Source organism: Acinetobacter sp. CIP 101966 (assembly GCF_000369725.1).
GTDB lineage: Bacteria > Pseudomonadota > Gammaproteobacteria > Pseudomonadales > Moraxellaceae > Acinetobacter > Acinetobacter lwoffii_Q.
On record NZ_KB850160.1, the window covers coordinates 1,629,239 to 1,686,909 of the forward strand.

The following is a 57,671-nucleotide window of genomic DNA, read 5'->3' on the forward strand; positions in this document are numbered from 1 at the left end:
ATCCGTCCGCCGGGGCATGTTCCGAATTATTTCATTTATATGTGGCGCAGACCGAATTGCCTGAACAGGGCGGTATTTTTGGCATGCCGGATGAAGGTGAAAATATCCAGCTGCATATTCTGGATTATGCTGATATTCCGTCCTTGCTCACGAATGGTCGCTTAAGAAATGCACCTGTCATTATGGCCTTGCAATGGTTGCAACAACATATTCATACTGCAGGAATATGTCTAAGGGGAAAGACATGAGTTTTCAGCAGTCAAGCATAAACACACAGCCAGATTGGACCATTATCCAGATTTCTGATACCCATTTGATGGATCGGGAAGAGCTGGAATTTGCCCGGATGAATCCCGAGCAGAGTTTTCACGAGGTGATGCAGCAGATCCAACAGCGCTTTCCCCAAATGGATGCACTGATTCATACCGGTGATCTGGCACAGGTGCCGGTCGAGCAGACTTATCAACGCTATTTAGCATTTGTCCAGTCTTTAAACGTGCCGTATTATCAGATTCCAGGTAACCATGACGATTCTCGGGTGTTCCCTTTTCACCAGCATGCGAATCAGGTACATGCCATTCATTTTGGCACCTGGACCATGATCCTGTTAAATAGTGCCGTTCAAGGCAAGATCGATGGCTGGGTGGAACAAGCTCAACTCGATCAATTGGACCAATTATTGCTTGAATTTAAGCATCAGCATGTCATTGTCGCTTGCCATCATCATCCTTTTGCGATGAAATCGTACTGGATTGATCAGCACCGGCTGAAAAATGCTGAAGATTTAAAAGATGTACTGGCTCGGCATCATAATATCAAGCTGGTTCTGTTTGGTCATGTGCATCAGGATTCCTGCAACGAATGGCATGGCATCTACTTTTTATCCACGCCATCGACCAGTGTGCAGTTTAAACCTAAAAGTGAACATTTCGCGCTAGATCAGGCGGCACCAGGTTATCGTGTATTACATTTGCAACAAAATGGTGAGTTTGATACCTATATTGAACGGGTGGCATTGAGCCAGCAAAATATTAATACCGAAATTTCAGGTTATTAACTTTTCAATTTGTTTTTTTTGCATTACTTTATTGCAACCAAAGGAAATGTGATATGCATAGTCCAGACATCAAAGACTATCAATAAGCATAAAAAGTCTATATGATGACGGCCCCCATAGGAGGATAATCTTTCTACAGGGTGGATAAAAAACTGCATATCACCATATTTTTTGCGTAGCAATCATACGCATAGATGAGGAATGCCCTAAATGGCGAATGACAACCAAAATCAAGTCTTAGACAATCAAACTGATGTTGTAGAAGAGAAAGCTGCAAAGCGCGTACGCAAATCTAAGCCTAAAACGACTGACGGTGGTTCTACTGCTAGCTTATTTGGTATTGAACCTTATCAACCTAAAAAAAATGAAGAATACATGTCTGAAGGTCAGCTTCAGCATTTCCGCCAAATCTTGCTGGCTTGGAAAGCTGAGTTGATGTCAGAAGTGGATCGTACCCTCAATACGATGCAAGACGAAAATACTGCTCTTCCAGATGTGAATGACCGTGCGACTCAGGAAGAAGAGTTTGCGATTGAGTTACGTACCCGTGACCGTGAACGTAAACTGATTCGTAAAATCGAACAGTCGATCGAAGCAATCCAGAATGATGACTATGGTTTCTGTGAAACTTGTGGTATCGAGATTGGCTTGCGTCGTTTAGAAGCACGTCCAACGGCTACTTTATGTATTGACTGCAAAACCCTTGCAGAGATCAAAGAGAAGCAAAATAACGGTTAAGTATGTCTGTAAATAATCCTCCCCTAACCCCTCCTTTAAAAAAGGAGGGGGACAACAGGATGGCTTATGTGGGCCGGTTCGCGCCATCGCCAACCGGCCCTTTGCATTTTGGCTCCCTCATTACCGCAGTTGCCAGTTACTGCGATGCCAAAGCCAATCAAGGCACATGGCTGGTCCGGATTGAAGACACCGATATTCCCCGCATTTATCCCGGCAGCGAAGAGCATATCCTGCGTGCCATGGATGCCTTTCAGCTTGAACCTGATGCCGAAATCATTTTCCAGAAAGACCGTTTAGATATTTACGAAGACGTCATCCAGCAATTACGTCAGCAAGACCTAGTCTATGCCTGTCAATGTACCCGTAAAATGCTCGGTTCCAACCATATCTATCAGGATACCTGCCGCAACTTGGGTCTGGCTTTTGAGCATCAGGCCATCCGTTTAAAAGTTGAAGATGTTGAAATCTGTTTTGAAGACCGGCTGCAAGGTCAGCACTGTTCAGAACTGAAAAAAGATCTGGGCGATTTTGTCTTAAAACGTCGTGACGGCATTATGAATTACCAGCTGGCTGTAGTAGTCGATGACTATCTGCAAGGTATGACTCATGCGGTACGTGGAGCTGATCTTTTAGATAATACCGAACGGCAAATCTATCTGGGACAGTTACTCGGTTATCCGCGTCTGAGCTATATGCATCTACCGCTGGCAATGAATGATCAGGGGCAAAAACTGTCAAAACAGAATCTGGCCCAAGCACTGGATTTAACTCAGGCACCGCAATTATTAAAACAGGCACTTCAGGCTTTGCATCAGGCTGAAGTTGATTTGGACACTCCCGATCGGATGCTGCAACAGGCGGTAGTACAATGGGACATTGAGCGGATTCCACATACAACTGAGCTACAAGGTCACTATTTATAAAAACAGCTTTTCACTTAAGCTAGACTTCTAGAATGAAAAATTGATAGGAAGAAGAGTATGTTTTTTATTTTTGGCGTCGGCCCTAAAACCAAAACCATTGAGAAAAGCCAGTTTCTGTGTCCGGTCTGCCGTACTCGTTCGGGCTATGAGCTAAAACAGCAGCGTAATTATTTTTCTTTATTTTTTATACCCTTGATTCCACTTTCCAAGCCTAAATCTGCTTTTGTGACCTGTTCCAATTGTGGAACCGCAATGCCGAGCACGGTACTGGACCATGCTCAGCCAGAGCCAGGACGAAACTCCAATCTAGAAGCTTGATTCTTCGCGGCTTGGATTGACCTGACGCGTGGTCGAATCAATTTTCAGAATCAGACTGATCATGACCGCACAGATAATCAGGGATGAACCGCCATAACTAATAAATGGCAAGGTCAAACCCTTGGTCGGCAACATGCCCATATTCATACCGGCATTCACCAGAATCTGTAACAGGAAAATGATACTGATGCCATAAGCCAGATAGCCGGCACGCAAATATTGATGCTGCAAGGCGCGGTGTCCAATGCGGATACAGCAAACCAGCATGGTGAAGGACAAGATCAGGATGGTTGAAATGCCTAAAAAGCCAAATTCTTCACCCAAAATTGCCAGCATGAAATCGGTATGCGCCTCAGGCAAATAAGACATTTTCTGGATACTATGCCCCAAGCCTACCCCTGCCCACTCCCCACGGCCAAAGGCCATAAGGGCATTAGAGAGCTGATAACCGGTGCCTAAGGGATCTTCCCAAGGATTCGAAAAAGACAGCAGACGTTGCAGACGATACGGTTCCAACAGAATCGCGGCAGCAAATGCGCCGACCAAGGTCATAAAAGCCACACCGAACTGAATCCACGGCGCACCCGCCAGAAAGAACACGCCAAGCATGGTTAAGGTAATTACCACGGTTGCACCCAAGTCAGGCTCGAGAATAATCAAACCGACGGTAGCACCCATGATGGCACTTAAACGGACCAGACCCTTGATATTATTCCGTACTTCTTCCGCACGGCGCACCACGTAGTCTGCAGTAAAAATTGCCATCATCACTTTGGCGACTTCCGAAGCCTGTAAGGTAAAGCCTGCGATCCGAATCCAGCGTTTGGAACCATTGACTTCCGTCCCGACAAATAGCACGGCCACCAAAAGTACGATGGTAATAATCCACAAAAAGAAAGTGTTATTAAACCAGACTTTTAAGGGGATTTTATAAGCCAGAAAAGCTGCTACGGCAGCGACAAAAATCGAAATCCCATGTCGGCTAATATAGTGAAACGGATTTTCATGCATACGTTCTGCATAGGGCATCGAGGCCGATGCCACCATGATCGAACCAATGCAGAGCAAAGCCAACACACAGAAAATCAATACATTCCGTGGATTCACTTCAGCAGGTATTCTAGGTATCCACTGCGTATAAAATTGATTTAATTTATTGATCGTAGTCTGAGCAAACCCAGCCATATCACGAATCCTTGTTATTCTTAATTGAGTTCATTCACATACGCAACAAACTTGCGACCACGCTCAGGATAACCCGAGAACATATCAAAACTTGCGCATGCAGGAGACAATAGCACGACATCATGTGCCTGAGTGTGCTTTTGGCAGATTTCTACTGCCTGCTGCAAGCTGTCCGCATGAATCAGTTCAATCGTACCCGCAATCGCTGCTTCAATGACGGGACGATCTTCACCGATTAATACCGCTACTTTGGCATATTTGCTTAATGATTCACGCAAGGCTTTAAAGTCCTGCCCTTTGCCCTGACCACCGAGAATAATCGCGACTTTACCGCCTTGGGCTTCAATGGCCATGCCGAGACCGTCCAGTGCTGCCAAGGTTGCGCCGATATTGGTACCTTTGGAGTCATTATAATAACGTACGCCTTGCACTTCTTTAACGAATTCACAGCGATGTTCCAGACCTTTAAAGGTCTTTAAGGTATTCAACATGCTTTCCAGTGGCAGGCCAATCGCTTCACCCAGCGCCAGACAGGCCAAGGCATTGGCAACATTATGCGTGCCCTGCATATACATCTCGGTACTTTTCAGCAGACGCTCACGACCACGCGCCAGCCAGATGCTGCCATCCGTATCCTTGAGAATACCGTACTGGTTCATATCCGGTGCATTTAGACCAAAGCTTTGTATCGGTGTTACGTCTGGCACCAGAGGACGGGTCAAAGAGTCATCACGGTTATAGACGACTTTTTTTACACCCTGGAAAATCCGGTGTTTCGCCGTGTGATAACCCATCATATCGCCATGACGATCCAGATGATCTTCACTCATGTTCAACACCACCGCGACTTCAGCCGCCAGATTTGAGGTGGTTTCCAGCTGAAAACTGGACAGCTCGAGTATATACAGCTCAGGATCGTCTTTAGTCAGGTCTAGCGCAGGACGACCTAAGTTACCACCGATAGCGACTTTTTTACCAGCATCCGCTGCCATCAAGCCAATCAAGGTCGTCACGGTACTTTTGGCATTAGAACCGGTAATTGCTACGATTGGCTTGTCTGTAGCACGGCGTAAAATCTGGATTTCACTGACTACTGGAATGCCCTTGTTGATGGCTGCCTGAATTTCAGGAAGTTTAGGATCAAGTCCTGGGCTGATCACGATTTCTTCCGCAGACAACAACAGCTCGGCATCAAACTGACCGAAACTGGTCTGAACTTCAGCGGGTATCTGGTCATGCCCTGGCGGGTTAGCTCTTGAATCTGTTACTGCAACGCGGTAGCCCTGACTATGCAAGAAATTGACTGCTGCAACACCTGATATTCCGAGTCCTGCAACGACTTTTAACCCACCACGTTGTATTAACATTTTCGCCCCATATTTTGGTCTATTTTGAAACTGACGAAATGGTAGCACTTTGCTGTTTTGAATGCCTTTTCTGATTGGCTTTTCTGCACATTTTTTTGTGTCCATGCGTAAAAAAACCGTCATGATCATGACGGTTTTTGAAATTTAGCCAGAAAAGGAAATTATTTCCATTTTACTGCTTGTTGAGCCGGCTTTACGTCTGAACCTTTTTCTGAAACCGGACAGGCACAGTTGCCACCGCAGCCTGCCGCCACACCCGGTTGCAGCCATTTGGCCAGACGCTGCCAACCCTTGGCTGCACAGGCATCAGACAGCTTCTGAAAGACTGAATTAGAGGTGTTGGGAAACACCTTTTTGAATACGACCAGCATGCTCCAAAGCACCAGCGCTGTCACAATTAGAATTTCAATCATCTCAATCTCCCATACCTATACAATGCAGCAAATTCAATTGGCCAAGGCCAAGCTGAGATTTAGCCCAAATAATATGAAGCAATTTGATAAGTCAGGAATGACATGAAATATGCCAGACCAAACAGGTAAACAGTCATGATACTGACAGTTTTCCAGGAACCGGTTTCACGTTTAACTGTTGCCAGAGTCGCCAGACAATGTGGTGCATAAATAAACCACACCAGCAAAGACAAACCTGTCGCCACTGACCAGCCCAGATCACCTCCACCACTGATCAGCGCAGCCAGACCTTCAGACATCGCATCTTCATCAACTGCCGACATCGCATAGACTGTACCCAGTGCTGCAACGACCACTTCACGCGCTGCCATCGCCGGAATCAGGGCAATACAGATCTGCCAGTTAAAACCAAGCGGTGCAAAGATCGGCTGCATCAGATGACCGAGCATCCCTGCCAATGAATAATCAATCGCCGGCAAGGTTGCCCCTTCTGGTGGCTGTGGGAAAGTACACAAGAACCACAGTACAATCGATAAGGCGAAGATGATGCCACCGACACGTTTCAAGAAGATTTTGCCGCGATCCAATAACCCGATCCAAACGTTCTTCAAGTCCGGAAAACGGTAGCTTGGCAGTTCCATCAGCAGCATGTGCTGTGATTTATCTTTGTGGAAGAATTTCAACACAAAAGACACCAGCAAAGCACTTACGATACCCGCCATATACAGACCGAAGAGCACCAGACCTTGCAGATTCAGGAAGCCCCAGACAGTTTGTGCCGGTATAAATGCCGCAATCAGCAAGGCATAAACCGGCAAACGCGCCGAACAGGTCATTAAAGGTGCAACAAAAATCGTGGTTAAACGATCTCGTGGATCACTAATGGTCCGCGATGCCATAATCCCCGGAATGGCACAGGCAAAGCTGGACAATAACGGAATAAAGGCACGTCCTGACAAACCGGCTTTAAACATCAGTTTATCGAGCAAGAATGCTGCACGCGGTAAATAACCCGATTCTTCTAGTACTAAAATAAAGAAGAACAGAATCAGAATCTGTGGCAGGAACACCACCACGCCACCGGCACCGGCAATAATCCCGTCCACCACCAGGCTATTCAGTAATGGGTGCGAAATATATTCGCCGAGGAACTCACCCAACCAGCCGAAGAAGGATTCAATCCCATCCATAAACGGCGCAGCCCAGGCAAATACCGCCTGGAAAATCACGAACATCATCACGGCCAGACTAATTAAGCCCAGTACCGGATGCAGAAAAATCTTGTCGAGGAAATCGGTACGTTTATCTTCCTGATCGACGAAATTGACCACGTCATTCAGAATGTTTTCCACGCGCTGGTGACTGTCACCTTTCAAGCCGCTGAGCTCAGTCTGTGGTACAGAATACTTGCCTTGATCCAACGCATTTTTCAGGTTTTCAATCCCTGAATTGCGCACAGCCACCGTTTCTACCACAGGTACGCCCAGTCGCTCAGACAGCTTCTGGGTATTGATCTGCATGCCACGACGGCGTGCTTCATCCATCATGTTCAGCACAACCAGCACCGGACGACCCAGTGCAATCATTTCCAGCACCAGACCCAGATGCAGTTTCAGATTGGTGGCATCTACCACACATAAAAATGCATCCTGCTCCTGCTCTTCCGCAATTTTACCCTGTACGACGTTGCGGGTGATTTCTTCATCCGGACTGGTTGCATCCAGACTATAGGTTCCCGGCAAATCCAGTACCCGTACCGCTTTGCCTGAGGCAAGCTGAAACGTACCGACTTTACGTTCAACCGTCACACCCGCATAGTTACCGACTTTTTGGCGCGTTCCGGTTAAATGGTTGAATAATGAAGTTTTACCGCAGTTAGGGTTACCGACAAGGGCAATACGTAATGTATCACTCATGCCGACACCGCCTGTTCGATTTCAATTTTGGCTGCTTCTGATTTACGCAAAGCAAAACGTGTGAATCCAACTTGAATCAAAATGGGATCTCCACCAAAAATACCTTTAGTAATGACTTGTACCTTTGTACCTGGTACAAAGCCTAAAGTTTCCAAACGACTCGCAACGACATCGTGTAGAGCACTTTCACCATCAGCTGTTCGACTCACTTTTCGAATGATGGCAATTTGTTTTGCTTTTAAATCAGACAAACGCACCGTGAAATTCCTAAACTATTTTGTACAGTATACAAACAAATGAGAATAATTAACAAATAAGATTAATTACATTTCGATTTAGCCTTATACCACATCGACACTGTCATAAAATTAAACTACAGTGGAGAATACCAATCCCGATTATCGCTTTTTCAGATCAGATCCTTTCACCCTATGCTGAATAAAAAACCCCGTATTCCTGCCCCTGTCCAAATTCCTGATGCGTTCAGTTATTTGCAGGGTTTTCGTGATTATCTGATTGCACAAACGGTCAGCCCGCATACTCGAAATGCCTATTTGTCCGATCTGGTGCAATGTGCAGAATGCCTGAGCAAGCCTCTGCCGGAATGGAGTCATGATGATATTTCTGATGTACTGATTGCGCTGACCAAACAGCAAAAAAGTCCACGTTCGATTGCCCGCTGCCTATCTGCCTTGCGCTCATTTTATAAATTTCTGCGTGAGCAGAAACTTCGTAGTGACAATCCGGTGGCTGCACATAAAACCCCGAAACTGGGCCGGGCCTTACCCAAAGATCTCTCCGAAGCTGATGTCGAAGCCTTAATTCATGCCCCTAATATCAACACGGCATTAGGACTGCGTGATCGAGCCATGTTCGAAGTGCTGTATGCCTGCGGACTCCGGGTGACCGAACTGATTAACTTACGTCTGGAACTGATCAACTTAAAACAGGGGTATTTACGTATCGTCGGTAAGGGCAATAAAGAACGCTTGGTTCCGATGGGACAAATGGCTTGTGAATGGGTAGAAAAATATCTGAACGAAGCCCGTCCGCAACTGTATAAGACTTCGACCGATTATCTGTTTCTGACCCAGCATGGCGGCATCATGAGCCGACAGAATTTCTGGTATGCGATTAAGCGTTATGCGCTGCAGGCCGGCATTCAGTCCGAACTGTCACCGCATACCTTACGTCATGCCTTTGCGACACATTTACTCAATCATGGCGCAGACTTACGCGTAGTGCAGATGTTGCTCGGGCATAGTGATCTGTCTACCACCCAGATTTATACCCATGTGGCACAGGTACGGATGCAACAGCTGCATGCCACCCATCATCCACGTGCTTAAAACATATCCGGATGGAATAAACTGAGAAGTTTGACGTGTGGGTATTTTTTTTTGTTATGCTAATACTCTGTTTTTAATCCAAGAAGAAAAGGGTTTTTTATGACATTTGCCCGCTCAAAAATTTTTATGGCTTGCACACTTGCTGCTGGTTTGGGCCTGACTGCATGTTCCAATTCCACTAACAACGATAAAAAGCAAGAGTTGACTGCGAGCGCACCGGCGACGGGCGAAGCCTCTACCCTAACCGAACGTAATGCAGAACAGCGTCTGGCGTCTACGTTGGAAAAGCATTTCAAAACTGCTGGCATCAGTGCCAAAATTACCGACATTAAAGCCACTGAAGTTCCAAACCTGTACTGGGTGAGTCTGGAAGGCATGTCTGCGGTCTATGTCACCAGTGACGGTAAATATCTGATTCAGGGCGATGTGATCCGTCTCGGTGACAAACAGCTGCACAATGTCAGCGAGAACCTGCAAGCAGGCATCAACAATAAACTCTTTGCTGAACTCAAGCCAGCCGACTTACTGGTCTATCCAGCTAAAGGCAAAGCCAAGCATGTGGTTTATGTGTTTACCGATGTCAGCTGTCCGTATTGCCATAAATTCCATGAGCAAATGGATGAGATGAATGCCAAAGGCATTGAAGTGCGTTATATCGCCTGGCCGCGTGGTGAACAGCATATGCCGGCCATGGAAGCAATCTGGTGCAGTGCCGACCGTCGCAGTGCCTTTGACCAAGCGATTGCGGGTGCACAGATTAGTGCAGAGAAGTGTGAAAATCCTGTTCAAGATCAATATCAAATGGGTCTGAATATGGGCGTGAATGGTACCCCTGCCATTTATAATTCAGCAGGTACTTATCTAGGTGGTTACCTGTCTACATCGGAATTATTGAATCGGCTTAAATAACTCATTTTAATACGTTATTTAACTTTATTTTATAGATAAAGATATTCTGAAATGACCCTAGAGTCAGGCGGGTTTTTTAGCTATGATCTAGGCTCTTGTAAAAAACTGTTTATATTTGGAGTGTGACGTGAAACCAGTTCGTCTGGCAATCCTCGGTCTTGGTACTGTAGGTGGTGGTGCCTTGAAACTATTAAAAGAAAATGCTGCTGAGATCAAACGTCGCACCGGTCGTGAAATTGAAATTACCCATGTAGGCACCCGTCGTCCACGTCCTGATCTGGATCTGCCAGAATCGGTCAAACAAAGTGCTGATTTGATGGACATCGTGCGTCAACCTGATGTAGACGTGGTGGTTGAAGTCATGGGCGGAATTCATCCTGCCTATGAAGTCATCATGGAAGCCATGAAACATGGCAAACATATTGTAACCGCCAACAAAGCACTCTTGGCTGAACACGGTAATGAACTGTTTAAAGCGGCTGAAGACAATGCCGTGCAAATTGCCTATGAAGCCGCAGTGGCTGGTGGCATTCCAATTATTAAAGTGATCCGTGAAGGTTTGGCAGCCAACAAGATTGAATGGCTGGCCGGTATTATTAACGGCACAGGTAACTTCATTCTTAGTGAAATGCGTGAAAAAGGCCGCGCTTTTGAAGATGTGCTGAAAGAAGCGCAAGAACTGGGTTATGCCGAAGCCGATCCGACCTTTGACGTGGAAGGCATTGACGCAGCACACAAGCTGACGATTCTGGCCTCATGTGCCTTTGGTATTCCACTTCAGTTTGACAAAGTCTTTACTGAAGGCATTGGCAAAGTCACGGCACAAGATGTGAAATATGCCGAAGACCTCGGTTTCCGGATTAAACATCTGGGCATTGCACGCCGTACTGATGCCGGGATTGAACTCCGTGTACACCCGACCCTGATTCCAGATGACCAGCTAATTGCCAATGTCAATGGTGTGAAAAATGCGGTTCTGGTACAAGCCAATGCGGTTGGCCCAACACTGTACTATGGTGCTGGCGCGGGTGCTGGACCAACAGCTTCTGCGGTGGTTGCCGATGTCGTCGATATTGTCCGCGACATCATTTACACAGAAGACGGTGCAGGCACCATTCCACAACTGGCTTTCGAAGCGCTCAGTGATTTACCGATCTTGAGTCGTGAACAAATGACTACCGGCTATTACATCCGTATTAATGCCGAAGATCAGATGGGCGTGCTTGCCGATGTCACCACGATTTTAAGCCGTGCCGGCATTAGTATTGATGCGATCATGCAGCAACCGCGTTTATCCAAAGACCTTATTCCTATCGTGATTCTGACTGATCCAGTCAAGGAATCAAAAATGGATGCAGCGCTTTCACAAATTCAAGCATTACCCGTCATTCATGGCGAAATTGTACGAATTCGTTTAGAATCGCTTGATAATTAATCGGGTTGAGGGGAGGATTCCCCTTGCCAAGCTCTACACACAATTGGAACATCATCATGTCGAATGCCAATCGTTATACTGGTTTAGTTGACCGCTATCGCGACCGTTTACCAGTGTCTGCAACTACTCGTGCGATCTCTTTGGGTGAAGGTAATACTCCACTGATCAAGCTTGAGAATATTCCACGCATTATTGGTAAAGATGTTGAAATTTATGTGAAGTACGAGGGCTTAAACCCGACTGGTTCATTTAAAGACCGCGGTATGACTATGGCGGTGACGAAAGCCGTTGAAGAAGGCTCTAAAGCCATCATCTGCGCATCTACTGGTAACACCTCTGCGGCTGCGGCTGCATATGCTGCGCGTGCTGGCATCAAAGCATTCGTGCTCATCCCTGAAGGCAAAATTGCCATGGGTAAAATGGCTCAAGCGATGATGTATGGTGCGATCACCATGCAAATTCGCGGTAACTTTGATGACGGTATGCGTCTGGTTAAAGAAGTTGCCGATCAGGCACCGGTAACGATTGTAAACTCAATCAACCCGTACCGTCTGCAAGGTCAAAAAACCATTGCTTATGAAATCGTTGAAGCTTTAGGTCGTGCACCGGATTATCACTGCCTGCCAGTCGGTAACGCGGGTAACATCACTGCGCACTGGATGGGTTATACCGAAGCGGTTGCCAACCAGTCGAAAGAAGAATTTGAGCAAGTCGTTTACGATGCTGAAACTGATGCTTTCACTGGTCCTAAACCGGCAGGCTTGCCAATCATGGCAGGTTATCAAGCCTCTGGTGCTGCACCGTTCCTTCGTGGCGGTCCAGTAGAAAACCCGGAAACTGTTGCAACTGCGATTCGTATCGGCAATCCGCAAAGCTTCAATCATGCTAAAGCGGTTGTTCGTGATTCAAACGGCTGGTTTGATGAACTGACTGATGCGGAAATTCTTGAAGCTCAACGTCTGCTTTCTATGTATGAAGGTGTATTCGTAGAGCCTGCGTCTGCTGCGTCTGTCGGCGGTGCGATCCGTGACATTAAAGCGGGTAAAATTGCTGAAGGTTCAGTGATCGTATGTACCGTAACGGGTAACGGTCTGAAAGATCCAGACACTGCCATCAAGCAATGTGCTGATGCCGTGATGTTGTCGATTGATGCGACCATGACTCAAGTTAAAGACTCTATTCTGTCGAATATGTAATTTCGGCCAGAATTAAAAAAACCCTGCAAGTGCAGGGTTTTTTTATGAACCAATCAATTAGATTCGTTTAGGTTGCTGGCTAACCCAACTCATTAAACGGGTCGCATCATTGGTACGCGCCTGTGAGCTGTTTGCACCTAAAAGTACCACTGCCACAGGACGGTTATTCAGAGTGGTGTGCATCACCACACAGCGCCCTGCTTCATTAATAAAACCGGTTTTAGAAATATTGATATTCCATCCGCCATTACGTACCAAGGCATTGGTATTATTCGATTTCAATACACGATAACCCAAGTTAAAGTCATAGCTTGGCGTGGTCGAGAACTGACGAATCAGGCCGTATTGAGAGGCCGTATTTACCAAGATTCCCAAGTCACGAGCTGATGCCACGTTACCCGGATGCAAACCTGTTGATTCCATAAAGCGAGTGGAGTTCATTCCCAGCTCTTTAGCTTTTGCATTCATTTTGGCAATAAACGCTGATCGACCACCGGGATAGGTCCGTGCCAAAGCGGCTGCAGCCGGATTCTCGGACTTCATCAGAGCAAACAGTAAAGCTTCAGCACGGTTCATGCTGTCCCCTGCTCTTAAAGTCGAGCTTGAGCTTTTACAGCCTGAACAGGAAAAATCAGCCTGTTGCAGGGTGATTTTTTCCGACATATTCAGACGTGCATCAGAAATCACCACCGCTGTCATCAGCTTGGTAATCGATGCAATCGGATAGGCAGTATTGGTATTTTTGCTAAACAGCACTTCACCGGTTTGCGCATCCATGACCAGTGCAGCCCGTGCATTGACAGAAGGTTGATTACTAAAATGATTGGTATCAATAATCTGCGGCGCAGTATAAGCAGGTTTGATTACTGCTGGCGCTGCTGTGCCGGCCTGACGCAAAGTGGTGGTCACTGTTGCAGACCCGGGTGGCGAAGGCTCATTGGCTGACGCATTAAAATCATCGCTCATTAACTGGTTAACTTCTTCAGAAGACCAACTAATGCTGGAACCGCCCTCTGCCGTGCCAGAATTCATAATGATTTCAGCAAAACTTGTCGTGCTCATGCTGATTAACACGGACAGGCCGAGTAGATGCCTTAAAGACTTGTTTATTTTCTTCACTATTCCTTCACTCAACTAACAGAGGTAAGATTGATTTGCGTATTACCTCTAATATGCCTTACATTTAAACACAATGCCGAACATTTTTTGTTCTTGACACTGTGTGATAAGTTTCAGATTTAATCTTGCGAATAGGATTGCTAATTTTGTACTTTCATTGCAAGCTTATTTTGCTTTATGTAACAAAAAAATGATTTTTTTAACAGAGGGAGAGCGTAGGTGATCACAGTTTTAGTTGTGGACGACCATGAATTAGTTCGTACTGGAATTTGCAGAATGCTAGAAGACCATGCGGAGGTTCAGGTAATTGGACAAGCTGAATCTGGTGAAGAAGCGATCTCTCTAGTTCGTCAACATCATCCTGATGTAGTTTTGTTAGATGTGAATATGCCGGGCATTGGTGGCGTAGAAACCACGCGCCGTCTACTTCAGAGTGCGCCGGAAACCAAAGTTTTGGCGGTTAGCGGTTTAGCAGAAGAGCCTTATCCGTCCCTGTTATTGAAAGCCGGTGCCAAAGGTTATATCACCAAAGGGGCCCCGATTTCGGAAATGGTCCGTGCGATTAACAAAGTCATGCAAGGCGGCAAATATTTCAGTGCAGACATTGCGGAACAGTTAGCAAGCTCTTACCTTTCTGATACACAACAATCGCCTTTTGATGCATTGTCAGAGCGTGAAATGCAAGTCGCGATGATGGTCGTGAATTGTATCAGCGCCCAGGAAATTGCCGACAAGCTCTTTGTGAGTGTTAAAACCGTGAATACTTATCGTTACCGTATTTTTGAAAAACTGAATATCGATAGCGATGTTAAACTGACTCATCTGGCCATGCGCTATGGACTCATTAAACCTTAGCTTTTAACGATTTCCGGTGCATATGGCACAACAAAAAAACTATGCTGAACTGAATCAATACCATCTCGGTATCTGGTACAGCGCTTATCGTCTGCTGATCAGCACCGGTTTGTTGCTGATTTTTATGCTGACCTACCCCGAACTCACCACCGATTATCAATACCCGCAGCTGTATTATTATGCACTGGGAATCGGGGTTGCGATCAATACCGTACAGCTGTTTGTGCTGAAATGGATCAGACGCCTGATCCAGCCGCAGCTGATTATGATTTTCTTTAGCGATGTCTGCGTTTTAAGTTTGCTGACTTTGGCGAGCGACGGTCCTAATCTGCAAATTGGGCTGTTGTTTGTGATTACTATCTTTTCTGCATCTTTATTATTAGATGCAAAAAAGGCCTTGGTCGTCACCCTCATTGCAGTCATTAGTGTTATTTATCAGCATTTTATCGGCAGTATTTTTGCGTTTTCTTCACTCAGCAATATCAGTAATAGCGCCCTGCTGGCCTTTTTGTTTTTTGTGGTTTATGGCACTGGACAAATTGCCGTGCGCCGTTTTCAGATTCTGGAAAATTTGAATTTTTCTCAATCGCTGGAACTGCATCGCTTACAGAATATTAACCGCTATATTCTGGAACAGATTGAAACCGGTTATCTGGTTCTGGATGAAAACTATCATGTGGTACTCAGTAATCCTGCCGCCTGTAATCTTCTTGGAATTGAGTCCAAATACGGCCATGAGAAATTTACTTTATCTCAATCACAGCCAGATTTATTTGAACTGATCCATTTTGAAACGCTAGAAAATGGTGAGCGCTTTCAGTTTGAATCCCAGCAAAGTCGCTATAATATTCATGTGCAGGTGCAAAAACTGATTGTGCCGCATCAGACTCTAATGCTACTGGTGTTACAGGATGCCAAAAAACTGAATCAGCAGGTGCAGCAACTTAAACTTGCTGCGCTGGGTCAACTCTCAGCCAGTATTGCCCATGAAATTCGTAACCCCTTGGCGGCCATTGTGCAGGCCAATGATTTGTATCTGGACTCAGAAACTGAACAGCAACAGCTACTCCAGCAGATGATTGGCCGACAGGCGACCCGGATTGACCGGATTATTCAGGACACGCTGAATATGGTCAAAAATAAAGAAACCCACCCGATACCGATTCATCTCAATGAATTTATCCCGTTATTTATCCAGGAAGATCTGGCCGATATTCGCGATCAGATTCAATTTAATATTGATATCCCGCTAGTGATTCAGTTTGATGAAGCACAATTCCGGCAAATCCTGATTAATCTGATTCGTAATGCCATTCGTCACAATTCAGCAGATGCAGCCTATATTCAGCTGAATGTGCATCCTTATGAACATCGGGTCTGGATTGATGTACGGGATTTTGGCTCTGGCGTAGCCGTACATGATCAAGCGCTATTGTTCAAACCCTTTTTTAGCACATCGATTAGTGGTACCGGATTAGGATTGTATTTATCACATAGTTTTTGCGAAGCAAATCAGGCACAATTAAACTATATACAACAAGAACAGGGCGCATGCTTTCGCATCAGCTGTCAACGTATTACGCTTTAAAGGGGTCAAGGAAGATGAATGGGGAACAACAACCACTGGTGCTTTTGGTGGATGATGAGGAAGATTTGTGTACCCTCATGCAAATGTCATTGCTGCGCATGGGAATTCGTACGCACATTGCCCACCGTTTGGAAGATGCTAAAAAATGCCTTGCCAATCATCAATATGATGCCTGTCTGACTGACCTAAACCTGCCCGATGGCAATGGTTTGGAGTTACTGGACTGGATTGGCAGCCTCTATCCGGCACTTCCGGTCGCAGTTCTGACCGCCTATGGCAACATGGAAATCGCCATTGCTGCGCTCAAAGCCGGGGCCTTTGATTTTGTCAGCAAACCGATCAATCAGAAACATCTGGAACAACTCTTACAAAAAGCCCTGAATAAACCGGTGGATTATTCGCATAATAATCCAAATGAAGCGCTTGAACATAAAATGCTGATTGGACAATCCCTGCCGATCCAGCAACTACGTATTACCTTACAAAAAATTGCCCGATCCCAAGCACCGGTTTTTATCACTGGTGAATCGGGAACAGGTAAAGAAGTCGTGGCCAATCTGGTCCATCGCCTGAGTAACCGCAATGAAGGTCCTTTTATTGCGATTAACTGTGGCGCCATTCCGACTGAGTTGATGGAAAGCGAACTGTTTGGGCATAAGAAAGGCAGCTTTACCGGCGCTGCTCAGGACAAACAGGGACTGATTCAATCTGCCCATGGTGGCAGTCTGTTTCTGGATGAAATTGCAGAATTACCGCTTTCTATGCAGGTCAAATTGTTACGTGCCGTACAGGAAAAACGTATTCGTCCACTCGGTTCGGATACCGAAATTGATGTGGATTTCCGTGTGATCAGTGCCACGCATCAGGATCTGGAAGCCTTGGTGCAACAAGGCAAATTCCGTCAGGATTTATATTTCCGTATTCATGTAATGGATCTGACTTTACCGCCATTACGTGAACGCGGTCAGGATATTCTGCTATTGGCCGAACATTTCATTCAGAAGATTTGCCAGGAATGGGGCATTCCCAATAAAAAACTGACCGAACGTAGCAAAGAGTTCTTATTGGGACAATATTATCCAGGTAATGTGCGTGAATTGCGTAATATTATGGAACGCGCGATTACTTTAAGTGATGAAGAGCGGATTGATCTTCAGCATTTGCAGAGTGCACCGCTGCGTCAGGCGCTAAACAGCCCTCAGGAGATGAATACGCTCACCAGCGAGATCATTGCGACCGAAACCCTGATTGCACCTAAAAAGCTGCCTGAAGAGGGTCTAGAACTATATTTGGAAAAGGTCGAGAAAGAAATTTTACTGAATGCGCTGAATCTGACCCATTGGAACCGGACACTGGCCGCCAAAAAACTCGGCATGTCATTCCGTTCCCTGCGCTATCGTTTGAAAAAGTTCGGACTGGATACCGAAGAAGACGAATAATTATTTTTGCAGGAGCAGCAAGTCTGTGACATGTTCCAGATAACTCTCCTCACGCATTTCCTGCTTAAACGGATAGTTGAAATGCGGCTGTACGCCCCGCCCTTCAATCATCTGGCCACTCGGGCTAAAGTATTGCGATACTGTCATCTGTAGAGCCGAACCGTTGCTTAAAGGAAAGAGTTTCTGTACTACGCCTTTGCCATAGCTTTTTTCGCCTACGACCCAGGCACGGTTATGTTCTTTCAGGGCTGCTGTAAACACTTCTGCTGCAGAAGCCGAGCGGTTATTAATCAATACCCCAACTTTCAGATTCTGAAACTCAAAACTCGGCAAGGCCTGAAATTGCTGATTACCTTCAGCGCGGCTTTTGGTCGACACAATCACGCCCTGATTCAAAAATAAATCGGCAGATTCAACTGCAGCCGAGAGTAAGCCACCGGGATTATTGCGTAAATCAAATAGCACGGCTTTTAAGCGCTTGTCGGCATAGCTTTCGATTAGACGTTTGATTTCATTGGCAGTATCTTGCTGAAAAACCTTGACCTGTAAAACCAGAACCTGATTATTGTGCAGGCTCGATTTAATTTCAGTATCCAGTTTGGTATTGCGGACCAGACGAACGGCCGGACTTTGCGGGGAGAGCTGAATCATGAGCGTAGAGCCAACGGCTCCGCTCAATAACTGCCGGACTTGTTCCTGATTCAGGCTATTTAATACCTGATCGTCAATTTTATAAACCGTGACGCCATTTCGAAGTCCCTGCTTGGCTGAATCAGCATCGGAACTCAGTCCCTGAACTACCCATTGCTTCAACCGCGGGTCAAATTGCAGATCAAAATCAATGCTGGCCAGATCACCTTCGGTATATTCACGCAGTTGCTTATAATCTTCAGGCGACAAATAACGGGAATAGCGATCTAAGCCACTGACCAGACCCTGAATGGCCTGTTGAAACAAGGCATCGTCATTTTTATCTTGAATATAATTATCTTTTACGATGCCATAAATTTGTACGAATTCTTGAATGGATGCCACAGGAATTTCGGAATAGACCTGCCCATCCATTTCCATATCATCGAATGCCGGCTCATTTGAACCCGCACCCCAAGCTGAATGACTCAAACACATCAGTAAGCATGGTATTACAACAGACTTCCAGCGTGTTCTTGCCATTCTTTGACCTTTTTAGAATTTTATCGAAAATTATGCATCAAGCTGAATCAGGTTACGACCTTGCATTTCAGCAGGTACCGGAACTTGCATCAGACTTAATAAAGTCGGTGCTACATCTGCCAATACACCGCCTTCTGCGATCGTGGCCTGAGTTGGGCCGACATAAATAAACGGAACCAATTCAGTGGTATGCTGAGTATGTACCTGACCACTGTGATAGTCCTGCATCTGCTCTACGTTACCATGATCGGCAGTCACAATCATATGACCTTTTTGCGCCATTACCGCTTCATAAACCCGGCCCAAACATGTATCAACCGCTTCAACAGCTTTCACCGCAGCATCGAATACACCCGTATGACCGACCATATCACCATTGGCAAAGTTCACCACCAGCAGGTCAAATTCACCTGAATTGATCGCAGCCACCAGCTCATCAGTCACTTCATAAGCACTCATTTCCGGTTTAAGGTCATAAGTGGCTACGTTTGGCGATGGAATCAGGATACGTTTTTCACCTGGGTATTCATCTTCACGGCCGCCGCTGAAGAAGAAAGTCACATGCGCATACTTTTCTGTTTCCGCAATGCGCAGCTGTGTTTTACCCAAATCAGATAAGTATTCACCAATCGAGTTTTTCAACGCTTCAGGCATATACGCTACAGGTGCATCAATCGTGGCTTGATAACGCGTCAGCATGACAAACTTCGCCAAATTCGGCACGACTTTACGTTCAAAACCTGCAAAGTCTTTTTCTACAAATGCGCGAGTCAATTCACGGGCACGATCGGCACGGAAGTTCATGAATACGACGCTGTCGCCATCCTGAATTTTCGCCAGATCGCCAATACGGGTCGCTTTAACAAACTCATCCGACTCATCGGCTGCGTAAGCCTGTTCCAAACCTTCAACTGCGCTGGCAGCTGTACGAACCGCTTCACCTTCAGTCAACAAGCGATAGGCCTGTTCAACACGATCCCAACGGTTGTCACGATCCATGGCAAAATAACGGCCGATCATGGTGGCAATACGACCTTGACCTGGATATTGAGCGAATAAGGCATCGAGTTTTTCTAAAGAAGGTTGTGCGCTTTTAGGCGGCGTATCACGACCATCTAAGAATGCATGTAAATAGACTTGCGCACCGCGTTTTAGCGCTAGCTCTGCCATCGCCACAATATGATCTTCATGGGAGTGCACACCACCTTCAGACAAAAGGCCAAGCAAATGTACTGCCCCACCTGCAGCTTTGGCTTTCTCAACTGCATCGACCAGAACTTCATGTTCAAAGAAGTCGCCCGTACGAATGTCTTTGGTAATCCGGGTAAAGTCCTGATACAGCACACGACCTGCGCCGAGGTTCATATGTCCGACTTCCGAGTTACCCATCTGGCCATCTGGCAGGCCGACATCTTCACCTGAACCCGAGATCAAACCATGCGGATGCTTGTCCTGTATCGCAGTTAAATTTGGTCGTTTAGCTGCTAAAAACGCATTGTCTTCGACCGCTTCGCGATGACCCACACCATCCATAATCACCAAAATGTGAGGGATTTTGCCAGCAGTTGCATCCGTCATAATGAAATACTCTGTTCGTCTACGAATTAATCGCTCTATTTTAGCGAAGTTTATAAAAAGAGGCCATGACCCGTATATGGTTTAAGCCTCTCATGATGATTGATTTGTTCTATTTTCCTGTACCTTAGCGTGCCCGATGCAGCAAGTATCCGCCGATGCCGAACATGATCAGAATCGGAATAAACACGAACCAGGCCGGAGACGGTGCATAGATCAAGCTGGCATAGCCGAGGAAATCCTGCAGATAGAAGAAACCCAGTCCGGCAAATAAAGCTATCACCAGACGAAAACCCATGGATTGCTGACGTAATGGCCCGAAGATAAATGAACAGGCGATCACTACTAGTGCAATCAGGGCAAAAGGCGAGCCGAGTTTTTGCCAGAAGGCCAGCTGATAGGTTTTAGGCACCTGGCTGTATTCATGCATATAGCTCATGAAACTGACCAGTTGACTCGGCGATAAATCTTCAGGATCAATCGTCACCATATGCACATATTTAGGCTGTAATGCTAGCGCTAAAGGTTGCTGTTGCTGCTTAACCAGTGTGGCATTACCATTTTGGAGAATATCGAACTGCTCTGTGTTGTCCAGCGTCCAGGAACCATCTTTAACAAATTGGCCCTGATCTGCCTGCAAGGTACCGCGCAAACGATAGTTCTGGTCAAAGTCCAGCATCTGCACATTTTTCAACTGACCTTGCGAGTTAGCATAATCGATATAAATAAAGCGCTGCCCTTCCCGAGTCCAGTAACCACGAACTTCACCGAGCTGAGCGGCTTTACTGGCACTTTTTACGCTTTTGGCCTGTTCATTGGTATAAGGAATGACCCACTCGCTCAGGGCAAATGACAACACCACCAACAACAGTGCTGAACGGATCACCCACCCGACAATACGCCATAAGCTCACGCCGACCGAACGCATCACAATCAGCTCACTATTCGAGGCTAATGTACCAAGACCTAAAACTGCACCAATCAGTGCAGAAATCGGCAGGATTTCATATAAATAATTTGGTGCGCCCCAAAGCACATATTTCAAGGCATCCCAGGCACCATAACCATCTTTGAGCGAACCAAGCTCACCCAGATAAGTAAATAATACCTGTAAACCCGCCAATACCGCGGTTGCACCCAGCATCGCCAGCGCAGTGGTTTGGGTCACATGTTTTGCAACTATACGACGTGCCAACATTGTTAAGACCTCACTCGCTGAATCTGTTTCTTGATTTTCGGGCCTAATTTCTGTTTACGCGAGAACAAGGCACCCGCAATTGCATAGGCAATCAGAATCAATGGATAGGCCCAAATGCCCATTTCTTCTTTACTGATCCGCGTCTTCACTGCCATCAGGGCCACAATCAGACTGGCAAAAATCATGAGGGCAGGAAATAACTTGAGATATCGACCCTGTCGTGGACTCACTTCAGACAAGGCCACAGCCAGAATCAGGGCAATCAGAATCGCAAAAGGAACAAACACCCGCCAGCCCAACTCACTGGCCACCACAGGATCCTGACGGTTCTGCCACAATTGCGAGGTCGGTAAGGCCTCAACTTCAGTACTGGCAAATTGCGCTTCTTCATCGCTTTCTAAGCGCAGACGATAGCTTTCAAATTCAGCTTGAGTATATTGCGGTGTACCCGGATAGATCTCATAACGGCGTCCATTGACCAAATCCACCACATTGGCAGCATCATTCGGTACTTCAATTCGGGTGGCTTCCTGCGCCAGAATCATCACATCCGGTTTGCCTTCTTTTTCCGCACGCTGATAAAAGAAAATATCTTTTAAATTTTTACGGTCTTCTGACAGGTCACCGGCATAAATGGTATAGGGCCCAGAGGAGATAAATTCTTTCGGTCGCACCAGGTCAAAGCCGGTACGTACCGCCTGACTGGTGGTCAGGGCTTCAAACTGGCGAATGCCCCACGGCGCAGCCCACAGCATCAATCCGGCCTGAGCAATCAAAAACACCAGGGTCATCGGCACCAGTAGACGCGCCAATTGATGCCGACTGACGCCACTGCCATTCATCACGGCCATTTCATGGTCGACATATAAACGGCCAAACACCAGCATCAGTCCAATAAAGAAACCGAGCGGAAGAATCAGGGTCAAGAATTCAGGTAAACGGTAGCCAATAATGCTAAATAAAATGCCTGCATCCAGACGGCCTTGCGCCGCGACACCAAAATACTTGATCAGTCGACCGCCCATCATGATCAAGGTCAATAAGGCAATCACCACCAAGGATGTCGAGACAACTTGCTTGACCAGATAACGCCGAATAATCAAATTAATTCTTCCAAAATAAGGTCCATAAAACGAGTGCTAGTTTACCCGAATAGCAAAAATATAAAACCTAGGCCGCCCTGCCCATTGAAAATCTATTCGGATAAATGTTTCAATGACTGAATGATTTACCCATATAGACAGGCGTGAAAACAGAATATGAAACTTACAATTAATACGTCATTCCCAGAGAATGGATCAAGTCAATCTTTGTTGATTTTAGTTGACTCGGAACAACTTCATAATACAACCGCAACTTATCAAATCAATAATTTAGACACATTAATTGAAGCCTCTCAATTCAAGGCAGCGTTGGCTGAAAGCCTGAGCCTGATTGGTCAGGTGAACCAGTCCAGTCATGCAGCGCTGATTGGTTTAGGCAAGGTCGCTGAACTGCAACCGGCAAAACTTGCAAAAATCGCGCAAACTATTATTCAAGTCACTCAAAAAAAATTCAAACAGATTTCTATAGATCTGACACAACTTCCACAAGAATTCCATTATCTGTTTGCCCTGTTTCTGACTCAGGCCAGCTATGGTTATGATGAATACAAATCCAAGAAGAATGAATTTGTGCTCGAGCAGATCGACCTGATTGCCACTCATAGCGTATTAACCACCGAACAGTTGCAACTGGTACAAGCAGTGCAAAGCGGACAAAACTTGGCACGTGATCTGGGTAACCGTCCGGGCAATATCTGTTTCCCTGAATATCTTGCAGAACAGGCGGTGGCTTTGGCGGCTGAATATCCAGACCTGCTTAAAGTCACTGTGCTGGATGAACAGCAGATGGCGGATTTAGGTATGGGCGCCTTCCTTGCTGTGAGTAAAGGTTCAGAGCGTCCAGGTCGTATTATCAGCATGGAATATCAGTCAGAGCGTAGCGAAGCGCCGGTAGTCTTGGTGGGTAAAGGTATTACTTTTGATACTGGCGGTATTTCACTTAAACCAGGCGCTGGCATGGACGAAATGAAATATGACATGTGCGGCGCAGCATCTGTACTCGGTACGATGCGTGCATTATGTGAATCCCGCTTACCTCTGCATGTGGTGGGGACCATCGCTGCAGCAGAAAACATGCCTTCAGGCAAAGCCACCCGTCCTGGCGATATCGTAACGACCATGAGCGGTCAGACGGTTGAAATCCTGAATACCGATGCCGAAGGTCGTCTGGTGCTGTGTGACACCTTGACTTATGTAAAACGTTTTAACCCTGCTTTGGTGATTGATATCGCAACCTTAACTGGTGCCTGTGTGGTCGCTTTAGGTTCAGTGCTGACGGGTCTGTTCACGCCAGATGATAAACTGGCAGCAGAACTGGAAGCTGCCGGTCAGCACTCCTTTGACCGGGTATGGCGTATGCCGGTACTGGATGACTATCAGGAACAGCTGGATTCACCATTTGCCGACATTGGCAATATCGGTGGGCCAAAAGCCGGTTCTGTGACCGCTGCCTGCTTCTTACAACGTTTTACCCGTGAATATCGCTGGGCACATCTCGATGTTGCAGGTACGGCGTGGAATTCAGGCACAAATAAAGGGGCGACCGGCCGTCCAGTCCCATTATTGATACAGTTCCTGGCGAATCGCGTTCAAAGCAATGGCTAAAGTCAGCTTTTATTTATTTGAAAAAAGCCCTGAACGACAAGTGGACAGCACTTGTCGTTTATGTCGTAAGATTCTGCGTCAGCCGGCGCGGATCTGGTTACTGTGTGCCGATGCCGAATTGCAACAACAGCTGGATGAATGTCTGTGGAGTTTTGACCCAGCGAGTTTTATTCCACATGGTATTGATCAGCCTCAGGCGACGGTCTGTATTTCGGCAACACTACCGCAACAGTCCGACTGGATTATTTTCAATTTTAATCCGGAAGCACTTGAACCTTACGCAAAATTTAGTCACATTATTGAGATCATTGAAAATCATGAAACAGCGAAACAGCTGGGACGTGAAAAATTTAAGCAATATCGTCGTTTAGGTATTGAGCCGGACACCCATAAGCTTTAACCGATATCATCCACAAGGAGAGGCACGTGGCATTAAATGTAGGTCCCGATTTTAAACAGCGCTGGTTAAATGTGCCGGAAGCTGTACGTCAGACCTTTATCGATGACCTCTCTCGGATCTGCGATATTTTAAAGCCAGAAACGTCTTTGGAAGAATGGCAGAGTCGCGACCAACGCTTGCAGCAGGAATCTGAACGCAAGATTGAAGCCGCCTATGCGCAGCGCAAAGCCGAATTAATTGAAGAAGCCCGTATTCGTAAACAGCTCGCGCTTGAAAAAGCCTTGGCCGAGAAACGTGCTGAAGAACAGGCCTATCAAGAACAGCTACGTCATGAGGAACAGCGTAAATTTAGCGAACAGAGTCAGGTGCTTGCTGAAATAAATACGCATCTAGAGGCTGAAGTGCAGCACTATGTCGCACGTTATGCAAAAAATCCTGAGACGACTTTTGATTTTGCCAAAGGTCGCATCCAGATTGAGGACCAGTCCATTTTATCCGAATTAGAAAGTGTGCGTTTACGTCTGGAACTTGAGGCAGAAACCGTGATTGAACAGACCGTGAATGCACTTCGTGAAAAAATGCGTGCGGCAGCCAAAGAAGAAATCGAGTATATGCTGAAAAATTCTGAATTTTCTGATCAGCCACGCAATATTTAAATGATCCTTTCACATTAAAAAAGCCCGAAAATTCGGGCTTTTTTATCTTCTATGTCGCATCTTACAAAAAATCTGCCAGCATAAAGGCAGCATTTCCGAGCAGATAGCCAATGCTTAATAAAGTGCCAATCCAGAGGATGCCACCCGCAATATTATAAAAGCTGAATGTGGCAAAGCTCATATGCGCTGAACCGGCAGCAAAAGGGCCAAATGAGCGGACAAAGGGAATAAAACGTGCGATTAAAATAGTTTTACCGCCATGTTTCATAAAATAGTGGTTGGTTTTCACCATATATTCCGGCTTAAAATAGCGTGAATGTTGATTAAAATATTTTAAGCCAAGAACTTTTCCGGTGTAATAATTCACGCTATAGCCCAGCACCGAAGCAGTGAATAACAACAGCCCCATCGAATGCAGGGTCACCAGATCGCTGCTGGCACATAAAGCTCCCACAGCCAGCAATAGACTGTCGCCGGGCAGGAAAAAGAAAAACACTGAACCGGTTTCTGCAAAAATCACCAGAAACAGGATTGCATAAATCCATACCCCATATTGATCGAGCAATAGCGGCAATGACTGTTCCAAGTTAAGTAAAAAATCGAGCATTCGACCCGTCCACCAAGGCAATATTTGCAAGTTGAACTGCTGATTATCCCGAAAAATAAAAAAACAGTCTAATTTTTCAATCAGACTGTTCAGTAAATCAACATTTCTTTTATTTTAAGAAACCATTTTCAGCCAGAAAATCCATGCTGATTTTTGATTGTTCAGTGGTTTCGGCGGCTTTATCGCCGAGTAATAAACGCTCGATATAACGTGCCAATACATCCACTTCCAGATTGACCTTGCTACCGACTTTCCAGGTACCGATATTGGTACGTTCAGCAGTATGTGGAATCAGGTTCAGACTGATCACACTGCCACGCAAATGATTAATCGTCAGGCTAATACCATCAACTGTAACCGAGCCTTTTTCTGCCAGGTATTTGGCAATTTCAGCAGGCGCAGTCACTTCATAATAAATCGAGCGGGCATCTTCACGAACCAGCGTGATCTCGCCGACTGCATCGACATGACCTGACACAATATGACCGCCAAAACGCGTAGTCGGCAACATGGCTTTTTCAACATTGACAGGTTGACCGGCTTTCCAGGTGCCGAGCGTGGTCCGGTTCAGACTTTCACGGGAAACATCAGCCGCATACCAGTTCTCGCCCCAGTCGATCACGGTCAGGCAGATACCATTGGTCGCGATAGAATCACCCAGATGTACATCGGACATGTCCAGATTAGTCTGGATGCGTAAACGTACATCGCCGCCAACGCTTTGCAGACTTTCGACTTTGCCGAGGCTTTCGATAATACCTGTAAACATTTTTATTTCCTTTTCAATTCTTTTACCAGAGTGCCAACTGGGTACTAACGCCGGTCGTATCGACACCGCCCAACTCTGCATAATGATGCAGCTGGCTGAGTAATTGACGGATCGGTGGACCTGACTTGGCGTGGGTATCGGTAATCACAATAAACTCCAGCACGCGTGCACGTTCAGACTGGCGCTGTTTGCTAACACGATAACGTGGTACATCCTGGGTCAGCAAGGTCACCCGGCCACGTTTCAGGTTGGCCTGCAATAAATCAGTGGCACTGATATTCCCATCTGTTGAATAACTGGTCAGGATGAAACGTGCATTGATGGTGGCCAGCAGGCTCTCATAGGCTTCTTTGGCATATTTAGAGGAGTTGTACTGGCTCGGACGCTCTTTGCGCCATGCCCGGTCAATCCCGCTCTTAAAGCCCTTGGTATCCGGAGTCGGTAAATCGGCCTGATCCCATAAGGTCAGCGCATTCAGCACATGATAATTACTGCTATAAGCATGCTGATTATACGGTGGATCCAGATAAGCTACATCTACTTCAAAGCCGCTCATCTGGTTGGCCAGATGCTGGGCATCGACACACCACATTTCTGCGGCCATTCCCTTTTTCTGATCCGACTCGCAAAAACGGCTTGGAGTCAGCCACAGCAATGATTCAATCCGTTCCAGCGCAGTTTGGGTTTTCCCGCCCCAGCCATGATGAAAGCTTTTGAAAACGCCTGAAGTATTGCTGACAAAACTGGCGGAATACAGCAAGGGTGCCAGCAAGGCAGACATTTCCACATCATCAATTGCACCTTGTGCCTGCCAGGCGGCAATCTGCTGACGGATGGCATCAATACGCATACCGTTACGACGTTTAAAGAACAAACGGTCACGGGCTGGATCATAAATTTCATCATTACGCGGACACAGGTTATGCGTCACCCAGCCTTTAACTTCCGGCAGACGGTTCAGATAATCAATCGCTTTCTGATAGCCACCGAGTTCTTTAAATGCCGGTGCTTCAGTACAGGCCAGTACCGCATGATTCAGCGCATGGCTATACGGCTCCCAGTCATTGGCAATCACACGATAGCCATTCTGACGGGCCAAGCGCGAGACCACGCCTGAACCTGCAAAAAAGTCAGCAAAAATCGGCGCACGACCATCAGCACGGTTCAGGGTTCCCGTACTTTCCAACGCTTCCAGAATTAAATGCAGTAAACGGCGTTTATTGCCCAGATAAGGAACCAGCTGATGGAAAAGATATTCATCGGTGGTACGTGCCGCATGGCGACGTTTATGATAAACCGTAGACTCTGAACTCATAGTGTCTCTTGAAAAGGAATTAGCCTGAAGCGCACGTCATCACCTAAGCGAGTTACATCGCACAGCTTAAATCGGAGTTGTTCGGCCATATGGCTAAATTCTGCATTAAACATGGTACGCGCAGACCGACCCAATAGGGTCGGTGCAACGTAACTGATCAGTTCATCAACCAATTTTTGTTGTAAAAATGCCGTAGATAAGGTCGCCCCTGCTTCCACCAAGACATCATAAATCTGATGCTGCTGAACCAGTTGCTTTAATAATTCTGCTAAAGGCTGTACCGGCAAGTGTAGCACACCCAGGTCTGCAAGCTCTTGACGAAATGGCCCCATGACCATCACTGTTTCAGGTTGCGCTAAAATCTTTGCACTCAGTGGCAGACGTCCCTGACGATCCAGAACAATCCGTTTCGGTTGCACCACGGTCTTGATATCTTCAACAGCATCCAGTTGACGTACATTCAGCTGACAGTCATCAGCAAGGACCGTTTCAATTCCGGTAATCACCGCGCCTGAAATCGCACGCCAATGCTGTACATCCTGACGTGCTGCTACACCGGTAATCCATTTCGATTCACCTGATGCCATCGCGGTACGGCCATCCAGGCTTGAGGCAATTTTTAAACGCACATAAGGCATACCGGTCGCCATGGCTTTCAGGAAGCCTTGATTCAGCTCATGCGCTTCATCTTCACAGATGCCAACGTCTACCTCAATGCCCGCATCTTTCAGGATCTGTACGCCCTTTCCGGCCACTAGCGGATTGGGATCAGGACAGGCCACGACAACTTTAGCCACACCTGCTTCCACCAGACCTTTGGCACAAGGCGGTGTCCGGCCATAATGCGCACAAGGTTCTAAAGTCACATAAGCGGTTGCACCACGTGCCTGTTCACCGGCCTGACGCAGCGCAAAGACTTCAGCATGTGGCTGGCCGGCTTGGGGATGAAAGCCTTCACCAATCACGATGCCATCTTTAACAATGACACAGCCGACATTCGGATTCGGTTTGGTGGAATATTGCCCCTGACGTGCCAACTCAATGGCCCGGCGCATCCAGACTTGATCTTGATTCAGTTCAGCCATAATTATTCTTGTAATTCTCGTTGTTGCATCTGTTCAATCTGATGACGAAAAGCTTCGACATCCTGAAAATCCTGATAAACCGAAGCAAAACGCACATAAGCAACATGATCCAGAGCAAATAAAGACTGCATCACGATTTCACCGATGGTACGTGATTTCACGTCACGTTCACCTAAACGGCGAATCTGTAGCTGAATATCGCTCAGCACGGTTTCAATCTGCTCTTGGGTCACCGGGCGTTTTTGCAAGGCATGCATCAGGGAACGGCGTAATTTGGCTTCATCGAAAGGTTCATTTTTGCCATCCGACTTGATGACGCGCGGCATCACCACTTCATAGCTTTCAAAGGTAGTGAAGCGTTCATTACAACTGACACATTCACGGCGACGACGAATCTGACAGCCTTCAGCTGCCAGGCGTGAATCAATCACTTTACTGTCTGCAGTATTGCAAAATGGGCAATGCATAGCGGTTTAATTGAACAAATCCAGATGGATTCCGAGTGTAGCAAAAATTACAAACTTTGTAGAGTTTTACGCAACATATAGAAAAAAAACAGCCCATTCGGGCTGTTTTACACTATATATTGATTATGGTGTATTTATTATTATTCGACACGTTCGCCATGTTGGCTTAAATCCAGACCCATACGCTCATCATCAGATGCCACACGGATTCCAATGATCAAGTCAATGACTTTCAGGATAATGAAGGTCATGATCGCAGAGTAAGCAATCGTTGCCAGCACACCTTCCACTTGCACCCAAAGCTGATGCATGACATTGGCAGGAGCATTGTCACCCATGATGAATTCGCTGGCAAAGAAGGCCGTTAAAATCGCGCCAACAATACCACCTACACCATGCAGGCCAAAAGCATCTAAAGAATCATCGGCTTTCAATGCGCGTTTCAGTGCAGTAATCCCCCAGAAGCACACCACACCACCGATCAGACCCATCGCCAATGCGCCGCCTACAGTCACAAAACCTGCAGCTGGAGTAATGACCACCAGACCAGCAACTGCACCCGATACGCCGCCCAGTACAGAAGCTTTACCACGTGCCAGTTTTTCAGTGATTAACCAGGAGATAGCTGCTGCCGCTGCTGCGACTTGAGTCACGACCAAAGCATAGCCTGCAGAACCGTTGGCACCTAATGCAGAACCACCGTTGAAACCGAACCAGCCTACCCAGAGTAAAGATGCACCGACCACAGTAAGCGTCAGGTTATGCGGTGCCATAGATTCACGGCCCAAGCCCATACGTTTGCCTAACATATACGCTGCGACCAGACCGGCAACACCCGAGTTGATATGTACAACCGTACCACCGGCAAAATCAAGCGCACCATCGTTAGCTAACCAGCCGCCACCCCATACCCAGTGGGTAATTGGCGCATAGACAATCACCACCCAAAGTGCGATGAAAGTAACGAAAGCACCAAATTTCATACGTTCTGCAATCGAACCGCTAATGATGGCAACCGTAATGATGGCAAAAGTCATTTGGAAAATCACAAACAGGATTTCAGGAATCGTGCCTGAAAGCGCCTCTGTGGTGATACCAGCCAGCATGAACTTATCCAGACCACCTATAAAGGCATTACCTTCACCGAAAGCGAGGGTATAACCAATAATCACCCAGGCAATACTGACCACCGCCGCAGCAATAAAGCTATGTGCCATCGTCGCCAGAACGTTTTTCTTGCGGACCATACCGCCATAAAATAGCGCCAAGCCAGGAATAGTCATGAGTAAAACTAGAGCGGTAGAGGTTAAAACCCAGGCGGTATCGCCGGTATCTAGCGTTAGTTCTTCTTCTGCAGGCGCTGCAGCTTCAACTGGCGCTGCTTCAGCAATTGCTGCTGTAGTGTCTGTTGTTGTATTTGTTGTATCGCCTGCTTCTTCAACAAGCACAATTTCTTCTGTCGGTGTTGTTGCTGTTGCAGCTTCTTCAGCCCATGCAACAGAACCACCAAAAAGAGCGCCGGCCATGCCGAACGCGAGTAGCATTTTTTTCATTCGTATCCCCCAACCAAGTTTTTGTGAGTTATTAGGTACTCAGCAAACTTCGTGCCAAGTTAGACAGCGTCTGCACCTGTTTCACCTGTACGAATACGGATGACTTGTTCCAAGTTAGTCACGAAAATTTTTCCGTCACCGATTTTTCCAGTGCTCGCCACACGAGTAATAGATTCAATCACCGCGTCTACCATTTCATCGCTAATCGCGATTTCAATTTTGACTTTCGGCAAGAAATCTACAACGTATTCAGCACCACGATAGAGTTCAGTGTGGCCTTTTTGACGACCAAAGCCTTTCACTTCAGTTACAGTGATGCCTTGAACACCAATTTCAGACAATGCTTCGCGGACATCATCTAATTTAAAAGGTTTTACAATTGCAGTTACGAGCTTCATGTTTGTTTTCCTTCGGCTTATTTCACCAGTAAGGTTTTACGTTCAAATTTCATGCCAAGATTCCTAAGGTCGGGGGAAATTAAAAAGCCCGGCATGTGGTTTATTTATACCTTATTTTATACGGATAAAGACTTTGAATCTTCAAAAAATAGACATTTTTTATGTGGATTTTTACAATATCTTTAATTGAATAAGTCTATATTTTGTCTGAAATACTATAGTCTGCATTTTAGCAATGCTAAACTGTGCGCTCCTTTCTACGGCGATGGATCAGACGATGATTGAAACTTTATTACAAGCAATTTTGCAGCAAGTCGAACAACCTAAGAAAGATGTGGAACATAATATCCGTGCCCTGTTAAATGAAGCTGTGGCAAAAATGGATTTGGTGTCTAAAGAGGAAATAGAACGTCAGCGTACTGCCCTAAATAATGCCAATCATCGCCTGAATGATTTGCTGAAACAGGTGGAAGCATTAGAAGATAAAATTTCGAACAAAAAATAAGCACAAGTACAGTGCACAAAAGACACCAGGGCTATAAAAATAACGCACCAAATTGGAACAATAATAATGTCTTTTGCCAAAATTTATACGCGAGGCTTGCTGGGCCTGCATGCGCCTTTAATTGAAGTCGAAGTTCATGTCAGTTCGGGTATGCCTTCGCTCACTATAGTGGGGCTTCCCGAAGCGGCGGTACGTGAAAGTAAAGACCGGGTACGCTCTGCCATTTTGAATAGCGGCTTTCAATTTCCAACCAAACGTCTGACCATTAATCTGGCCCCTGCAGATCTGCCAAAAGATGGTTCACGTCTGGATTTACCGATTGCTTTAGGTATTTTAGTGGCCTCTGGGCAGCTGCCTGAAAATTGCACCGAGCATCTTGAATTTATTGGAGAATTGGCCCTCGATGGTCAATTACGTCCTGTCAGCGGCACCTTAAGTATTGCCATTGCTTGTCAAAGTGACCAGCATCAACTGATTTTGCCTGGCCCCAATGCACAGGAAGCCTGTCAGCTCCCAGACTTTAAAGTCTTTGCAGCCAATCATTTAAAAGAAGTGTGTGAACATCTTTCCCAAGCGCAGCGCTTACCGCAAATAGAAGCCAGTCCACTCAATACAGACCATTTTTATAAGTTTGATCTGGCGGATGTAAAAGGACAATTACGACCACGGCGTGGCTTGGAAATTGCTGCGGCAGGTGGTCATTCCCTGCTGTTTCGAGGCCCACCCGGAACAGGCAAGACCTTGCTGGCTTCTCGATTGGCCAGTATTTTGCCGCCCTTAAAGACGCAGGAAAATCTGGAAGTGGCCAGTATTTATTCGGTGGCGAATGCCAATCACCCTTTTGGACAACGGCCGTTTCGAGCACCACACCATACTGCTTCTGCGGTGGCATTGGTCGGTGGCGGCTCACACCCCAAGCCAGGAGAAATTACCCTGGCACATTTAGGGGTTTTATTTCTGGACGAACTGCCTGAATTCGACCGCAAAGTGCTGGAGGTTCTACGTCAGCCTTTGGAAGCGAAAGAAATCGTCATTTCCCGGGCATCACGCCAAATTACCTTTCCGGCTAATTTCCAGTTGGTGGCTGCCATGAATCCATGTCCATGTGGGTATGCATTCAATCAAGATATCCGCTGCCAATGTTCACCCGAAAGTATTAAACGCTATCAGAACCGGATTTCAGGCCCGTTGCTGGATCGGATTGATTTGCATATTGATGTACCGCCCTTACAGGCGCATGAGTTACAGGACAATCGACCTACAGAAAACTCAGAAACGGTTAGACAACGCGTCATTGCAGCCTATGAAATTCAGATGCAACGGCAAAATACCTTGAATATGAGTTTGAGTCCAAAGCAACTAGAGCAGTATGCCGCATTAGATCAGTCTGCTCATAATATGCTTGAAATGGCTCAGAAAAAACTGAATTTATCAGCACGTGGCTATCATCGGGTCTTGCGTGTTGCACGCACCATTGCCGATTTAAATCAAAGTCCAGATATTCAAAGTCAGCATCTTTCGGAAGCCCTGTCTTATCGCGGGCAGCAGCAGATTTAGGTCATTAAAAAAGGCGACACAATGTCGCCTTTTTATCTAAAGAGAATTAGAAGCTATAACCGAGTCCGAATACGACTTTATTCTTTTGTTTTTCATCAAAACGGTCATAACCACCCAAGATATAATTCATGCTTGCAGTTACACCTGTGTCACCAAGTGGCTTGCTTAAACCGATGTCAAAATGACGAAAACCAAAACTTTCTGTAGTTCCTTCAATATCACCTGATTTTTCATAAGCATATAAGCCTAAAGCTGTATTCAAGCTGAAATCTTGTGGTAAAGCATAGCTATAAGTAGCTTTTAAATAGGTATCACCTGCATTGCCCCAAGCGGTATCTTCTAAAAGTGTCTGTGCGGTTACACCAAAATCTTTATAAGTCAGACCAAGGTTTGTTTCAAAACCATTCGAATCTGAATTACCAACATCATAATAGTAGTAATAGGTTAAACCGACGGTATAACCTAAGTCATCATTAATAGAACCGTTATAACCTGCATAAAAGTCATTTTCGAATTCAGATCCATTATTTTCAAAACCATAATCGCTATAATCTAGTGTAGAACCCCACCAACCTGCATAGAAGCCAGACGCATGGTTATAATCTAAACCACCTTGAAGCGTTGCACCCTTATTTTCAGGTGCACTCGTAATACCACGTAAGTTATAGCTTGAAAGTACGCTGATATTTCCAGATACCGTATGTTCAGCAACAGGTTCTTCGGCAAAAGTAAAAGAAGATACAGCACTCAATAAAGCAAGAGATAATACTTTTAATGTTAATTTCATTGTGTGGCTCCCCCAGATCGTCTGAGACGTTTTTATGATCATTGATTAAACTCAAGCTCAAAATTTGCAAGAGCTATGCCAATCTGGATAAAAGGAACCAAAATAATAAATCTAAAAAGACAAATAAAATTTAAACCATTGTTTTTAAATAAAAATTAAAATTATGAAAAAATGAATTATCTAAGCTTTCTTTTAAATAAATGTAGTTAAGGGTATTTCATCAATTTTTTAATACTTATACATAATCATTTACAATTTGCCCCATTTTGATTCTATTTTTGTAATGATTAAAATTTGTGCTAAAAAATAGTGCGTAATTTTTGATCACATTTTTTGCACGTTCTAAAATAAATAAGCTGCTTATGTTCATTTCACCCCTTCAGAAATATCATTTATATCTTCCAATAAAATTATGTTTTTACTCACTTTTTACCGACAGTTTAAAAATTAATCACCTCAAATCCTTGCTATTGTTTAATTTGAGTTAAAAAAATCTAAACTTTAGTGGAATATATCTAATAAAAAATGACATTTTTTTAGCATTTCTTATACAATTCCTAAAAAATTCCGATCAATTTGTATAAGGCTCTCTTCCCAATGCAAAATTCAAAAAAATTAACATTAGCAGTTTTGATTCAGGCTGCTTTGGTTTCTACTGCTTTCGCTAGCGAGCAAAGTGAATCGAAAGGTTTTGTAGAAGATGCTGAAGGTTCTGTACTGTTCCGTACCGGTTATATCAGCCGTGACTATAAAGATACTACACCTGGCTCAGATCGCAGTTCATTTGCTCAGACAGCAATTGTAAAATTAGACTCAGGCTTCACCAAAGGTACCGTAGGCTTTGGTGCCGGTATTATTGGCGATGCATCTTTCAAACTAGGTGAAAATGCACATGCTGGTAATGACATGATCCCGACACACGGTGGTCAAGATGCGCAAGGTCGTGTAGATGCTTATGATCATTGGGCACGTGGTGGCGCATATGTAAAAGCACGTGTTTCAAACACGACTGCAACTTATGGTACTCAAGTTTTAGACTTGCCTGTGCTGGCAAGTAATACAGCACGCTTGGTTCCTGAATACTTCACAGGTGTGTTAGTTGAAAGCAATGAAATTGAAAACTTAAACTTAGTTGCTGGTAAATTTACTGAAAATCAACGTTCAAGCCAGATCAAATCTGATGGTAATGAACTGGATCGCGCAATCGTTTGGGGTGCGAAATATAAATTTAATGATGCAGTTAATGCTTCTTATTACGGTACAGACATTAAAGACCGCCTAGAGCGTCATTATGTCAATGCCAACTATAGTTATAAACTTGCTAATGACAGCACCTTAACTCATGACTTTAGTGGTTATCATACGAACTGGGATCGTGAAGCTAATAATAGTCTTTATTCATATATCGGTTCTGTAGACGATAAATTCAAAAATTCAATCTGGGCGATTTCAACAACTTATAATAAAGGCCCACACAATGTCATGCTTGCTTACCAACAAAATACGGGTAATACAGGTTATGACTACGGTCTAGGTCAAGGTGTAGGTGATGGTCATCAAACTATTTATATGCCGAACTCATACCTATCTGACTTCATAGGCAATGATGAAAAATCTGTTCAACTTCAATATACTTTTGATTTTGGTGCAATAAATGTTCCTGGCCTATCTTGGACTTCTGCATTTGTATATGGCTGGGATATTGATGCAAGCCGTGCTGTTCGTGTAGACCCAAATGATAGTGATTCAGCTCTACTTGGCCGTACTATTACAACTGATGATGCACAAGAACGTGAATTCTTTAACCAAGTGAAATATACCGTTCAATCTGGTTTTGCCAAAGACGCGAGCCTTCGTGTACGTCACTCATATTACCGTGCTGACCAAGCCTATAATGATGTTTACATGCCAGATACTAACGAATGGCGTTTATTCTTAGACATTCCTGTGAAATTATTCTAATTCACTCGAATTTCAAGCCATAAAAAAACCTGCACATTGTGCAGGTTTTTTATTTTAGGCTTTAAAAATTTAAAACCTAAACCGTAAAGCAATTACTTGTTTGCTTCTGCATAAGCTGCAATTGAGTCCAGTACTTCTTGTTTCGCAACATCAGCACCTTCCCAACCACTCAGCTTGACCCATTTGCCTGGCTCAAGATCTTTGTAATGCTGGAAGAAATGTTCGATCTGGCTGATCAACAATGGAGGAAGATCAGTATATTCCTGAACATCTTTGTAGATTGGAGTCAGTTTGTCATGTGGAACTGCAACCAGTTTCGCATCAACACCACCATCATCTTCCATGTTCAATTTACCGACAGGACGACAACGAATGACTGAACCTGGCTCTACTGGATGAGGTGTTACCACCAGTACGTCTAATGGATCACCATCAAGCGATAGGGTGTTTGGTACATAACCGTAGTTTGCTGGGTAGAACATTGCTGTACCCATGAAACGGTCTACAAATAACGCATCAGAATCTTTATCGATTTCGTATTTGATTGGTGCTGCATTTGCAGGAATTTCGATGATCACATAGATATCGTTTGGCGCATCTTTACCCGCTGGGATATTGCTGTAGCTCATAGCATCACTCTTTAACAAGTTATATCTTTTAAAAAACCGCGACAATTATAACGGTTTTTAAAGATTTTTTTGGATTTTAAAATATCGAACTGTAAATATGTCCACAGACTTGATGACTTAAACCAACTTGATGATCAGCAGCAATAAAGCCACCGGACATAACATCGAGAGCAACCATACGATGGAGCGTAAAGTCGCCCAGTTGGCCAAATAGCAGATTCCGTACAACACACGAAAAACTAGATAGGCCACACCAAAAGTCATCACTACACTTTGCGGCACCACCATATATTCCGCCATTAAAATAGCAGCAATAAAGAGTGGTAAACTTTCAAAGCTGTTCTGCTGGGCAGCATTGGCGCGACTGGCCAAGCCTGAAGACTTTTCTAAAAATGCCCGTGGGTTCTGATTGTCTTTGCTGCTGAAGCCTGCTGATTTTTTTGCAATCAATGTAAACACATAAGGCAAAAGACAAGCGGCCAAAATGAGATAAATAACCCCACTAATGCTGTGCATCTGTTTTTTCTCATGAAAATTTTATCTCTATCATAGCATGGCATTTCGTGAATAAATTTTGTTAAATAGAGTGCTTTTTATTACTTGTTAAGGATTCACTATGGTCGCGCCTGATCAAAATGAAATGTTCGATGTCCTCGAGAAACAACGCCAGCATCAACGTCAAGTGGATCGCGTATTAAAAATTGTCCTGCCGATTGTGGCATTTCTGATGGCTGTCATTTGTGCCAATATGAATATCTGGTCACCAATCTTCACCTTTGCCATTTTATGGATTGCCTTTTATTTCGTCGGTATCAAGCGTATGCCTCTCTGGCACTGGCTGGTCGCGATTCTGGTGTATTGCTTGGTCGATAACATTCTAAGTTATGGCAGCTTTAATCAAACCGGATTTACTCGCCAGTTCGGTACCATGTTTATTTTCTTGGGAGTAGTCGGCGTAGGTCGTCCTTATTTTGATCGCTGGTTAATGAAAAAATAAAAAGTCCAAATCAAAAAAAGCGCCTGATGGCGCTTTTTTTTCTTACAGGTATTAGGCTGTTTTACGTAAATCTTTACGCAGGATTTTACCTACGTTGGATTTTGGCAATTCATCCATAAACTCGACATAACGTGGACGTTTATAACCGGTCAGGTTTTCTTTAGCGAATGCTAAAACTTCTTCTGTGGTTAAAGACGGATCTTTTTTCACAACAAACAGTTTTGGCACTTCACCTGATTTTTCATCTGGCACACCAATCGCAGCCACTTCCAGTACTTTTGGATGAGTTGCTACAACCTCTTCAATCTCAGATGGATAGACGTTAAAACCAGACACTAGAATCATGTCTTTCTTACGATCTACAATTTTCACATAACCACGTGAATCCATAACACCGATATCACCGGTACGGAAGAAGCCATTCACCATGACCTTTTCAGTTTCATCTGGACGGTTCCAGTAGCCTTTCATGACCTGAGGACCACGGATTGAAATTTCACCTTGCTCACCCAGTGGAACTTCATTGCCTTCATCATCCAGAATAGCCACTTCAGTCAATGGCAATGGAATGCCAATAGTGCCACTGAATTCTTCAGACGCAGGTGGGTTTGCTGTTGCCACCGGAGAAGTTTCAGACAAGCCATAACCTTCAACGATATTGGTTCCGGTAACTTTCTTCCATGCTGCTGCGGTAGAAGGAAGTACGGCCATACCGCCGCCCATCGCCATTTTCAATTTGCTATGATCAAGTTGCTTGAACTCTTCATTGTTTACCAGCGCATTGAAAAGTGTGTTCACTGCCGGGAAGAAAGTCGGCTGGTATTTACGTAGCTCTTTCATCACCGCAGGTAAATCACGCGGGTTTGGAATCAGAACATTCGCCTGACCTTTGTACATACCGTAAAGTGCGCATACCATGAATGCAAAGATATGATAAAGCGGCAAAGCACAGAAAATACGGTCATCTGGCTGACCATCTTGCGCACCAAATTTGCTCTGGAAAATACCGTCACACTGCAACATGTTCGCAACCAGGTTACGATGTGTCAGTTCAGCACCTTTAGATACACCCGTCGTACCACCTGTGTATTGAAGAACTGCTGTATCGCTAAGGGTCAATTCAGGGCGTTTATAGTTACTTGGATTAACTTTAGACAAGGCCGCATTGAATCTCACATGGCCTGGAATATCCCACGCTGGAATTTGTTTGCGCACAGAACGCAATACAAAGTTCACCAGTGTCCCTTTCAAGGCACCCAGCATGTCACCGACAGAAGCTACCACGACATGCTTCACTGGTGTTTTACCAATAATTGCTTGGTAAACAGAAGCAAAGTTCTCAATAATCACTAGCACTTCAGCGCCTGAATCATTCAATTGATGCTCAAGTTCACGTGATGTATAGAGTGGATTCACATTGACCAGTACCAAACCTGCGCGGAACACCCCAAGTGCCACAACCGGATACTGAAGAACGTTTGGCATCATTACTGCCACACGTGAACCTTTTGCCAACCCCAAGCTTTGTAGATAAGTTGCAAACTTGCGGCTCGCCTCTTCCAATTCATTGAAAGTCATGGCCTTATCCATAAAGATAAAGGCATCACGCGAGCCGAATTTTTGGAAATTACGCTCAAAAACATCTACTAGAGAAGTATTTTCTGCTGGTAATTCTACTGTTTCTGGAATCCCTGTTTTTTGGTATTCAGCAAACCAAATTTTTTCCATAATGGCCATCTCTCCAATCATAATCCTTAGTATTTCAACTGTTTTTTTCAATATCACACGCCATTTTTAGACTTGTATATGTGCGATATTGCATCCATCTTGTTGAATCGTTGTTCATATATAACGTATTTCGCAGGATGGATGCTAGTCTTATCTTTGAATCAACAGTTTATTTGCTTTTTGATATCCGCGTGGTAAAAGCTGTCCTTTTGCACCGCGCTTGCCGATATATTTGCGCAAATCATCCCCTTTTAATTTTAACTGCTGTTGTCCTGCAAGCACTTGAATTATTTCATCAAGCTTCAATATTGTCATGGACAAAATTTGATCACCATCTTCAAGTTGTATCAATTTATTTCCTTTACCTTTGTTCAATACAGGTAATTCTGCTAAATCGACAATCAACAGGCGTCCTGCCGAACTGAGCAGTGCAACATGCGTGGCATCATCGAGTGGCTGCAGGTTCATGACCTCTGCCCCTTCAGATAAATTCAGGAAAGCTTTCCCGGCTTTGGCACTGGTATCCAGCTGCTTGGCCTGGGTTTTAAAGCCATAGCCTTTGTTGCTTGCTGCTAGAATTTCAGTTTCATCCTCTGCCACCAGAACCTGTTTAAAACCCACCCCACTGCCAGGAGACAGTTTTGAACTGAGCGGCTCACCGAGACCACGTGCGGATGGCAATGTGTTGATGGCCAAGGCATAGCTACGGCCAGTGTCATCTAATACATAAACGCGTTGATTGGATTTGCCCTGTGCATGACTCAAGTACTGATCACCGGCACGGAAATTCAGATTTTCTGCATCGACTTCATGACCTTTGGCACAGCGAATCCAGCCAGCTTCTGATAACACCACCGTTACCGGATCGGCCGGCAACATTTCAGTTTCATTAATTGCAGCAGCTTCGGCACGTTGTACGATTGGCGAACGGCGATCATCACCAAATTTCTTGGCATCGTCTTTCAGTTCAGAAATGATCAGGCTTTTTAAAGATTCTGGATTGGCCAGTTGTTCACGAATTACTGCCGCTTTTGCTTCCAGTTCTTCCTGCTCACGGCGCATTTCCATTTCTTCAAGCTTGGCTAAATGACGCAATTTTAGTTCTAGAATCGCTTCGGCCTGAATCTCGTCAATATTAAAACGCTGCATCAAAACTGGTTTTGGCTGATCTTCTTCACGAATAATCTGAATCACTTCGTCAATATTCAGATAAGCAATGATCAGACCGCCGAGAATATGTAGGCGTTTTTCGATCTTGTTCAGATGATATTGCAGACGGCGTGTTACCGTGGTTTTACGGATTTCAATCCATTCCAGCAAAATACAACGAATTGATTTCACCTGTGGACGGCCATCGGCACCAATCATGTTCATATTGACACGATAACTGGATTCCAGATCGGTGGTGGCAAACAAGTGACTCATCACCGATTCGGCATCAATACGATTCGAACGCAGAACAATGACTAAACGGGTTGGATTGGCATGATCCGATTCATCCCGTACATCACTGACCAGTGGCAGTTTTTTGGCCTGCATCTGATCGGCAATCTGGGTGATGATTTTGGAGCCTGAGACCTGATATGGCAGTTCGGTAATGATAATTTCGTTTTTATCGACGCTATAGACCGCACGCATGCGATAACTGCCACGACCTGTGGTCTGAATTTTTAACAGTTCAGCAGGCGGGGTGATAATTTCGGCTTTGGTCGGCAAGTCTGGCGCAGGAATATATTCTGCGATTTTTTCATCGGTCAGGTTCGGATTACGAATTAGCGCAATCGTCCCTTTGACCACTTCACGCAGGTTATGCGGTGGAATGTCTGTGGCCATACCGACAGCAATACCAGTGGTGCCATTCAGCAAGATGTTCGGTACACGTGCCGGCAAGTTCACCGGTTCTTTCATCGAACCGTCAAAGTTGTCCTGCCATTCACAGGTGCCCTGTCCCAGTTCAGACAGTAATAGTTCACTGTACTGGGAAAGCTTGGCTTCGGTATAACGCATCGCTGCGAAAGACTTTGGATCATCTGGTGAACCCCAGTTGCCCTGCCCTTCAATAAACGGGTAACGATAACTAAAGGGCTGTGCCATCAGCACCATGGCTTCATAACAGGCCGAGTCACCATGCGGATGGTATTTACCCAGTACGTCACCGACTGTACGTGCCGATTTCTTTGGTTTGCTGGTCCATTTCAGGCCCAGCTCACTCATGGCATAGACAATCCGGCGCTGTACCGGTTTCAGGCCATCGCTAATATGAGGGAGTGCCCGATCCATAATCACGTACATGGCGTAATTCAGATAAGCTTGTTCGGTAAATTCTGCTACGGAGCGGTTTTCTGTCGCATGATGCGCAAGGCTTGTCATAACAACCTATAGTCCTAAATAATTCGTTTTTGTATCAATGTTTCTTATGCTAAGTCGTGGCTGTAGATGACACAAGGGCATCAAATCGTTCAGCGCGACAATTTGTGTCTTATGGCCTAAAAATATCCACTTTATAGGCCCTAAGCAACTAAAAAATCATTCCCTTTATAAGCCCATCGATTCGAGGGTCTTGCCTTTGGTTTCTTCACCCAAGACCAGAATCACAATCGCGACAGCGACCAGAACTGCCGTAAACATGGTAAAGACATAGCTAAAGCCATTCGGCATACCCATCAGATGGGTTACAGCAAAAGGTGCCGCGATACCGCCAATCCGGCCAACAGCCCCGGCCCAGCCTGAACCAAAGGCACGGATATTGGTCGGATATTGTTCCGGCGTATAAGTATAGAGTACGCCCCAGGCACCCAGATTAAAGAAGGACATCAGACAGCCCCAAATCACGATTTCAGTAACACTACCCGACTGACCAAAGAAATAGGCAGAAATCGCGCACATGCCAATAAAGCCGGCCAAAGTCGGCTTACGACCGAGTTTTTCGACCAGCCATGCCGCCACCAGATAACCGGGCAACTGCGCCAGAATCATAATCAGCACATATTCAAAAGACTGGACAATGCTATAGCCTTCTTTGACCAGTAAACTTGGCAACCAGGTAAAGATGCCATAATAGGAAAAGATAATACCGAACCAGATCAGCCAGAGCATAAGCGTACGGCGCGCAAAGATACCCGACCATAACTGGGAAAATGAAATATTCTGCTTCTCTGCGACCGGTTTCACTTCAAAAATTTCATAGACTTGAACGCCACATTGACGCTCAATCTTTTTCACCAGTGCCGAAGCTTCCTCTATACGGCCACGGTTAATCAGGAAAGGAATAGATTCCGGCACCATTTTCCAGATCACGATGGCATACAGCGCAGGCAGGCCACCAATCATGAAAGCGGTTTGCCAGCCAAAATCTGGAATGATAAAGCGCGATACTAGCGCCGCGACCAGCCAGCCCAGCCCCCAAAAACTTTCCAGCAAGACAATAAAACGGCCACGTACATGCGCAGGAATATATTCACTGACCAGCGTTACGGCCACGGGTAGCTGACCACCCAAGCCCAAACCGACGATAAAACGGAATACCAGCAGCCAGGTCAGATCCGGTGCAAAAGCACAAGCTGCAGTGGCCAGGCTATAAATGACCAGGGTCGCAGCAAAGACTGTTTTACGGCCAAAACGGTCTGCCAGGCCACCTGAACAAATCGCCCCGATCGCCATGCCGACAAAACCGATCGACACCACCCAGCTTTTTTGATCGGCAGTCATCTGCCAGTCTTCAGCCATTTTTGCCAGGATAAAGGAAATCAATCCGGTATCCATCGCATCAAACATCCAGCCCAGTCCAATCACGACCAGCAAGGTGTAGTGAAACCTACCAATCGGTAAGCGTTGTATGCGAGAAACTAAATCCATAACAAAAATCTCTGATCAGGTGGAACGGGAGATGCTGCTTTCTCAACAGGTGGGCTGCTTTATATTTTTTATACTACGAATTGAGCTGAATGCGGCTATTTTTATTGCCGCACTTTATACATTTAAAAATTAAGATTCGTCTTTGGAAGATGCCGAGTGCTCATCATCATCTTTATAAATGAATTTTGGCATTTCCAGACCAAAATAGATGGCGATCAGACGTAAGCTAAAACCAAAGATCAGGGTAGACAGAATGGTCAGATCCTGCGACAAGCCGTAGTGACTACAGAGCCAGTAAAAGATCACTGAAACAAAGGCAATACTGGCATACAGTTCACGGCGGAACACCAGCGGTACGTCATTACATAAAATATCACGCAAAATCCCGCCAGACACACCGGTCAAGACACCCGCAACGGCGCTGACCACAAAACCATGTCCCATTTCCAGGGCAATCTGACAGCCAATAATGGTAAAGCCAATGAGCCCCAAGGCATCCAGTACCAGGAAGACATTACGTAACTGTCGCATCCATTTGGCAATCAGGATGGTGACGAAGGCGGCGCAACAGGTCAGCACCAGATATTCGGGATGTTTGACCCAAGTCAAGGGATAATGTCCGAGCAGAACATCACGGACCGAACCACCGCCCAGTGCCGTGACACAGGCAATAATCATCACGCCAAACCAGTCCATGCTGCGCCGGCCAGCGGACAGTGCCCCGGTCATGGCTTCAGCGGTAATTGCAATAATATAGATGACGGTCAGTAACATCGCCCTGCTTCCACCTGAGGCTATGAGATGGCGGCTATTCTAAGCTAAATCTGTGTGAAAGTTATAAGAATCCGGCACAACATTGCTTAAATTTTTTCCCCGAACCACAAATGCAGGCCTGTTTCATGGTGATGTTATGGTCTGTAGTCGGATCCAGAAAATACCAGCGACCTTCAAACTTCACAAAATGCGAAGCTTCATGATGCACCTGTGCCTGCTTGCCATCATGATAATGTGCCTTAAACTCGACCAAGGCATGATTTTTATCTAGTTTTTCATTGGCTTGAACAATTTCAAGCTTTAACCATTGATTGGCTTTACTCCATTCACTAATTGCCTGCAGGTCCAGCGCTTGTTGCTGACCCAGCGCAGTCGTGGTTTTGATGTAATCGATTTCATGCTTGGCGAAGGCACTGTAACGGGAACGCATGAGTTGCTGTGCAGTCTCTGCGACCTTTTGCCCTACATGCAGTGGCTGACAACAACTGTGATATTCGCCTTGTCCACATGGACATGCTTCTGACATTTCAGTTCCATAAAAATAGCCCGACAATGCGGGCTATTTTAGCAAACTTTACAGGCCAAACCTTGGCTAGAATCTAGTCCTGTGCAGGAAGCTGCGGAATGATATGCACTTTATCGATCTTATGACCGTCCATCGTCACGACCTCAAAGATATGCCCATCTGCTTCAAACTTTTCACCGCTATGTGGTAAACGTGCCATATGGAACAATACATAACCAGATAAAGTCGAATATTCTTCGGTTTCATTGACCAAATCACGATCCAGCAGCAAGGAAACATGACGAATATCGGTGGAACCATCCAGAATCAGGCTGCCATCTTCCAGGCTTTCTGCGGCGGCTTGCAGCTCATCTTCATCCGGGAATTCACCAGCAATCGCTTCCAGTACATCAATTGGGGTGGCAATCCCTTCAATCGAACCATATTCATTCAGGACAATCGCCATCTGCAATGGAGCCTGACGCAATTGCTCCATCACCATCAGTACCTGGGCATTTTCATGCACGATCACCGGTTCACGTAAGTGCTTTTCAAAATCCAGCACCCCTGTTTCAATGTATTCATTCAGGACTTTATGGGTCAGTACCACCCCGGCAATATTGTCCAGTTCACCACGTGCAACGATCAGACGTGAATGACTCATCTGCAATAACTGTTCTTTAATACTGTCGGCATCATTATCCAGATCAATCCATTCCAGTTCAGGACGTGGGGTCATTACCGATTTGACCGGACGTTCAGACAGACCCAGTACACCCTGCACCATGACACTATGATAGATACCGTTGTCATCATTAAAGACTTCATCAGCAAAGGCACGCGTCGCCAGAACATCTTCCGGCTCGGACGAATCATTGTCCTGGGCAGGTTTACCACCGAGCATCCGCATCACTGCTGAAGCAGTACGGTAGCGCATATCCGTGGTGGTCACCATTTTTTCCTGATTGCGTTTCATGGTCTGGTTAATAAATTCGACAATGACCGAGAAACCAATCGCAGCATATAAATAACCTTTCGGAATATGGAAACCAAAGCCTTCGACCACCAGCGAGAACCCGATCATCATCAGGAAGCCCAGACACAGAATCACCACGGTCGGATGCCTGTTGACGAAATCCATCAGGGCTTTGGATGCCCAGAGCATAATCCCGATGGCAATAATCACGGCAATCATCATCACTGACAGGTCTTTGACCATACCAACCGCAGTAATCACGCTGTCTAATGAGAAAACGGCATCCAGCACCACGATCTGGACAATCACCATCCAGAATACCGCATGGACCGGATTTTCTTCTTTGATGACCGGTTTGGCTTCCAGACGCTCATGCAGTTCCATGGTGCCTTTGAACAGCAGGAATACCCCACCAAACAATAGAATCAGATCGCGGCCCGAGAAGGCATGATCAAAGATGTGGAATAGTGGATCGGTGAGGGTCACCACCCAGGCAATCGAGGCCAGCAAGATCAAACGCATCAGCAGGGCCAGCATTAAGCCGACAATCCGCGCGGTATTACGTTGTTCCGGGGGCAGTTTTTCCGCCAAAATGGCAATAAAAACCAGATTGTCGATCCCGAGTACAATCTCAAGAACAATTAACGTGAGTAAACCGACCCAGGCTGAAGGGTCTGACATCCATTCAAAGATCATACGCTTGGCTCCTGAAGCTCAGGACTGCAGCATGGAATCACCTGACGCTGTGACACAGCAAAACAGAATTTTTTATATTGAATAAGATCAATTATTTGGCGTAGATTTATAAAGTTAAACGGCCAACTACCACTACCCATCGTCGTTCTATTGTTGTGAAACCAATTTTCAGTATAGCAAGATCAATTTGAAATTCACCCTTTTTCATGGCTGTTTATCGATGAATTTTGCCTGGCTGTAATGCAGTGAAAATGCAGCTGCTCACAGAATTGTCATATTTATTAATTAAGCTAGAGTCACAAGAAAGAAAAATGATAAGGTGAAGAAAATAAATGCAAAGCGTAATTCAAATGACAGATTATTTTAAAGAAAACTCCCCAAAAACAACTCGCCCTCTAGTGGCACTCTATTGTGGTTCACGTGCAGGCAACAAACCGGTTTATTTAGAAAAAGCCATTCATCTCTCGCAAGGACTGGCAGAACATGGTTTCGGACTGGTCTATGGTGGCGCCAGTATCGGCCTGATGGGACAGGTCGCGGATGCCATGATCCAGCACGGCGGTGAAGCCGTTGGGGTGATTCCCGAATTTATGCTGGATTATGAAATTGCCCATAACCAGCTCACTGAATTACATGTGGTGACCAGCATGCATCAACGCAAGGCTATGATGGCTGAGCGGGCCTGTGCCTTTGTAGCACTACCGGGTGGACTGGGCACGTTTGAGGAAATTCTGGAAATTGCCACCTGGGGGCAGCTGAACCAGCACCAGAAACCGATGATGCTGTATAACGTGAATGGTTTCTATGATGCCTTGATTGCGCAACTGGACCGTGCAGTTGAAGATGGTTTCTTACCGCCACAGCATCGCGCCAAGCTGATCATTTGCGAACACGAAGAAGAAATTTATACAACTTTAACCAATTTAGGCCATCCACAAAGATTTGTGGTCTAAATTTCTCAAGCAAGAAAAAAGCGAGCACCTAGCTCGCTTTTTTCTTGGATTTTTAATATCAGGACTTATTGACCATAATTCGTCACAAAGTCATAAAACATCGGCAAAGTTGTTGCCAGAATGACCGACATGGCCAGACCGAACATTAGTTTCATGGCATCTGCACTGACATTACGTGAAGTACGATGTTTGTTGACTTCATCCAGAATCATCGACATGGCAAATTCACGACCTGCGAGTAAGCCCAGGAATACCCAGGTGGTACTCATTGGAATGTTGCTCCACTCTTTAAAAACTAACAGGATAATGGCATACATGAAGTCGATAATCGTTGCAGCACGAATGTCGGTCACACCGGTTTTGGTGTCGACAATGTTCTGGATCGCCCCGCCACGTTGATACAGAATTACGCCCAGCAACACTACGAATACCGTAATCGCAAACATCAGGAATTCAAACGGCACCTGACGTGGCACGTACACGAAGATGTTAGCCAGATCCTGAATCAGCCATTGGCTCCACAGGAAACCGGTAGAGACCCACTGCAAGCCCATCCAGACCTTAGAGTGTTCCTGATGACGTGTCTTGGCAAAATGGCGTGCCAGCTGCTTGACCACAAAACGATAGATGACAATCGCCACCACAAAGGCCACCGCATAGCCCATCATCGATTTGACCATCATCGAGCCTAAGCTGGCAGGAGAGAAAATCGTAAGCACCAGGAAAGTGGTACTGACTGGAATCCCGTATTTGGTCAGTAGTAACAGCAGAATTGGCGGCACAATGTACAGCCAGGTAATGCCACCTTCAGGGAAAGGAATCGTTTCTAAACGACCGTATGAGGCATCACCCACCCCAGATGCATACCAACCATAGACCAATACGACAATTAAAATTGAGCTGATATAAATCCACAACACCCACCATGGGCGATGTGAATTCGAAGAAATAAATGTCCCTAGGGTTTGAGGTACATCATTTCCGACAATAGAGTAAGCGGCTAAACAAAAGCCGATCACCATCAAAATCTCGATTGTCATAAAAACAAACCTATACGCGAGGAGATTTCAGCAGTGCTGAAAAGTTGGCCCAAGATTATGACGGTTTTATTTCATTTTAATGACAAAAATGTCATATATGCGGTCACCTTACAAAAAAGAGCACCGAAGTGCCCTGAATCTAAAAGCTTTTGGTTACTTGAGATTTACTTGATAAATCGTGGTGCTGCCACTGACTTCATGGCCGACCACCAGGAGGGGTTTCTTATTCGGGGAGTCTTTGGCGGGGATAAATACCAAACCTTCCGGTCCTAAATCACCGGCTTGTCCCATTTCAATCTGCGCTGTGGTCGCTTTAAAATCACGTGAATTAATATATTGCACAAAGACTGGTGATGCAGGTGTAGACACATCATAGACCATGATGCCACCGACACGCTCCAGACCAATAAAGGCAAAGGTTTTTTGACCAATCTGCCCCAAGGTCACCCCTTCAGGTTCCGGCCCTTTATTGTCACTGCGATTATCCAGCCCAGCTTCTTCATGATTAAAGTTGAAAATCTCAGGATGATGTTTGGCAATATATTGCTCAAACTGATCGCCCGAATCCCATACCAGTTCTAAACCGGTCTGCTGATCATTTTCCACCCAGATACTGACCGAGCGTGTACCAAAACTATATAAATGATCATAGACCAGATTGCCCCGTTCATTCAGTTTGGCTGTACCATCGGCATTTTTTTGATAGCCTTCGGTCCAACTAATATTTAACCGGCCCAGCAGATGATCTTCACGGCAGTCTTTGGCATCCCCTGCAATAGCACCGCAGTAGGCAAAGTTAGCCGGATTGAGTTCTGCACCTTTGGCCAATACCCGAAGATGGGCTGGTAAATCATCACCCAAACGGCGGTCAAAACCTTTGGCATGGACCAAGTGTTTCACCCGCCATTCTTCTACAAAGCCCTGGCTGGTATCGTTATTGAAATATGCAGGATTGTTTTCACCCCAGGCACGGGCATCGCCTTCATTGGCAGACACAATATAGGTTTTGCCCGCGACCTCGAAACTTGCAATCGCATCTGGCATATATAAGCCACGGACATTGGCCCAAGTTTGAATATTGATTTTGCCTTTACCGTCGACACCATCCGCATCGCTGACATCCAGGCCGTGACCATTTATGCCATGATCTTTGAAGCCAAATGGATAAACAGCGAGTACTTTGGCAGCAGCCACATCAATTTTGGCCAAGGCATTGTTTTCCTGTAAGGTAACCCAGGCGGTTTTTCCATCTTTTGAAACAGTGATGTACTCAGGTTCAAAATCCTGAGCTGCGCTGGCCTTTGGTCCGAAAATGCGGATGCCCTGTTCACGCAATGCTGCTTCCCGTCCATTAAAGGCCTTAAAGTCTGCTGTACGAACGATCGGGGCTTTTAAATTGGCCAGACTAATGACAGACACTGAACCTTCTGGATCGACCTGATAATCATCGGAAGTCTCGCCTTCATTGGCCACCAGCAAAGTTTGACCATCCGGTGTGAAAGTCAGCATGTCCGGCAAGGCGTCCACCTGCACATGTGCCAGCTTGCTCAGGTCTTTGGCCTGATATAAGGCCACATAGCCAGGATCAGTTTTCACAGCAGCCTGAATCGCAATGGCGACAATGCCATTGTGTACCGCGACACTGTTGACCTCAGCCTCTGGCGCAATATCATCTACCTTGATAGAAGTTATTTTTTTCGGCTGATCAGGTTGACTTAAATCCAGCACATCCAATACGCCTTCTTTGGCATTGACCACGAATAGGCGTTGACTCTCGGTATCAAAGGCCGGAATTTCTGCAGCACTTTGCGCAAACACACCCGATTCATAAGCGGCTAATTTGCTTAACTCGATCGAGTTCGGTGTAGCCTCGACGATTGGAACCGGTGTTTCATTCTCACTCCCACATGCCACCATCCCCACAGCCAGCATGGCCACTATCAATGATTTTAATTTCATTTTTTTGTTGATCTATCATGAAGAATTCGTGACCAATTTATAACCAGAGCATTGCAGTGCCATGACAGATCGGTTGCAGTTCCTTGACACAACACCGCATAAAAGTTGAAACGCTTTATATACGACAGACTCGGCTGATTCCTTTAAACTATTCAAAATTTTCAGTTTTCCAGAATTATGAATGCCACGCCTACGCATCAAGCCTTAGATCCTGAGTTCAGACTGCTGGTCTTGTTGGTCTCGATTGGCTTTTTTATGCAGGGGCTGGATACCACCATTATTAATACGGCCCTACCTGCAATTGCCCAAAATTTGCAGGAAGATCCGCTACGCATGCACAGTGTGGTCGTGGCGTATGTGCTGTCTGTAGCGGCCTGCATTCCCTTAAGTGGCTGGCTGGCAGACCGGTTCGGGGTCAGAAATACCTATTTTGCTGCAATTATTATTTTCTCTTTGGCCTCTTTGGGCTGTGCCTGGTCAAGTAACCTGAATGAATTATTGGTGTACCGGATCTTTCAAGGGATAGGGGGTGCATTATTGCTGCCAGTCGGCCGTTTGGCGATGCTAAAGATCATTCCCCGTACCCAGTTTCTGGCCGCCATGAGCCTGATGAGTCTGGCCGGTCTGATTGGTCCATTGATTGGCCCGACCCTAGGTGGTTGGATGGTAGAATACCTGTCCTGGCACTGGATTTTCCTGATCAATTTACCGATTGGCTTACTGGGCGCGCTGATTACCTTTAAGGCCATGCCGAATGTACTTGAACCTACAGTCGCCCGCTTTGATTATTGGGGCTTTATCTTGCTGGTCGTGGCCATGGTGGGCCTCTGTCTGGGAATTGAAAATTTTGCCAGTCCACAAAACTCGCTGTGGTGGAGCCTGAGCCTAATTTTGGTCGGTTTATTGGCCACCCTGATTTATGCCTATCATTCGCATACGCATAGCAATGCCCTGTTTCGCAGCCGGCTGTTTAAAAATAAAATTTATGCGATTGGTATTTTGGGTAATTTTTTTGCCCGTCTCGGCGGCAACTCAATTCCGTTTTTACTGCCGCTGATGTTGCAGGTGGCTTTCGGTTTCGAACCCTTTATTACCGGTTTATTGATGATTCCGACTGTGCTCGGTTCGCTGGCCTCCAAACCGATTATCCGCAACATCATTCAGCGTTTTGGCTATCGCCGGGTATTACTGGTCAATACTTTGCTGGTGGGTCTGTGTATTGCCAGTTTTGCCCTGACCACGGCGGAAACTCCGATCTGGCTCCGTGCGATTCATTTCTTCATCTTCGGCATTTTAAATTCACTGCAATTCGTGTCGATGAATACCCTGACCTTAAAGGACTTAAGCCAGCAGGATGCCAGTAGCGGCAACAGTTTCCTGTCGATGATCATGATGCTATCGATGAGTATCGGGGTGGCGCTGGCAGGAACATTGGTAAACATGCTGAGTGCCTATTACGGCGCCAACAATCTGGTGGCTGCTTTTCATGTGTCACTGATCTGTTTAGGCTGTATCAATATTATCGCGGCCTATATTTTCTGGCATATTCCTAAAAATACCCCGGTCTGATGCGATCTATTCACTTCGGGCTGATTGTAAGTTTTAGGCTAAATCACATATAGGCAAGGACTGGAAATGCAAAAAAATCAGGCTCCGAACAGAGCTAATAAATCGCTCTTGATTGGGCTGGGCATTCTGATCACTGTGATCGCTAGCGCCATGATCTATCTATGCCTGATGAAAGCACCCTCTGCCCATGCAGCTGATTATCCGATCCAGGGTTTTGATGTATCGCACCATCAGAAAGAGATTCAGTGGCAGCAGATTTCGCCTGAAAAATACCGTTTTGTTTATCTGAAAGCCACTGAAGGCGGCGACTTTAAAGATACCCGTTTTCAGGAAAATTGGTTGAAAGCACGTGAACGCGGCTTTTTGGTCGGTGCCTATCATTTTTACCGGCTCTGCCGCGATGGCAGCATTCAAGCCCAGAATTTTATTGACTCCGTACCCAATAAACCGGATGCCTTACCGCCAGTAATTGATCTGGAATATGACAGCAAATGCATCAATACCTATTCTAAAGAGCAGCTTTTAAACGAAATTCAGGTGATGCACGATGCCCTGAAAAAGCATTATGGCAAGCAGCCGATTTTCTATATTTCTAAAGCTTTTTATAATATTGTACTGGCAGGACACTTTCCTAACGTACCACTCTGGGTACGTGAATACAAAGGTCTGCCTGATTTAAAAGATCAGCCTAAATGGACGTTTTGGCAACATACCAGTCAGGGGAAAATTCCCGGTATTACCACACCGGTAGACCTGAATGTTTTTTATGGCTCAGAACAGCAATGGCTGGATTTTCTCAAAAAGAATGCGATTGTAGTACCTTCATCTGAGAATAAAGCGAAATAAAGCTGATCGCCTGAAAACAAGTTCTTTATAAAAACAACAAGGAAATAAAAAGATTGAAATGGATAAAAGGCATTTTACTCGGTCTGGTGATTCTACTCCTACTCATCGCGGGTATGCTGGCTTATCTGTTGCAAGCTTCGGGCAAGGTTAGTGACTTTAAAGCGTGGCAGCCGAAAACCGGTACATCCGTTCACGGTCTCACCGTTAAATTTTTTGGTGTGTCCACCCTGTTACTCGATGATGGCCACGATCAGGTCCTAATCGATGGTTTCTTTAGCCGGCCATCTTTGTGGCAAGTACTTAGCCGCCCTATTCAAAGTGACAGGCTACTCCTTGAACAACTGGTGCAACACCATGAATTGAGCCGGACCCAAGTCATTCTGGTCACTCACTCGCATTATGACCATGTGCTAGATGTACCGGCCTTACTGGAAATGCTTCCCGAAACCGTTGTCATCGGTTCGCCGAGCACCCTAAATATCGCTAGGGCAAACCCTAAAGTTACTCCACAGCAATTACAGCCGATTAAGCCTGGGCAAGTACAGCAATGGGGGCATTTCCAGATCACTGCAATTCCCTCACAACATACACCGCCCACAGCGGTAAATGATGATTTAGGCGAAGAGCTGCTGCAGCCTTTCACCCTTCCGGCTAAATTTTCCGAATTTAAGGAAGGTGGCAGTTTCGACTACCTGATTGAGCATGCAGGACATAAAATTCTGGTCAAGGCCAGTACCGGATTTATCCCGGATCAATTTAAAAACCTACAGGTCGATACTTTATTTTTAGGCATTGCCCAGCTTTCCAGACAATCTTCTGCCTATCAGCAACAATATCTAGCTGAAACCCTGAACATGCTCAAGCCCAAAGTGGTGATTCCAATGCATTGGGATGATTTTTTTCAGCCTTTAAACCAGCCGCTGCAATTTTTACCTCGTCTTGCCGATGACACCCCAAAAAGTTTGCAACTTCTGATTCAGGCTGCCGAGACACAAGGGACCAAAGTCGTTCTACTCAGCGGACCGCAACCCTATTTACTCAACTCAGCCGTCGCTTCCCAATCCGATTAAAGCCCCTTAAGATAGCGGATATGCGCAAAATTATTCATATTGATATGGATGCGTTTTATGCCTCGGTAGAGCTGCGTGAACGTCCAGAACTGAAAGACTTACCTGTGGTGATAGCCTCGCATCATCCTCGGGCGGTGGTCGCGGCTGCCTCCTATCCGGCACGGTTTTATGGCCTGCGTTCTGCCATGTCCATGGGGCAGGCGCGCAAACTGTGTCCTCAAGTTATCGTGATTGAGCCAGATTTTGCCAAATACCGGCAGGTATCGGCACAGATTCATCAGATCTTCCAACAATATACTTCCCTGATTGAACCACTGTCTCTGGATGAAGCCTTTCTGGATGTCACAGAAAATTTAAAACAAATCCCCAGTGCCACCGAAGTTGCCATGCGAATTCGCGAGGATATTTTTCAAGCCACCGGATTGATTGCTTCTGCTGGAGTAGCACCCAACAAGTTTCTCGCTAAAATTGCTTCGGACTGGCACAAACCGAATGGGATCTGTGTGATTAAGCCCTCACAGGTGCAGCGTTTTATTCAGAATCTGCCGCTGAAGAAAATTCCCGGGGTGGGTAAAGTCACGCAGGAAAAACTAAAAAGCCTGAATCTAGAAACTTTAGGCGATTTACAGCAAATTGATGAAGCCTTACTGATTCAACATTTTGGCAAATATGGACGGCGGCTATTTTTATATGCTCAAGGCATTGATGAACGGCCGGTCGAAGTGGAACGGGAACGTCAGCAAATTTCCAAAGAAACCACTTTTGATGATGACCTACATCTAAACCAATGTCGCCCCTATTGGGAACCTTTACTTGGACAGGTATGGCAAAGCCTGCAAAAGAAACAGCTTTCGGCTCGCGGCGTTACGGTCAAATTAAAACTCAAGAATTTTCAGGTGATGCAACACAGTAAAAGTTTTAAACAGGTGCTGCGTAGTCCACAGGAATTAGCCCAAGCCTTGGACTTACTGCTCGATGAGCTGCATATTGCCCCGCAGATGCAATTCCGGCTGATCGGCGTCGGCGTGTATCAGCTCAGCGTCCCCGAGACTGAAACCCAGTTATTGCTGCTCTAAACCTTTTTTGATCACGTTTTAGGCATTGGTTTAAAAATACGGCAACTTTGTTTTTACATTTTGATTTTTTAGAGTACTCTATCTGCGCAATGCATTATCCATGTATGTGCTGAGATGCTGAAAATCACCTTTACTTTCAGCATGATGTCCTGTGATTAGCGTGACGATCAAATCCGAATATTGCAGGGCAACTCTGATGTAACTCATGGAATCCCCTCCTGCATGTCTTCTGTAAATTCTTCTGTTGTTCAAGAACAACGCGCACGTAAAGCTGCGCTGTCTAGTTTTGTTGGTGCTGTTGTCGATTGGTATGATTTTCTCCTTTATGGCATTGTTGCAGCCTTAATTTTTAAAGATCAGTTTTTCCCCAGTATTGGCGAGAACATGGGTACCCTTGCGGCTCTGGCCACCTTTGGGGTCGGCTTCCTGTTTCGTCCTTTAGGTGGTGTGGTATTTGGTCACTTTGGTGACAAGCTCGGCCGTAAAAAAATGCTGGTACTTACGGTAATCCTGATGGGAATTTCCACGGTCGGGATTGGTCTGCTGCCAAATTTTGAAGCAATTGGCTGGTGGGCTCCGGTGCTGTTGGTGTTTTGCCGTGCCTTGCAAGGCTTTGCCGTGGGTGGTGAATGGGGCGGCGCAGCTCTGATGGCAGTTGAAAATGCACCCAAGGGTAAAAAAGCCTTTTATAGCAGCGGGGTTCAGGTCGGCTATGGTGTTGGCCTGGTATTGGCCACTGGTGCAGTCTCCATTATTATTGCGACCCTAGGCGAACAGGCTTTTGCGGACTGGGCATGGCGTATTCCCTTTCTGGCCAGCATCGTACTGTTAGCTGTAGCGATGTGGATCCGACGTGATCAGGATGAATCGCAAGAGTTTGTGGAAAAGGTGGTGAAAGCTGATCATCAACCAGAAAAACTGCCGATCTTGCAGGCGATCAGCAAACATCCAAAAGCTTTCTTTTATATTATTGCCTTACGTTTGACTGAATTGCTGACCATGTATCTGGTCACCAATTTCGCCCTGAACTATTCCACCAGCAACCTAGGCATGGACAAACAGTTCTTCCTGAATATCACGCTGATGGTCGGTGCCATCAGCTGTTTCAGTATTCCCTTCTTTGCCTGGCTGGCGGATAAATTCAATCATCAGAAAATGTGTGTCTGGGGTGGTTTGATTGGTGCGCTTTCGGCCTTTCCATTCTTTATGGCGCTCGATGCACAAAACACCTGGATGATTATTGTTGGCGCAATTTTACTGGCCAACGTTGCACACGATATGGTGGTTAGTGTCCATCAACCGATTTTCACCTCCCTGTTTGGCACAGAATACCGCTACAGCGGTGCCGGAGTTGGCTATCAGGTGGCGAGCATCATTGGGGGTGGTTTTACCCCATTTATTGCAGCGGCACTGGTGATTTGGGCAGATGGTTCATGGCATTATGTAGCCATCTATCTGGCGGTGGGTTGTCTGCTGACTGCATTGGTCGCAGCCCTGATGCCCAAAACTCAGGATGAACAACATGACAGTTGAACGTTTACACGTATCGAAACGCTTTTCGGAAATTGCCATTGCCGGTAATCTGGTGCATCTTGCCGGCCAGCTGGCCACAGATGTTGAACTGGATATTAAAGGGCAAACCCAACAGACTTTAGATATTATTGACCAGTTTCTGGCAGATGCCGGCACAGACAAAAGTCACATCATGTCGGTAACCATCTATTTGAAAGACATTGAAAAAGATTATGCAGCCTTCAATGAAGTCTGGGATGCCTGGGTCGCTGATATCGAAGCGCTGCCTCGTACCTGTGTAGAAGCAAAACTCTATGATCCACGGGTATTGGTCGAACTGACTGTCGTGGCGGTTAAACCGGAATAATGTTTCAAGATCGGTACTCATAAAAAAAGCATGCTTCTGGCATGCTTTTTTGTTTTAGCCCACAGCTTTGATTTTACTGCGCTCTAAATCCGAATATAAATAATATTTTTTCAGATCATTGCTAACTGTATATTTGGGCATTTTCTGCATTTGCGCTTGCTCCTGCAAGAAGTCCTGGCGCAACTGATAATATTCCGGCACATCATCGTAACGAATTACCCGATAACCTGCCATGGTTAGTAATGCATCCTGAAAACCCGTCTGCTGGGGACGCTTCAAAATTAATGGGTCATCTACTCCCACCACGGCTAGAATCTGGTGCTGCTGATCCAGAATTACAAAATCTGCAGTCAGGTTGCGGTACTTATGTCGAGTCCGGTTAAATTTAGTCGTCATTAAGGCATCATAGGAAACATGTGCCAAAATGATGTATTCAGGTAATACTTCCCTCAAACGGGTGAAGGTCAATTGCTCATTCAGGTTAAAAATAGCACGTTGCTTTAACGCACTGTCTTGTGGTTTGGAATTATTTCCGAGCTTTTTCCATGCCATGAGCACGACACAGAAGAGCAGGAAACTCCCAATCATAATATAGGT

Annotated in this window: 56 protein-coding genes (2 of these 56 running past the window's edge); 26 read left to right on the forward strand and 30 right to left on the reverse strand. The window is 45.7% G+C overall.

Going from position 1 to position 57,671, the window contains the following annotated elements:
- The 5 genes from F891_RS13965 to F891_RS13985 all read left to right on the forward strand — a co-directional run.
- On the forward strand, positions 1-248 hold the 3' end of the coding sequence (locus F891_RS13965; protein ID WP_004281075.1) for an NUDIX domain-containing protein. 388 nt of this gene lie to the left of the window's left edge; only the last 248 of its 636 coding nucleotides appear in the window; its start codon lies beyond the left edge, outside the window; the stop codon is at positions 246-248.
- Positions 245-1,057, forward strand: a complete 813-nt coding sequence (locus F891_RS13970) for a metallophosphoesterase (protein ID WP_005263931.1) — start codon at positions 245-247, stop codon at positions 1,055-1,057. Before F891_RS13965 ends, F891_RS13970 begins: the two co-directional genes overlap by 4 nt.
- A gap of 210 nt (positions 1,058-1,267) precedes the next feature.
- The gene (gene dksA, locus F891_RS13975) at positions 1,268-1,795 is read left to right on the forward strand and encodes an RNA polymerase-binding protein DksA (protein ID WP_004281072.1); all 528 of its coding nucleotides are present in this window, start codon (positions 1,268-1,270) and stop codon (positions 1,793-1,795) included.
- Between the two features lie 2 nt (positions 1,796-1,797).
- Positions 1,798-2,718 carry a tRNA glutamyl-Q(34) synthetase GluQRS gene (gene gluQRS / locus F891_RS13980; protein ID WP_004281071.1) on the forward strand — a complete coding sequence of 307 codons (921 nt, stop codon included), beginning with the start codon at positions 1,798-1,800 and terminating at the stop codon, positions 2,716-2,718.
- A gap of 57 nt (positions 2,719-2,775) precedes the next feature.
- Positions 2,776-3,036 carry a zinc ribbon domain-containing protein gene (locus tag F891_RS13985; protein WP_004281070.1) on the forward strand — a complete coding sequence of 87 codons (261 nt, stop codon included), beginning with the start codon at positions 2,776-2,778 and terminating at the stop codon, positions 3,034-3,036.
- On the opposite strand, the gene ftsW is transcribed toward F891_RS13985, so the two are convergent.
- The 5 genes from ftsW to F891_RS14010 form a co-directional block, all read right to left on the reverse strand.
- The gene (ftsW, locus tag F891_RS13990; protein ID WP_004281069.1) at positions 3,025-4,221 is read right to left on the reverse strand and encodes a putative lipid II flippase FtsW; all 1,197 of its coding nucleotides are present in this window, start codon (positions 4,219-4,221) and stop codon (positions 3,025-3,027) included. The two genes, F891_RS13985 and ftsW, sit on opposite strands and share 12 nt — an antisense overlap.
- 20 nt (positions 4,222-4,241) lie before the next feature.
- Entirely contained in the window at positions 4,242-5,588 is a 1,347-nt protein-coding gene (gene murD / locus F891_RS13995) for a UDP-N-acetylmuramoyl-L-alanine--D-glutamate ligase (protein ID WP_034439633.1), read from the reverse strand.
- 161 nt (positions 5,589-5,749) lie between these two features.
- A complete protein-coding gene (locus F891_RS14000) occupies positions 5,750-6,001 on the reverse strand; it encodes a DUF6587 family protein (protein ID WP_005248417.1) in 252 nt (83 codons plus the stop codon).
- A 59-nt stretch (positions 6,002-6,060) separates the two neighbouring features.
- Complete coding sequence (feoB, locus tag F891_RS14005) at positions 6,061-7,917, reverse strand: ferrous iron transporter B (protein WP_005263936.1); 1,857 nt, start codon at positions 7,915-7,917, stop codon at positions 6,061-6,063.
- The gene (locus F891_RS14010; protein ID WP_005101473.1) at positions 7,914-8,174 is read right to left on the reverse strand and encodes a FeoA family protein; all 261 of its coding nucleotides are present in this window, start codon (positions 8,172-8,174) and stop codon (positions 7,914-7,916) included. Before F891_RS14010 ends, feoB begins: the two co-directional genes overlap by 4 nt.
- Before the next feature lie 174 nt (positions 8,175-8,348).
- Between F891_RS14010 and xerD the strand changes: the two genes are divergently transcribed.
- The 4 genes from xerD to thrC all read left to right on the forward strand — a co-directional run bounded on the left by xerD (position 8,349) and on the right by thrC (position 12,806).
- Positions 8,349-9,266, forward strand: a complete 918-nt coding sequence (gene xerD, locus F891_RS14015) for a site-specific tyrosine recombinase XerD (protein ID WP_005263943.1) — start codon at positions 8,349-8,351, stop codon at positions 9,264-9,266.
- Positions 9,267-9,365: 99 nt separating this feature from the next.
- Positions 9,366-10,175, forward strand: coding sequence for a DsbC family protein (locus F891_RS14020; RefSeq protein ID WP_005263944.1), 810 nt, complete (start codon positions 9,366-9,368; stop codon positions 10,173-10,175).
- A 127-nt stretch (positions 10,176-10,302) separates the two neighbouring features.
- Complete coding sequence (locus tag F891_RS14025; protein ID WP_005263945.1) at positions 10,303-11,610, forward strand: homoserine dehydrogenase; 1,308 nt, start codon at positions 10,303-10,305, stop codon at positions 11,608-11,610.
- A gap of 56 nt (positions 11,611-11,666) precedes the next feature.
- Positions 11,667-12,806: a threonine synthase gene (thrC, locus tag F891_RS14030; protein ID WP_005248423.1), complete on the forward strand. Its 1,140-nt coding sequence runs from the start codon at positions 11,667-11,669 to the stop codon at positions 12,804-12,806.
- Between the two features lie 57 nt (positions 12,807-12,863).
- On the opposite strand, the gene F891_RS14035 is transcribed toward thrC, so the two are convergent.
- Entirely contained in the window at positions 12,864-13,925 is a 1,062-nt protein-coding gene (locus F891_RS14035; RefSeq protein ID WP_005249689.1) for a serine hydrolase, read from the reverse strand.
- Between the two features lie 219 nt (positions 13,926-14,144).
- Here F891_RS14035 and F891_RS14040 point away from each other — a divergent pair, with 219 nt between their 5' ends.
- The 3 genes from F891_RS14040 to F891_RS14050 are packed head-to-tail and all read left to right on the forward strand — an operon-like array spanning position 14,145 to position 17,807.
- A complete protein-coding gene (locus tag F891_RS14040; RefSeq protein ID WP_004281059.1) occupies positions 14,145-14,780 on the forward strand; it encodes a response regulator transcription factor GacA in 636 nt (211 codons plus the stop codon).
- 22 nt (positions 14,781-14,802) lie between these two features.
- Entirely contained in the window at positions 14,803-16,368 is a 1,566-nt protein-coding gene (locus F891_RS14045) for a sensor histidine kinase (protein WP_004732491.1), read from the forward strand.
- Positions 16,369-16,382: 14 nt separating this feature from the next.
- A complete protein-coding gene (locus tag F891_RS14050; protein WP_005263946.1) occupies positions 16,383-17,807 on the forward strand; it encodes a sigma-54-dependent transcriptional regulator in 1,425 nt (474 codons plus the stop codon).
- On the opposite strand, the gene F891_RS14055 is transcribed toward F891_RS14050, so the two are convergent.
- From F891_RS14055 to lptF, 4 genes are all read right to left on the reverse strand, one after another.
- Entirely contained in the window at positions 17,808-18,980 is a 1,173-nt protein-coding gene (locus tag F891_RS14055) for a S41 family peptidase (RefSeq protein WP_005263947.1), read from the reverse strand.
- 30 nt (positions 18,981-19,010) lie between these two features.
- Positions 19,011-20,558: a 2,3-bisphosphoglycerate-independent phosphoglycerate mutase gene (gene gpmI / locus F891_RS14060; protein ID WP_005263948.1), complete on the reverse strand. Its 1,548-nt coding sequence runs from the start codon at positions 20,556-20,558 to the stop codon at positions 19,011-19,013.
- Between the two features lie 124 nt (positions 20,559-20,682).
- Positions 20,683-21,753 (reverse strand): LPS export ABC transporter permease LptG, encoded by a 1,071-nt coding sequence (gene lptG / locus F891_RS14065; RefSeq protein ID WP_004281054.1) that lies wholly within the window; start codon positions 21,751-21,753, stop codon positions 20,683-20,685.
- A gap of 2 nt (positions 21,754-21,755) precedes the next feature.
- Positions 21,756-22,856: an LPS export ABC transporter permease LptF gene (gene lptF / locus F891_RS14070; RefSeq protein WP_004281053.1), complete on the reverse strand. Its 1,101-nt coding sequence runs from the start codon at positions 22,854-22,856 to the stop codon at positions 21,756-21,758.
- 156 nt (positions 22,857-23,012) lie between these two features.
- Between lptF and F891_RS14075 the strand changes: the two genes are divergently transcribed.
- From F891_RS14075 to F891_RS14085, 3 genes are read left to right on the forward strand one after another with little or no spacing between them, the layout of a single operon-like run.
- Positions 23,013-24,461, forward strand: coding sequence for a leucyl aminopeptidase (locus F891_RS14075; protein WP_005263951.1), 1,449 nt, complete (start codon positions 23,013-23,015; stop codon positions 24,459-24,461).
- Positions 24,454-24,861: a DNA polymerase III subunit chi gene (locus F891_RS14080; protein WP_005263953.1), complete on the forward strand. Its 408-nt coding sequence runs from the start codon at positions 24,454-24,456 to the stop codon at positions 24,859-24,861. Before F891_RS14075 ends, F891_RS14080 begins: the two co-directional genes overlap by 8 nt.
- A 26-nt stretch (positions 24,862-24,887) precedes the next feature.
- Positions 24,888-25,517 carry a cell division protein BlhA gene (locus F891_RS14085; RefSeq protein WP_004281050.1) on the forward strand — a complete coding sequence of 210 codons (630 nt, stop codon included), beginning with the start codon at positions 24,888-24,890 and terminating at the stop codon, positions 25,515-25,517.
- Between the two features lie 61 nt (positions 25,518-25,578).
- Here F891_RS14085 and F891_RS14090 read toward each other — a convergent pair whose 3' ends face one another.
- From F891_RS14090 to glnK, 7 genes are all read right to left on the reverse strand, one after another.
- Entirely contained in the window at positions 25,579-26,124 is a 546-nt protein-coding gene (locus tag F891_RS14090) for a VTT domain-containing protein (protein WP_004281049.1), read from the reverse strand.
- Positions 26,125-26,233: 109 nt separating this feature from the next.
- A complete protein-coding gene (locus F891_RS14095) occupies positions 26,234-26,893 on the reverse strand; it encodes a riboflavin synthase (protein ID WP_005263955.1) in 660 nt (219 codons plus the stop codon).
- Between the two features lie 22 nt (positions 26,894-26,915).
- Positions 26,916-28,208, reverse strand: coding sequence for a DNA adenine methylase (locus F891_RS14100; protein WP_004644908.1), 1,293 nt, complete (start codon positions 28,206-28,208; stop codon positions 26,916-26,918).
- The gene (gene ribD / locus F891_RS14105) at positions 28,205-29,293 is read right to left on the reverse strand and encodes a bifunctional diaminohydroxyphosphoribosylaminopyrimidine deaminase/5-amino-6-(5-phosphoribosylamino)uracil reductase RibD (RefSeq protein WP_005263957.1); all 1,089 of its coding nucleotides are present in this window, start codon (positions 29,291-29,293) and stop codon (positions 28,205-28,207) included. Before ribD ends, F891_RS14100 begins: the two co-directional genes overlap by 4 nt.
- Before the next feature lie 2 nt (positions 29,294-29,295).
- Positions 29,296-29,760 carry a transcriptional regulator NrdR gene (nrdR, locus tag F891_RS14110; RefSeq protein ID WP_004281044.1) on the reverse strand — a complete coding sequence of 155 codons (465 nt, stop codon included), beginning with the start codon at positions 29,758-29,760 and terminating at the stop codon, positions 29,296-29,298.
- Between the two features lie 140 nt (positions 29,761-29,900).
- Positions 29,901-31,313: an ammonium transporter gene (locus tag F891_RS14115; protein ID WP_005263959.1), complete on the reverse strand. Its 1,413-nt coding sequence runs from the start codon at positions 31,311-31,313 to the stop codon at positions 29,901-29,903.
- A gap of 59 nt (positions 31,314-31,372) precedes the next feature.
- Positions 31,373-31,711, reverse strand: coding sequence for a P-II family nitrogen regulator (gene glnK, locus F891_RS14120; protein ID WP_004281042.1), 339 nt, complete (start codon positions 31,709-31,711; stop codon positions 31,373-31,375).
- A gap of 277 nt (positions 31,712-31,988) precedes the next feature.
- Between glnK and F891_RS14125 the strand changes: the two genes are divergently transcribed.
- Together F891_RS14125 and F891_RS14130 are read left to right on the forward strand one after the other, a co-directional pair.
- Positions 31,989-32,216 (forward strand): accessory factor UbiK family protein, encoded by a 228-nt coding sequence (locus tag F891_RS14125; RefSeq protein WP_034439636.1) that lies wholly within the window; start codon positions 31,989-31,991, stop codon positions 32,214-32,216.
- Between the two features lie 66 nt (positions 32,217-32,282).
- Positions 32,283-33,773, forward strand: coding sequence for a YifB family Mg chelatase-like AAA ATPase (locus F891_RS14130; protein ID WP_005263963.1), 1,491 nt, complete (start codon positions 32,283-32,285; stop codon positions 33,771-33,773).
- 46 nt (positions 33,774-33,819) lie between these two features.
- On the opposite strand, the gene F891_RS14135 is transcribed toward F891_RS14130, so the two are convergent.
- Positions 33,820-34,560 carry a TorF family putative porin gene (locus F891_RS14135; protein WP_005263966.1) on the reverse strand — a complete coding sequence of 247 codons (741 nt, stop codon included), beginning with the start codon at positions 34,558-34,560 and terminating at the stop codon, positions 33,820-33,822.
- A gap of 597 nt (positions 34,561-35,157) precedes the next feature.
- Between F891_RS14135 and F891_RS14140 the strand changes: the two genes are divergently transcribed.
- Positions 35,158-36,522, forward strand: a complete 1,365-nt coding sequence (locus tag F891_RS14140; RefSeq protein WP_005263971.1) for an OprD family outer membrane porin — start codon at positions 35,158-35,160, stop codon at positions 36,520-36,522.
- Positions 36,523-36,614: 92 nt separating this feature from the next.
- Here the strand turns inward: F891_RS14140 and ppa are convergent, their stop codons facing one another.
- The gene (gene ppa / locus F891_RS14145; RefSeq protein WP_004281037.1) at positions 36,615-37,151 is read right to left on the reverse strand and encodes an inorganic diphosphatase; all 537 of its coding nucleotides are present in this window, start codon (positions 37,149-37,151) and stop codon (positions 36,615-36,617) included.
- A 117-nt stretch (positions 37,152-37,268) separates the two neighbouring features.
- Entirely contained in the window at positions 37,269-37,667 is a 399-nt protein-coding gene (locus F891_RS14150; protein WP_005108437.1) for an MAPEG family protein, read from the reverse strand.
- 100 nt (positions 37,668-37,767) lie between these two features.
- Between F891_RS14150 and F891_RS14155 the strand changes: the two genes are divergently transcribed.
- Positions 37,768-38,148: a hypothetical protein gene (locus F891_RS14155; RefSeq protein ID WP_005108436.1), complete on the forward strand. Its 381-nt coding sequence runs from the start codon at positions 37,768-37,770 to the stop codon at positions 38,146-38,148.
- 51 nt (positions 38,149-38,199) lie between these two features.
- Here F891_RS14155 and F891_RS14160 read toward each other — a convergent pair whose 3' ends face one another.
- From F891_RS14160 to F891_RS14185, 6 genes are all read right to left on the reverse strand, one after another.
- A complete protein-coding gene (locus F891_RS14160) occupies positions 38,200-39,876 on the reverse strand; it encodes a long-chain-fatty-acid--CoA ligase (RefSeq protein ID WP_005101517.1) in 1,677 nt (558 codons plus the stop codon).
- 150 nt (positions 39,877-40,026) lie between these two features.
- Complete coding sequence (gene parC, locus F891_RS14165; protein WP_005263975.1) at positions 40,027-42,246, reverse strand: DNA topoisomerase IV subunit A; 2,220 nt, start codon at positions 42,244-42,246, stop codon at positions 40,027-40,029.
- A 165-nt stretch (positions 42,247-42,411) separates the two neighbouring features.
- Positions 42,412-43,731: a niacin transporter NiaP gene (locus tag F891_RS14170; protein WP_004644895.1), complete on the reverse strand. Its 1,320-nt coding sequence runs from the start codon at positions 43,729-43,731 to the stop codon at positions 42,412-42,414.
- A gap of 129 nt (positions 43,732-43,860) precedes the next feature.
- Entirely contained in the window at positions 43,861-44,505 is a 645-nt protein-coding gene (locus F891_RS14175) for a trimeric intracellular cation channel family protein (RefSeq protein WP_004644893.1), read from the reverse strand.
- Between the two features lie 61 nt (positions 44,506-44,566).
- Positions 44,567-45,031: a YchJ family protein gene (locus F891_RS14180; protein WP_005263978.1), complete on the reverse strand. Its 465-nt coding sequence runs from the start codon at positions 45,029-45,031 to the stop codon at positions 44,567-44,569.
- 73 nt (positions 45,032-45,104) lie between these two features.
- Entirely contained in the window at positions 45,105-46,682 is a 1,578-nt protein-coding gene (locus tag F891_RS14185; RefSeq protein WP_005263986.1) for a TerC family protein, read from the reverse strand.
- Positions 46,683-47,014: 332 nt separating this feature from the next.
- Between F891_RS14185 and F891_RS14190 the strand changes: the two genes are divergently transcribed.
- Positions 47,015-47,635 carry an LOG family protein gene (locus F891_RS14190; protein WP_004281026.1) on the forward strand — a complete coding sequence of 207 codons (621 nt, stop codon included), beginning with the start codon at positions 47,015-47,017 and terminating at the stop codon, positions 47,633-47,635.
- Positions 47,636-47,700: 65 nt separating this feature from the next.
- Here F891_RS14190 and F891_RS14195 read toward each other — a convergent pair whose 3' ends face one another.
- Positions 47,701-48,675, reverse strand: a complete 975-nt coding sequence (locus tag F891_RS14195) for a hypothetical protein (protein ID WP_004732558.1) — start codon at positions 48,673-48,675, stop codon at positions 47,701-47,703.
- Positions 48,676-48,828: 153 nt separating this feature from the next.
- On the reverse strand, positions 48,829-50,634 hold the full coding sequence (locus F891_RS14200; protein WP_415867428.1) for a choice-of-anchor I family protein: 1,806 nt from the start codon (positions 50,632-50,634) through the stop codon (positions 48,829-48,831).
- 177 nt (positions 50,635-50,811) lie between these two features.
- Here F891_RS14200 and mdtD point away from each other — a divergent pair, with 177 nt between their 5' ends.
- From mdtD to dinB, 4 genes are all read left to right on the forward strand, one after another.
- The gene (gene mdtD / locus F891_RS14205) at positions 50,812-52,203 is read left to right on the forward strand and encodes a multidrug transporter subunit MdtD (RefSeq protein WP_005263996.1); all 1,392 of its coding nucleotides are present in this window, start codon (positions 50,812-50,814) and stop codon (positions 52,201-52,203) included.
- A 66-nt stretch (positions 52,204-52,269) separates the two neighbouring features.
- The gene (locus F891_RS14210) at positions 52,270-53,049 is read left to right on the forward strand and encodes a glycoside hydrolase family 25 protein (protein WP_005263998.1); all 780 of its coding nucleotides are present in this window, start codon (positions 52,270-52,272) and stop codon (positions 53,047-53,049) included.
- Positions 53,050-53,102: 53 nt separating this feature from the next.
- Positions 53,103-54,119 (forward strand): MBL fold metallo-hydrolase, encoded by a 1,017-nt coding sequence (locus F891_RS14215; RefSeq protein WP_005264008.1) that lies wholly within the window; start codon positions 53,103-53,105, stop codon positions 54,117-54,119.
- Between the two features lie 20 nt (positions 54,120-54,139).
- The gene (dinB, locus tag F891_RS14220) at positions 54,140-55,195 is read left to right on the forward strand and encodes a DNA polymerase IV (protein ID WP_005264009.1); all 1,056 of its coding nucleotides are present in this window, start codon (positions 54,140-54,142) and stop codon (positions 55,193-55,195) included.
- Positions 55,196-55,273: 78 nt separating this feature from the next.
- Here dinB and F891_RS18455 read toward each other — a convergent pair whose 3' ends face one another.
- Entirely contained in the window at positions 55,274-55,402 is a 129-nt protein-coding gene (locus tag F891_RS18455; protein ID WP_005264010.1) for a hypothetical protein, read from the reverse strand.
- A gap of 15 nt (positions 55,403-55,417) precedes the next feature.
- Here F891_RS18455 and shiA point away from each other — a divergent pair, with 15 nt between their 5' ends.
- On the forward strand, positions 55,418-56,728 hold the full coding sequence (gene shiA / locus F891_RS14225; RefSeq protein WP_005264011.1) for a shikimate transporter: 1,311 nt from the start codon (positions 55,418-55,420) through the stop codon (positions 56,726-56,728).
- Positions 56,718-57,074, forward strand: a complete 357-nt coding sequence (locus F891_RS14230) for a RidA family protein (RefSeq protein WP_005101539.1) — start codon at positions 56,718-56,720, stop codon at positions 57,072-57,074. Before shiA ends, F891_RS14230 begins: the two co-directional genes overlap by 11 nt.
- Positions 57,075-57,128: 54 nt before the next feature.
- Here F891_RS14230 and F891_RS14235 read toward each other — a convergent pair whose 3' ends face one another.
- Positions 57,129-57,671: the 3' portion of a DUF2726 domain-containing protein gene (locus F891_RS14235; RefSeq protein ID WP_004732580.1), read on the reverse strand. 6 nt of this gene lie beyond the right edge of the window; the window shows 543 of its 549 coding nt (coding positions 7-549); its start codon lies beyond the right edge, outside the window; its stop codon occupies positions 57,129-57,131.

What these genes read in the sequence shown, in the direction of transcription:
- F891_RS14020 (WP_005263944.1), top strand. Translation starts at nt 9,366, where the DNA reads ATGACATTTGCCCGCTCAAAAATTTTTATGGCTTGCACACTTGCTGCT.
- F891_RS14135 (WP_005263966.1), bottom strand. Translation starts at nt 34,560, where the DNA reads ATGAAATTAACATTAAAAGTATTATCTCTTGCTTTATTGAGTGCTGTA.
- F891_RS14230 (WP_005101539.1), top strand. Translation starts at nt 56,718, where the DNA reads ATGACAGTTGAACGTTTACACGTATCGAAACGCTTTTCGGAAATTGCC.
- F891_RS14140 (WP_005263971.1), top strand. Translation starts at nt 35,158, where the DNA reads ATGCAAAATTCAAAAAAATTAACATTAGCAGTTTTGATTCAGGCTGCT.
- F891_RS14095 (WP_005263955.1), bottom strand. Translation starts at nt 26,893, where the DNA reads ATGTTTACAGGTATTATCGAAAGCCTCGGCAAAGTCGAAAGTCTGCAA.
- murD (WP_034439633.1), bottom strand. Translation starts at nt 5,588, where the DNA reads ATGTTAATACAACGTGGTGGGTTAAAAGTCGTTGCAGGACTCGGAATA.
- F891_RS14115 (WP_005263959.1), bottom strand. Translation starts at nt 31,313, where the DNA reads ATGAAAAAAATGCTACTCGCGTTCGGCATGGCCGGCGCTCTTTTTGGT.
- xerD (WP_005263943.1), top strand. Translation starts at nt 8,349, where the DNA reads ATGCTGAATAAAAAACCCCGTATTCCTGCCCCTGTCCAAATTCCTGAT.
- F891_RS14170 (WP_004644895.1), bottom strand. Translation starts at nt 43,731, where the DNA reads ATGGATTTAGTTTCTCGCATACAACGCTTACCGATTGGTAGGTTTCAC.
- F891_RS13970 (WP_005263931.1), top strand. Translation starts at nt 245, where the DNA reads ATGAGTTTTCAGCAGTCAAGCATAAACACACAGCCAGATTGGACCATT.
- lptG (WP_004281054.1), bottom strand. Translation starts at nt 21,753, where the DNA reads ATGTTGGCACGTCGTATAGTTGCAAAACATGTGACCCAAACCACTGCG.
- F891_RS14090 (WP_004281049.1), bottom strand. Translation starts at nt 26,124, where the DNA reads ATGCTCGATTTTTTACTTAACTTGGAACAGTCATTGCCGCTATTGCTC.
- F891_RS14180 (WP_005263978.1), bottom strand. Translation starts at nt 45,031, where the DNA reads ATGTCAGAAGCATGTCCATGTGGACAAGGCGAATATCACAGTTGTTGT.
- glnK (WP_004281042.1), bottom strand. Translation starts at nt 31,711, where the DNA reads ATGAAGCTCGTAACTGCAATTGTAAAACCTTTTAAATTAGATGATGTC.
- F891_RS13985 (WP_004281070.1), top strand. Translation starts at nt 2,776, where the DNA reads ATGTTTTTTATTTTTGGCGTCGGCCCTAAAACCAAAACCATTGAGAAA.
- F891_RS14080 (WP_005263953.1), top strand. Translation starts at nt 24,454, where the DNA reads ATGGCTAAAGTCAGCTTTTATTTATTTGAAAAAAGCCCTGAACGACAA.
- F891_RS14050 (WP_005263946.1), top strand. Translation starts at nt 16,383, where the DNA reads ATGAATGGGGAACAACAACCACTGGTGCTTTTGGTGGATGATGAGGAA.
- F891_RS14150 (WP_005108437.1), bottom strand. Translation starts at nt 37,667, where the DNA reads ATGCACAGCATTAGTGGGGTTATTTATCTCATTTTGGCCGCTTGTCTT.
- gluQRS (WP_004281071.1), top strand. Translation starts at nt 1,798, where the DNA reads ATGTCTGTAAATAATCCTCCCCTAACCCCTCCTTTAAAAAAGGAGGGG.
- feoB (WP_005263936.1), bottom strand. Translation starts at nt 7,917, where the DNA reads ATGAGTGATACATTACGTATTGCCCTTGTCGGTAACCCTAACTGCGGT.
- F891_RS14155 (WP_005108436.1), top strand. Translation starts at nt 37,768, where the DNA reads ATGGTCGCGCCTGATCAAAATGAAATGTTCGATGTCCTCGAGAAACAA.
- F891_RS14185 (WP_005263986.1), bottom strand. Translation starts at nt 46,682, where the DNA reads ATGATCTTTGAATGGATGTCAGACCCTTCAGCCTGGGTCGGTTTACTC.
- F891_RS14210 (WP_005263998.1), top strand. Translation starts at nt 52,270, where the DNA reads ATGCAAAAAAATCAGGCTCCGAACAGAGCTAATAAATCGCTCTTGATT.
- F891_RS18455 (WP_005264010.1), bottom strand. Translation starts at nt 55,402, where the DNA reads ATGAGTTACATCAGAGTTGCCCTGCAATATTCGGATTTGATCGTCACG.
- F891_RS14195 (WP_004732558.1), bottom strand. Translation starts at nt 48,675, where the DNA reads ATGACAATCGAGATTTTGATGGTGATCGGCTTTTGTTTAGCCGCTTAC.
- F891_RS14200 (WP_415867428.1), bottom strand. Translation starts at nt 50,634, where the DNA reads ATGAAATTAAAATCATTGATAGTGGCCATGCTGGCTGTGGGGATGGTG.
- F891_RS14100 (WP_004644908.1), bottom strand. Translation starts at nt 28,208, where the DNA reads ATGAGTTCAGAGTCTACGGTTTATCATAAACGTCGCCATGCGGCACGT.
- ppa (WP_004281037.1), bottom strand. Translation starts at nt 37,151, where the DNA reads ATGAGCTACAGCAATATCCCAGCGGGTAAAGATGCGCCAAACGATATC.
- nrdR (WP_004281044.1), bottom strand. Translation starts at nt 29,760, where the DNA reads ATGCATTGCCCATTTTGCAATACTGCAGACAGTAAAGTGATTGATTCA.
- shiA (WP_005264011.1), top strand. Translation starts at nt 55,418, where the DNA reads ATGTCTTCTGTAAATTCTTCTGTTGTTCAAGAACAACGCGCACGTAAA.
- F891_RS14000 (WP_005248417.1), bottom strand. Translation starts at nt 6,001, where the DNA reads ATGATTGAAATTCTAATTGTGACAGCGCTGGTGCTTTGGAGCATGCTG.
- dksA (WP_004281072.1), top strand. Translation starts at nt 1,268, where the DNA reads ATGGCGAATGACAACCAAAATCAAGTCTTAGACAATCAAACTGATGTT.
- gpmI (WP_005263948.1), bottom strand. Translation starts at nt 20,558, where the DNA reads ATGACGGATGCAACTGCTGGCAAAATCCCTCACATTTTGGTGATTATG.
- F891_RS14045 (WP_004732491.1), top strand. Translation starts at nt 14,803, where the DNA reads ATGGCACAACAAAAAAACTATGCTGAACTGAATCAATACCATCTCGGT.
- dinB (WP_005264009.1), top strand. Translation starts at nt 54,140, where the DNA reads ATGCGCAAAATTATTCATATTGATATGGATGCGTTTTATGCCTCGGTA.
- F891_RS14130 (WP_005263963.1), top strand. Translation starts at nt 32,283, where the DNA reads ATGTCTTTTGCCAAAATTTATACGCGAGGCTTGCTGGGCCTGCATGCG.
- ftsW (WP_004281069.1), bottom strand. Translation starts at nt 4,221, where the DNA reads ATGGCTGGGTTTGCTCAGACTACGATCAATAAATTAAATCAATTTTAT.
- mdtD (WP_005263996.1), top strand. Translation starts at nt 50,812, where the DNA reads ATGAATGCCACGCCTACGCATCAAGCCTTAGATCCTGAGTTCAGACTG.
- F891_RS14160 (WP_005101517.1), bottom strand. Translation starts at nt 39,876, where the DNA reads ATGGAAAAAATTTGGTTTGCTGAATACCAAAAAACAGGGATTCCAGAA.
- F891_RS14190 (WP_004281026.1), top strand. Translation starts at nt 47,015, where the DNA reads ATGCAAAGCGTAATTCAAATGACAGATTATTTTAAAGAAAACTCCCCA.
- F891_RS14055 (WP_005263947.1), bottom strand. Translation starts at nt 18,980, where the DNA reads ATGGCAAGAACACGCTGGAAGTCTGTTGTAATACCATGCTTACTGATG.
- parC (WP_005263975.1), bottom strand. Translation starts at nt 42,246, where the DNA reads ATGACAAGCCTTGCGCATCATGCGACAGAAAACCGCTCCGTAGCAGAA.
- ribD (WP_005263957.1), bottom strand. Translation starts at nt 29,293, where the DNA reads ATGGCTGAACTGAATCAAGATCAAGTCTGGATGCGCCGGGCCATTGAG.
- thrC (WP_005248423.1), top strand. Translation starts at nt 11,667, where the DNA reads ATGTCGAATGCCAATCGTTATACTGGTTTAGTTGACCGCTATCGCGAC.
- F891_RS14175 (WP_004644893.1), bottom strand. Translation starts at nt 44,505, where the DNA reads ATGTTACTGACCGTCATCTATATTATTGCAATTACCGCTGAAGCCATG.
- F891_RS14075 (WP_005263951.1), top strand. Translation starts at nt 23,013, where the DNA reads ATGAAACTTACAATTAATACGTCATTCCCAGAGAATGGATCAAGTCAA.
- F891_RS14125 (WP_034439636.1), top strand. Translation starts at nt 31,989, where the DNA reads ATGATTGAAACTTTATTACAAGCAATTTTGCAGCAAGTCGAACAACCT.